46 protein-coding genes and 1 tRNA gene (2 of these 47 cut by a window edge) are annotated in these 57,671 nt (G+C 46.4%); 22 read left to right on the top strand and 25 right to left on the bottom strand.

Annotated features, from left to right (window positions below; all coding sequences use genetic code 11):
- The 4 genes from RQM65_RS08530 to RQM65_RS08515 form a co-directional block, all read right to left on the bottom strand.
- Positions 1-160 carry the beginning of a S41 family peptidase gene (locus RQM65_RS08530; RefSeq protein WP_314014172.1) on the bottom strand. Its footprint begins 1,466 nt before the window's first position, so only the first 160 of its 1,626 coding nucleotides appear in the window; the start codon lies at positions 158-160; the stop codon falls past the left edge of the window.
- Between the two features lie 44 nt (positions 161-204).
- Positions 205-648: a deoxycytidylate deaminase gene (locus RQM65_RS08525; protein ID WP_314014170.1), complete on the bottom strand. Its 444-nt coding sequence runs from the start codon at positions 646-648 to the stop codon at positions 205-207.
- An 89-nt stretch (positions 649-737) separates the two neighbouring features.
- The gene (locus tag RQM65_RS08520) at positions 738-1,325 is read right to left on the bottom strand and encodes a HupE/UreJ family protein (protein WP_314014168.1); all 588 of its coding nucleotides are present in this window, start codon (positions 1,323-1,325) and stop codon (positions 738-740) included.
- A gap of 22 nt (positions 1,326-1,347) precedes the next feature.
- Positions 1,348-2,085, bottom strand: coding sequence for a TerB family tellurite resistance protein (locus RQM65_RS08515; RefSeq protein WP_314014166.1), 738 nt, complete (start codon positions 2,083-2,085; stop codon positions 1,348-1,350).
- 391 nt (positions 2,086-2,476) lie between these two features.
- On the opposite strand from RQM65_RS08515, the gene RQM65_RS08510 reads away from it, so the two are divergent.
- The 3 genes from RQM65_RS08510 to RQM65_RS08500 all read left to right on the top strand — a co-directional run bounded on the left by RQM65_RS08510 (position 2,477) and on the right by RQM65_RS08500 (position 4,673).
- On the top strand, positions 2,477-2,887 hold the full coding sequence (locus tag RQM65_RS08510; protein ID WP_314014164.1) for a BrxA/BrxB family bacilliredoxin: 411 nt from the start codon (positions 2,477-2,479) through the stop codon (positions 2,885-2,887).
- A 327-nt stretch (positions 2,888-3,214) separates the two neighbouring features.
- Positions 3,215-3,985 carry a lysophospholipid acyltransferase family protein gene (locus RQM65_RS08505; RefSeq protein ID WP_314014162.1) on the top strand — a complete coding sequence of 257 codons (771 nt, stop codon included), beginning with the start codon at positions 3,215-3,217 and terminating at the stop codon, positions 3,983-3,985.
- A gap of 1 nt (position 3,986) precedes the next feature.
- Complete coding sequence (locus tag RQM65_RS08500; protein WP_314016817.1) at positions 3,987-4,673, top strand: HD domain-containing protein; 687 nt, start codon at positions 3,987-3,989, stop codon at positions 4,671-4,673.
- A 103-nt stretch (positions 4,674-4,776) separates the two neighbouring features.
- On the opposite strand, the gene RQM65_RS08495 is transcribed toward RQM65_RS08500, so the two are convergent.
- The 6 genes from RQM65_RS08495 to RQM65_RS08470 all read right to left on the bottom strand — a co-directional run bounded on the left by RQM65_RS08495 (position 4,777) and on the right by RQM65_RS08470 (position 12,512).
- On the bottom strand, positions 4,777-5,844 hold the full coding sequence (locus tag RQM65_RS08495; RefSeq protein ID WP_314014160.1) for a PA0069 family radical SAM protein: 1,068 nt from the start codon (positions 5,842-5,844) through the stop codon (positions 4,777-4,779).
- A 190-nt stretch (positions 5,845-6,034) separates the two neighbouring features.
- Positions 6,035-7,663, bottom strand: a complete 1,629-nt coding sequence (locus RQM65_RS08490) for a hypothetical protein (protein ID WP_314014158.1) — start codon at positions 7,661-7,663, stop codon at positions 6,035-6,037.
- A gap of 47 nt (positions 7,664-7,710) precedes the next feature.
- On the bottom strand, positions 7,711-8,490 hold the full coding sequence (locus RQM65_RS08485) for an enoyl-CoA hydratase/isomerase family protein (RefSeq protein ID WP_314014156.1): 780 nt from the start codon (positions 8,488-8,490) through the stop codon (positions 7,711-7,713).
- Positions 8,491-8,919: 429 nt separating this feature from the next.
- Positions 8,920-10,335: a sensor histidine kinase gene (locus RQM65_RS08480; protein ID WP_314014154.1), complete on the bottom strand. Its 1,416-nt coding sequence runs from the start codon at positions 10,333-10,335 to the stop codon at positions 8,920-8,922.
- Between the two features lie 274 nt (positions 10,336-10,609).
- Positions 10,610-11,152: a CopD family protein gene (locus RQM65_RS08475; protein WP_314014152.1), complete on the bottom strand. Its 543-nt coding sequence runs from the start codon at positions 11,150-11,152 to the stop codon at positions 10,610-10,612.
- A 301-nt stretch (positions 11,153-11,453) separates the two neighbouring features.
- Positions 11,454-12,512, bottom strand: coding sequence for a transporter substrate-binding domain-containing protein (locus RQM65_RS08470; RefSeq protein WP_314014150.1), 1,059 nt, complete (start codon positions 12,510-12,512; stop codon positions 11,454-11,456).
- Positions 12,513-12,719: 207 nt separating this feature from the next.
- Between RQM65_RS08470 and RQM65_RS08465 the strand changes: the two genes are divergently transcribed.
- The 6 genes from RQM65_RS08465 to RQM65_RS08440 all read left to right on the top strand — a co-directional run bounded on the left by RQM65_RS08465 (position 12,720) and on the right by RQM65_RS08440 (position 20,527).
- Entirely contained in the window at positions 12,720-13,523 is an 804-nt protein-coding gene (locus RQM65_RS08465) for an EcsC family protein (protein WP_314014148.1), read from the top strand.
- Positions 13,524-14,040: 517 nt separating this feature from the next.
- Positions 14,041-14,895 carry a DUF3108 domain-containing protein gene (locus RQM65_RS08460; RefSeq protein WP_314014146.1) on the top strand — a complete coding sequence of 285 codons (855 nt, stop codon included), beginning with the start codon at positions 14,041-14,043 and terminating at the stop codon, positions 14,893-14,895.
- A 171-nt stretch (positions 14,896-15,066) separates the two neighbouring features.
- Positions 15,067-16,365: a M23 family metallopeptidase gene (locus RQM65_RS08455; protein WP_314014144.1), complete on the top strand. Its 1,299-nt coding sequence runs from the start codon at positions 15,067-15,069 to the stop codon at positions 16,363-16,365.
- Positions 16,366-16,643: 278 nt separating this feature from the next.
- Positions 16,644-19,295 (top strand): TonB-dependent receptor, encoded by a 2,652-nt coding sequence (locus tag RQM65_RS08450; RefSeq protein ID WP_314014143.1) that lies wholly within the window; start codon positions 16,644-16,646, stop codon positions 19,293-19,295.
- A gap of 92 nt (positions 19,296-19,387) precedes the next feature.
- A complete protein-coding gene (locus RQM65_RS08445; RefSeq protein ID WP_314014141.1) occupies positions 19,388-19,828 on the top strand; it encodes a hypothetical protein in 441 nt (146 codons plus the stop codon).
- A gap of 108 nt (positions 19,829-19,936) precedes the next feature.
- Positions 19,937-20,527 (top strand): 3-keto-disaccharide hydrolase, encoded by a 591-nt coding sequence (locus RQM65_RS08440; protein WP_314014139.1) that lies wholly within the window; start codon positions 19,937-19,939, stop codon positions 20,525-20,527.
- 85 nt (positions 20,528-20,612) lie between these two features.
- On the opposite strand, the gene RQM65_RS08435 is transcribed toward RQM65_RS08440, so the two are convergent.
- Positions 20,613-21,830, bottom strand: coding sequence for an endonuclease/exonuclease/phosphatase family protein (locus RQM65_RS08435; protein ID WP_314014137.1), 1,218 nt, complete (start codon positions 21,828-21,830; stop codon positions 20,613-20,615).
- A 140-nt stretch (positions 21,831-21,970) separates the two neighbouring features.
- Here RQM65_RS08435 and RQM65_RS08430 point away from each other — a divergent pair, with 140 nt between their 5' ends.
- Both RQM65_RS08430 and RQM65_RS08425 read left to right on the top strand, forming a co-directional pair.
- Positions 21,971-24,697, top strand: a complete 2,727-nt coding sequence (locus tag RQM65_RS08430; RefSeq protein ID WP_314014135.1) for a carboxypeptidase-like regulatory domain-containing protein — start codon at positions 21,971-21,973, stop codon at positions 24,695-24,697.
- Positions 24,698-24,834: 137 nt separating this feature from the next.
- Positions 24,835-26,217 (top strand): DUF5689 domain-containing protein, encoded by a 1,383-nt coding sequence (locus tag RQM65_RS08425; protein WP_314014133.1) that lies wholly within the window; start codon positions 24,835-24,837, stop codon positions 26,215-26,217.
- Positions 26,218-26,239: 22 nt separating this feature from the next.
- On the opposite strand, the gene RQM65_RS08420 is transcribed toward RQM65_RS08425, so the two are convergent.
- From RQM65_RS08420 to RQM65_RS08410, 3 genes are read right to left on the bottom strand one after another with little or no spacing between them, the layout of a single operon-like run.
- Positions 26,240-26,635: a response regulator gene (locus RQM65_RS08420; RefSeq protein WP_314014131.1), complete on the bottom strand. Its 396-nt coding sequence runs from the start codon at positions 26,633-26,635 to the stop codon at positions 26,240-26,242.
- A 24-nt stretch (positions 26,636-26,659) separates the two neighbouring features.
- Positions 26,660-27,082: a response regulator gene (locus RQM65_RS08415; RefSeq protein WP_314014129.1), complete on the bottom strand. Its 423-nt coding sequence runs from the start codon at positions 27,080-27,082 to the stop codon at positions 26,660-26,662.
- Positions 27,079-29,286, bottom strand: a complete 2,208-nt coding sequence (locus RQM65_RS08410; RefSeq protein WP_314014127.1) for a PAS domain-containing sensor histidine kinase — start codon at positions 29,284-29,286, stop codon at positions 27,079-27,081. The genes RQM65_RS08415 and RQM65_RS08410 overlap by 4 nt, the downstream gene beginning before the upstream one ends.
- Positions 29,287-29,761: 475 nt before the next feature.
- Between RQM65_RS08410 and RQM65_RS08405 the strand changes: the two genes are divergently transcribed.
- From RQM65_RS08405 to RQM65_RS08390, 4 genes are all read left to right on the top strand, one after another.
- Complete coding sequence (locus tag RQM65_RS08405; RefSeq protein ID WP_314014125.1) at positions 29,762-30,199, top strand: hypothetical protein; 438 nt, start codon at positions 29,762-29,764, stop codon at positions 30,197-30,199.
- Between the two features lie 38 nt (positions 30,200-30,237).
- Positions 30,238-30,648, top strand: coding sequence for a DUF2141 domain-containing protein (locus RQM65_RS08400; RefSeq protein WP_314014123.1), 411 nt, complete (start codon positions 30,238-30,240; stop codon positions 30,646-30,648).
- A 300-nt stretch (positions 30,649-30,948) separates the two neighbouring features.
- Positions 30,949-31,317, top strand: a complete 369-nt coding sequence (locus tag RQM65_RS08395; protein WP_314014121.1) for a SnoaL-like domain-containing protein — start codon at positions 30,949-30,951, stop codon at positions 31,315-31,317.
- 130 nt (positions 31,318-31,447) lie between these two features.
- Complete coding sequence (locus RQM65_RS08390; RefSeq protein ID WP_314014119.1) at positions 31,448-31,834, top strand: DUF423 domain-containing protein; 387 nt, start codon at positions 31,448-31,450, stop codon at positions 31,832-31,834.
- A gap of 224 nt (positions 31,835-32,058) precedes the next feature.
- Here RQM65_RS08390 and RQM65_RS08385 read toward each other — a convergent pair whose 3' ends face one another.
- The 5 genes from RQM65_RS08385 to RQM65_RS08365 all read right to left on the bottom strand — a co-directional run bounded on the left by RQM65_RS08385 (position 32,059) and on the right by RQM65_RS08365 (position 37,431).
- On the bottom strand, positions 32,059-33,597 hold the full coding sequence (locus RQM65_RS08385; protein WP_314014117.1) for a carboxypeptidase-like regulatory domain-containing protein: 1,539 nt from the start codon (positions 33,595-33,597) through the stop codon (positions 32,059-32,061).
- A 226-nt stretch (positions 33,598-33,823) separates the two neighbouring features.
- Complete coding sequence (locus RQM65_RS08380) at positions 33,824-33,973, bottom strand: hypothetical protein (protein ID WP_314014115.1); 150 nt, start codon at positions 33,971-33,973, stop codon at positions 33,824-33,826.
- A gap of 74 nt (positions 33,974-34,047) precedes the next feature.
- Complete coding sequence (feoB, locus tag RQM65_RS08375; protein ID WP_314014113.1) at positions 34,048-36,285, bottom strand: ferrous iron transport protein B; 2,238 nt, start codon at positions 36,283-36,285, stop codon at positions 34,048-34,050.
- The gene (locus tag RQM65_RS08370) at positions 36,282-36,527 is read right to left on the bottom strand and encodes a FeoA family protein (RefSeq protein ID WP_314016816.1); all 246 of its coding nucleotides are present in this window, start codon (positions 36,525-36,527) and stop codon (positions 36,282-36,284) included. The genes feoB and RQM65_RS08370 overlap by 4 nt, the downstream gene beginning before the upstream one ends.
- Positions 36,528-36,744: 217 nt before the next feature.
- Entirely contained in the window at positions 36,745-37,431 is a 687-nt protein-coding gene (locus tag RQM65_RS08365) for an SCO family protein (protein WP_314014112.1), read from the bottom strand.
- A 206-nt stretch (positions 37,432-37,637) separates the two neighbouring features.
- Between RQM65_RS08365 and rseP the strand changes: the two genes are divergently transcribed.
- From rseP to RQM65_RS08330, 7 genes are all read left to right on the top strand, one after another.
- Positions 37,638-38,996 carry an RIP metalloprotease RseP gene (gene rseP / locus RQM65_RS08360; protein ID WP_314014111.1) on the top strand — a complete coding sequence of 453 codons (1,359 nt, stop codon included), beginning with the start codon at positions 37,638-37,640 and terminating at the stop codon, positions 38,994-38,996.
- Between the two features lie 199 nt (positions 38,997-39,195).
- Positions 39,196-39,269: transfer RNA gene (locus tag RQM65_RS08355), tRNA-Asn, on the top strand.
- Positions 39,270-39,709: 440 nt separating this feature from the next.
- On the top strand, positions 39,710-41,134 hold the full coding sequence (locus tag RQM65_RS08350; protein WP_314014109.1) for a Gfo/Idh/MocA family protein: 1,425 nt from the start codon (positions 39,710-39,712) through the stop codon (positions 41,132-41,134).
- A gap of 638 nt (positions 41,135-41,772) precedes the next feature.
- Positions 41,773-42,798 carry a phosphotriesterase family protein gene (locus tag RQM65_RS08345; RefSeq protein ID WP_314014107.1) on the top strand — a complete coding sequence of 342 codons (1,026 nt, stop codon included), beginning with the start codon at positions 41,773-41,775 and terminating at the stop codon, positions 42,796-42,798.
- Positions 42,799-43,473: 675 nt separating this feature from the next.
- Positions 43,474-44,115 carry an endonuclease/exonuclease/phosphatase family protein gene (locus RQM65_RS08340; protein ID WP_314014105.1) on the top strand — a complete coding sequence of 214 codons (642 nt, stop codon included), beginning with the start codon at positions 43,474-43,476 and terminating at the stop codon, positions 44,113-44,115.
- Positions 44,116-44,272: 157 nt separating this feature from the next.
- Complete coding sequence (gene sbnA, locus RQM65_RS08335; protein WP_314014104.1) at positions 44,273-47,179, top strand: 2,3-diaminopropionate biosynthesis protein SbnA; 2,907 nt, start codon at positions 44,273-44,275, stop codon at positions 47,177-47,179.
- Complete coding sequence (locus tag RQM65_RS08330; RefSeq protein WP_314014103.1) at positions 47,179-48,651, top strand: type III PLP-dependent enzyme domain-containing protein; 1,473 nt, start codon at positions 47,179-47,181, stop codon at positions 48,649-48,651. Before sbnA ends, RQM65_RS08330 begins: the two co-directional genes overlap by 1 nt.
- Before the next feature lie 84 nt (positions 48,652-48,735).
- On the opposite strand, the gene RQM65_RS08325 is transcribed toward RQM65_RS08330, so the two are convergent.
- From RQM65_RS08325 to RQM65_RS08300, 6 genes are all read right to left on the bottom strand, one after another.
- Positions 48,736-49,677, bottom strand: a complete 942-nt coding sequence (locus RQM65_RS08325; protein WP_314014102.1) for an SMP-30/gluconolactonase/LRE family protein — start codon at positions 49,675-49,677, stop codon at positions 48,736-48,738.
- A 294-nt stretch (positions 49,678-49,971) separates the two neighbouring features.
- Positions 49,972-51,231, bottom strand: a complete 1,260-nt coding sequence (locus tag RQM65_RS08320; protein WP_314014101.1) for an MFS transporter — start codon at positions 51,229-51,231, stop codon at positions 49,972-49,974.
- A gap of 52 nt (positions 51,232-51,283) precedes the next feature.
- Positions 51,284-52,678, bottom strand: a complete 1,395-nt coding sequence (locus tag RQM65_RS08315) for a RagB/SusD family nutrient uptake outer membrane protein (RefSeq protein ID WP_314014099.1) — start codon at positions 52,676-52,678, stop codon at positions 51,284-51,286.
- A 16-nt stretch (positions 52,679-52,694) separates the two neighbouring features.
- On the bottom strand, positions 52,695-55,943 hold the full coding sequence (locus RQM65_RS08310; protein ID WP_314014097.1) for a SusC/RagA family TonB-linked outer membrane protein: 3,249 nt from the start codon (positions 55,941-55,943) through the stop codon (positions 52,695-52,697).
- 374 nt (positions 55,944-56,317) lie between these two features.
- The gene (locus RQM65_RS08305; protein ID WP_314014095.1) at positions 56,318-57,424 is read right to left on the bottom strand and encodes a metallophosphoesterase; all 1,107 of its coding nucleotides are present in this window, start codon (positions 57,422-57,424) and stop codon (positions 56,318-56,320) included.
- Positions 57,425-57,514: 90 nt separating this feature from the next.
- Positions 57,515-57,671: the end of a sialidase family protein gene (locus RQM65_RS08300; protein ID WP_314014093.1), read on the bottom strand. Its footprint extends 1,529 nt past the window's final position; the window shows 157 of its 1,686 coding nt (coding positions 1,530-1,686); the start codon falls outside the window, past its right edge; the stop codon is at positions 57,515-57,517.

The raw sequence follows: 57,671 nt of genomic DNA, 5'->3' as shown, positions 1-57,671 counted from the left end.
CGATAAAATCGATTAAACGATTGAGTTTATCTTTCTTTGAGTTTGAGGTAAAAAACCTTTCTGGGGCGTCGTTGAAATGTAATTTGCCTCCTACAAAAATGCCCAATGCCATCGCAGCGGCAATAATCGTAGGCCACAAATAGCTATATTTTCGTTTCATAGGTTTTAGGCGTAGTTGATCACGACTTTCGATTATCCCTTGACTTACCGCAATGCGGAAGACTCGATTTCCGGCAGGTGCACCAATTCGACTCCTGCCCGCTTAAGAAAGGTTAGTCCTGACCCATCCTTATAAGCTGTTTGATATACCACTCGGTTTATTCCGGATTGATGAATCAGTTTGCTACATTCCCGACATGGCGATAATGTGATGTAAAGCGTGGCGCTTTGGCAAGACTGGGTGGAGGCGGCTACTTTGCTGATTGCATTGGCCTCAGCGTGCAAAACGTACCATTTGGTATATCCCAAGTCGTCCTCACAAAAATTTTCGAATCCGGTGGGAGTGCCATTGTATCCATCGGAAATGATCATCCTATCCTTTACGATAATGGCACCTACTTGTCGACGTTCACAATAAGAAAGCTTGCCCCATTCCTTGGCCATGCGCAAGTAAGCCTTATCGTATTTTTCTTGTTTACTTTCTCTCATTCCGTTACGGGAAAGAGTACTAAGGTAGTTGCTTTGGTTCTAGCTCACAATAATATGGGGTTAATTTTACGTGAAAATCGACGTGAGAATTAGACAAATGGAAATGTTTCCATCATCATGGGTAGGGTCAAAAGAATAATCAGGATAGAAAACACCGATATAAAAGCATTGTGCCTTATTTTAATAAACGAAGTTATGAGCTGTGAGATAAACAATACGGAGAGAACAATGATTATCTGGGAAATTTCAATGCCAGCGGCAAAACCCAATAAGGGGGGTGCCTTATCTTCTACTTCGGCCACAAGCATTTTGAAATAATTACTGAACCCAAACCCATGAATTAATCCGAAAAAGGCCGTGGCGAGCGCATGAAGCCAAATATTGCTGCTTTTTTTGCCCGATTTTACGTATAAAAGGTTTAGTACGGCGGTCATCAAGATGGTAACGGGTATCGAAAACTCGATAAGCCCTACATCCATAACGATCAGGTTATAGGAGCTTAAGGCCAATGAAATACAATGGGTTATGGTAAAGACCGTGGCGAGCACGACCACCTTTTTCCAACTTTTAAAGGTAAATGGCAAGGATAGGGCGGTTAGGAACAGAATGTGGTCGTAAGCGCTTAGATCTAGAACGTGTTCCAGGCCCAGCTTTACATAGAACGGCAAATCATTCATGTGGCTTGTTTATATTGTTTGCTTATCCGATGCCACGTTCAGCTTGAATTTCCTCGTAGGCCTTTTGCACTTCCTTGAATTTTTCTTCTGCACCTTGTTTGATGGCTTCATTTTGGGTATTGACCCGGTCGGGATGGTATTTTTTGGCCATGTTGCGATAGGCTTTTTTTACCTCCTCATCGGAAGCCGTTTTTTCGATTTCAAGGATTTTGTAAGCATTGTCGGCCGATTTGACGAACATCGCCATAATACTCTCGAAATCGCGCGCCCCGACCCGTAGGTACCCTGCAATCTCCTTTATTTTCCCGATTTCGGCATTACTGACCGCCCCGTCAGCCTGTGCGATTCCGAAAAGAAAGTGTAATAATTGGAGGCGGACCTCATAGCGGGTCCGTTGATTGAGGAAAGAACAGATCCGTCGGGCCGAAATTTCCCGTTTTTTGACAACCTCGTTAAATGTTCTGAAAATGGCGTTGGCCTTGTCCTTGCCATATGTGCTGAGAAAGTATTGGCGCACGTAGTCCATTTCACGCTGACTTACCTGTCCGTCTGCCTTGATGACAAGCGAACAGAGCGAAAGTAGGTTCAATTCGAAATCCGCGGGGGAGACACTCTGTCTGGTCATGTCGTCGAACATGGTCTGTGCCCCGCCGCCCTTACGACTTAAATTATCGATGAAGCTCCCCACTAAAAACCCGAGAATCGCTCCGGGAAACCGAAAAAAGTAATATCCTACGATGGCCGCGAACCATTTAATCATGTTGTTCCAAAATTTGGGCAAAGGTACTGAAAGAGAAGTAAAAGTAAGGCAGAGAAAAACAGGGGGCATTTCCGGTAATCCAATAATCTCGAACTACGGTGGCGGCAGTACCGATGATATCGGCGCTGCAACGATTGCGGTCTACTCGAAACGCTGTCCGAGGAGCGCAACTAAACCGTTGCGGCAGGCTGTCGGTCGCGAATCGAGTGCACAACTTCGCTTAAGGGGTCAAAGGGAATGCTTCGTAGGTTCATCGATTTTAGGGGGGGGGTATCCCTGTCGGAAGAAAAAGGACACTGTTCTCATTCGTTTTCGCAACGAAACGTTAAGTCTCCCCGTAAAACACGACTAATTCCGTATCTTTGCTTTCCAAATTTAAAATTACAGAACTATGTATCCCGCAGAATTAGTACAACCTATGAGAGAGGACTTGGCTTCAGCCGGGTTTGAGGAGTTATATACGGCCGCAGCGGTCGAAAATGCGATAAATAAACCAGGCACGACTTTGGTCGTTGTCAATTCGGTCTGTGGCTGCGCTGCCGCCAATGCACGTCCTGCCGCAAAATTAAGCCTACATAACGCTAAAAGGCCGGACCATACCGTAACGGTTTTTGCCGGGGTCGATGTCGAGGCGGTCAAAGCGGCACGGGACCTGATGGTTCCCTTTCCCCCGTCTTCACCCAGCATCGCCTTGTTCAAGGATGGGGAGTTGGTGCATATGATCGAACGCCATCACATCGAGGGCCGGCCGGCAGAAATGATCGCCGAAAACCTGACCGGTGCGTATAACGAGTTTTGCTAAGCTCAAACCATTTTCACCTTTCCCCTGACTTACGTCGAAACCTATGTAGGGGAGGCGAATAGGCATATTGAAAGACCGTTTCTCAAGCAGACGGTCTTTTTTTTTGCCTTACATTCTCCTTGCCGCTCAGGAAAAGACCTTATACCACAAATATGTTGGCGTATTAGTTTATTGACAACATCCCTTCGGGCAATTCGGTGTTTCGCATCCTGTATTGGCGCGGCTGACCCGATTGCCCCGGAATTTGGTATCGGTTAAAGGCCGTCTCAAGGGGCTAATCCCCCTTTTTTCCTTCCATAAACATTTTCAGTACCTTATTTTTGTAGCATGCAGAAGTTATTGGCATATCCCTTGACCCTACTTTACCTGATCGCTTTCGGTCTTACCTTGTTGGTGTTTCATCCAGTGCAATGGGTGTGCTACAACTTTTTTGGCTACGAGGCACATCGTAAAAGTGTCGCGGTGCTGAATCTATGCCTTATGCGGTGTACCCACATCCTAGGCACCACTTACACTTTTGATAATCCCCACGGTATTCCTGTGAACCGCGCCTTGATCATCGTGCCCAACCATCAGAGCATGCACGATATTCCGCCCATAATCTGGTTCATGCGTAATTGGCATCCCAAATTTGTAAGTAAGACCGAATTGGGCCGGGGAATACCCAGCGTTTCGTATAACCTGAGACACGGGGGCTCGGTTCTAATAGACCGCAAGGATAGCCGGCAGGCCCTAGTGGAAATTGCAAAATTGGGACGATATATCGAAAAGCACGGTCGCAGCGCCGTCATATTTCCCGAAGGCACACGTAGCCGGACCGGGCATCCTAAACCGTTTAAGGCGACGGGACTTAAGATATTGATGAAGAACGCGCCGACGGCCCTCGTGGTGCCGATAAGTATCGATAACTCTTGGAAGATGCTGCGCTACGGTAAATTTCCCAAGGGTATCGGGAACCATATCAACTTTACAGTACACCGGCCCATCGAAATCACGGATAACCTTGATGAGGTCATCGCATCCACCGAAAAAGCGGTAGTTTCTTGCGTAACATCTTTTAAAACAACATCAACGATAAAAAACGGGACCCATGCCTAAAATGAGCGACAGCGAGATTGTGGAGCGGACCATTGCCTTCGTTAAGGAAACCTTGGCAGGGGCCGAAGGCGGGCACGATTGGTTCCACGTGCAACGGGTATTCAAGAATACGTTGTTTATCGCCAAGGATGAAAAAGTAGATGTGCTGACCGTGAGCCTGGCCGCCTTGCTCCACGATATTGCGGATGCCAAGTTCAATAACGGCGATGAAGCCATCGGGCCCGCCTTGGCGGAAAACTTTTTGAAGGAACTGAGGGTCAAGAAAAAGACCATCACACATGTTGTGAAGATTATCAAGAATATGTCGTTCAAAAACAGTCTACAAAAGAAGCGGGGACGCAAGTTGCGGTCGAAGGAGCTTTTCGTGGTGCAAGACGCCGATCGTTTAGACGCCATGGGAGCCATCGGTATCGCCCGTGCCTTCAACTACGGGGGTTTTAAGAATCGAGAAATATACAACCCTGAAATCGCCCCCAACCTGAAAATGACCAAGGAAGAATATAAGAACAGTACTGCCCCGACCATCAATCATTTCTACGAAAAACTACTGCTCCTAAAAGATCAAATGAATACCGAAACCGGAAAAAAGCTGGCCGAACATCGTCATTGGTATATGATGGATTTCCTGCAACAGTTCTTTAAGGAATGGAACCCCTTGGCCCTACCTACCGATACCCGAAAAGAGTAGCATCATATCGATTGCATATTTTTTTTGGCCGAACGCCGGAAACGGACTTGGTATCCCGCGCCATACATCTCCAATCGATGTCATCGGGATAGCAGCACATCCTTTAGAACAACCTTAACTGTCCGTCTTTATACGTTTGTTCATGGTTTAGGACCGGAAACTTTTTGTCCTTAAAATAAGTACTTTTGGCCAAGCGCACCAGATCATGTATTTGTGCGGCAATTTGGCCTTCCCCACGACTACGGATCCCGAATCTGCTATCGTTGAGACTGCCGCCGTGGCATTCCTGTATCTGATGCAGTACTTTATCGGCCCTATCTGGCAGCGTCTTCTTTATCCAATCGGTGAAAATACCGCCGAGCGCCCCATTTAAACGAACCACGGTAAAGGCAAAGGAACGGGCTCCGTTATCGGAAACGGCCTTTGCCAAGTCCATAATCTCATGGCTGTTGATGCCCGGAATGATAGGGGCCAACATCGCATTGACAGGAATATTGTTCTCGGATAATATCCGGATGGTTTCCAGCCGTTTTTTGATGCTGGCTGTACGCGGTTCAAGAATACGTCTTGTTTCTTCCGATAACGAGGTGACCGATATGTTGACCCCGACCAGCCGGTCCTTTGCCAGCTCTTTTAGGATATCGAGGTCCCTTAGGATCAACGAATTTTTGGTAATCATGCCCACGGGATGTCTGTATTTCAGGAAAACTTCTAGACAGGCGCGGGTAATCCCGAATTTTCTTTCCACTGGTTGGTAGCAGTCGGTGTTACCGGATAGTACGATGGTTTTGGCCTTCCAGCGCTTCGACCTGAGTTTGGCCTGTAGCAAGTCCGCCGCCGCTTTTTTGACCAATATCTTCCTTTCGAAATCCAGACCGGGACTGTACCCCCAGTATTCGTGGGTGTTACGCGCGTAACAGTAAATACAGCCGTGCTCGCAGCCCTGGTAGGGATTCATGGAATACTCCATTCCCACATCGGGACTCGTGACGGTATTGACGATGGTCTTCGGAAAAATAGGGATATATTGGGTTCTATTGCTGTCCGCTTCCTCTCCTTCGAGACGGCAAAATTCCAAAAAATCGTCCCGGATCTCATGGCTGTTCTCAAGGAATCGATTTGGAGTGTTCTGCTGGGCGCCGCGGCCCTTAAAATGGCGCTTCAAACTCAATAAAATGGATTTTTTCCAAAAATACGGAATTATTCCATTTAAAAAAAGTTCTTGCCTTCGAAGATTGAATTTCCATTAGCTCAAAAAATCAGTACGGCATACCACACAATCGTTGGGAATTAAGGCGGACAATGGAGAAATATGGGCAATGAAATATTTCCGATTCTACTTTGCTGGCGCCAAACGACAGTTAATTGACCAAGACCCGCACCAGCTGTTTTCTCTTACCGCGCTTTGCATAAAAAAGGAGGTTGTCGGAGGATGTGTCGATCAACGGCCGCGAGACCATGATAGGCAGGCGTATCTCTTTGTCGTCTATCAATTTTTTGTGGGATAAGTTACCCTCGCCGTCGACCTTGATGACAAACATGTTCGGGTTGCGGCTGTAGCCTTGTTTGAATAGGATACGTTCTTTGCTCATCGTCTGTGGGTTTTCCCCGGAATTAATAAAGAAGTACATCTGGTCGGCGACGCCATAGGCGGCGTACGATGCGTAGGATGCATCGCCTTGCGTCACCTCGGCCTTATTGATGTTCCGTGCCCATTCCATTGCCCCGGACGCATTCAACTTGGCGATTACGATGTCGTTATAATGATACCGGTCGGTAATCTGGGTGCCCCCTCCGGAGATATCCCTTCCTTGGGTCATATAATACTCTTCGGCACTGAACAGTATTCCGTTGTCGGCCGTAATATGCACATCCTTGAAAACCAGATTCTTGAGTTCGGTGTCGACTTCACGGCCGAACTTATCCATCATAAACCGATCTGAAAACGGATTGTACTTTCGGTCCGTGATGTCCAGCGAATTGGTATCCATCCTAAAATAGGCCAGTCCGTTGTACCGCTTGGATTTTCGGTCTGCATAAAAACCGACAATTTTAAGCTCCCGATCCGAAAGCACGGGCTTTAAGGATTCAGGAAATCTACCGGAATCGTCGAATTGCTGGGTACGATGCCCTCCATTATCTATTTTGACAAGTTCGTATCGGAATCTTCTTTCATTGGCTTCGAACCGACGTTTTTTGAAGAAAACTTTTCCCGTCAGGTAGAGTGTCTTTAGGTCTTTCGATACCTCGATACTCTCGAAGGCATAATTCTTATCGGCAATTTCAGTCGTAAAGTCATAGGCAAACTGCTGTTTTAAATCCGTTCCGAAGAGATAGACATGGTATTTGTCGTTCCGTCGTTCTCGGTGCTGGACCGTAATGGCAAAAGCCGACCGGCCCTTGTCGAAATGGACCGCGGTCGAGAAGCCGTTGCCAAAACTTCGGTTGTACTTGCTCACGGCCAACGGATTGGCGACTTCTTTCGAGGGAACGGAAAGTAGCAGGCGTTCGGTAAACCTAAACTCGTGCAGTGGACTTTGATGTACTACATATTGATACGCTTCTTGGTTGGTACTATAGGTCAGTTCCAACAGGTAGAGCTGTCCGTTTTTTACAAAACCATCGATCATATGGTTCCCGGCATATTTGTAATTGTAGTCCCGTGCCAAGTTCATTTCCGCATCGTAGATTTCGATAAAATGACCCTTGGGACGAAGAGGATATCCACTATAGTACGTACGCACGAATACGGTCTCGTCTGCGGACGTACGGTCACTGGTGAGCAGGGTAGAGTACTTGTACCTATCGGAATAATTCTCGCCAAGCTCATAGGATACGGGGATGTCCTGTGCTCGGCAAAGCTGTAGCGCGGTCAAAAAGAGTAGGGCGGCCATGCCCTGTGAAATGTTCATAAGTAGGTTGTATTGGGATGGGTTATCAAATGCCAACGCCCGTTCGCCGTCACCGGCGGTCTGTTCCATAAAAAGCATGCCAAACGCAAGCGGTTTAGGATAGCCGGTACGTTGGCGAGATCTGTTTATTCCCCCGGGAAATCGGCTTTGCGCTTGTTCAAGAACGCCGTAGTACCTTCTTTAAAATCGGCGGTTCCGAAACATGTACCAAATGCTTCGATTTCAGCAGCGTAGCCTTCGGTATTCTTAAAACCAATATTTATTGATTTTATTGCATGGTCTATCGCCACTGGGGAGTTTTTCGATATGTTGCCGGCCAAATCCTCGCAAAAGGAAAGCAGACTTTCGGGAGAGACCACGTGGTTCACTAAACCGTAGGTTAGGGCTTTTTTCGCATCGATCATGCCGGCGGTCAAAATCATTTCCATCGCCCTTCCCTTTCCGATAAGCTGAGGTAGGCGCTGGGTTCCGCCGTATCCGGGAATCAGGCCTAGCGACACCTCCGGAAGTCCCATTCGGGCATTGTCACTGGCCACGCGAAAATGGCAGGCCATGGCCAGTTCGAGTCCCCCGCCCAAAGCGAAGCCGTTCACTGCGGCGACCACCGGTTTGGACAAGTTTTCTACAAAATCGAACAACTTTTTTTGTCCCTCGGCGGCCAGTCGGACGCCTTCCTCTTCCGAGAAGTCGGCAAATTCTGAAATATCCGCGCCCGCCACGAAGGCCTTTTCCCCGCTACCGGTCAAGATGATGACCTTGATCTCCCGGTCCGACTCGAGCGCCTTAAAAGCATTGTGCAGTTCCGCGATGGTCTCCCGGTTTAAGGCATTGAGCTTACTGGGGCGACTCACGGTGATTATACCGATTGGATTCTTTGTTTCGACAAGAAGATTGTTGTATTTCATGTTTTTTTGTTTAATACCTGTCCGCTTAAAACATCTTAAAAGACGTAAGTCCCTTACCCGGCCCGAGTCGCGGGATTTCGAACTTTGACTAATAATTGGCCAGTTTATGGGTTTATTGGTTAGTAAGTTTATGTAAAAAATAATTGACCGGTAATCATCGTGTTGATAGATGAGACTGTTGGACCTAGGACATAAGACCGTTGATTTTCACACAAAATAGGTCGATTTTTCGAGATTTTTTAGTCCCCTATCTTAGAGTCTGCGTCAGGTTTAGGTTTTAAAACGGACAAGCATTTTATATTTTAAGACTGAATTGAGTTAGTGTTCTCAAGGTATCCACGGTAAACTTAGATCAAAATAGGAGAATCACAAAATATTAGATAAACCCATAAGGCACTGGTTGTAGGGCTCAACAAACCGCAGCATGCGTCATTCACTGTTTTCCCTGGGAAACCGCACTGTAAAGACCGTTCCTTTTCCCGGCTTCGAGGTGAAATCGATACTGCCTTTATAGGTTTCCACGATAGTTTTGACCATTCCGAGACCCAGGCCCATCCCGCTGGATTTGGTGGTGAATTTGGGTTCGAAAACTTTTTCGGTGTAGTTGTCCTCAATGCCGATTCCGTTATCCGCTACACCTATTTTGATAAAATCGCCATCGGCGACCACAGAGACTAAAATCCGGGGTGCATCTACTTCGGGCACGGCTTGAATGGCGTTTTTGACCAGGTTGGTAACCACCCGGATCAGCTGGGTGCGGTCGAGTTTGGCAATCAGTTCTTCTTCCTCGCTGATAAAATGAATATATTCTTCGTTAAAGATATCCAATGCCAGTTTGACGATATGTACCACATTTAGGGTTTCGTTCTGTTGAGCGGGCATTTCGGCAAAACTGGAAAAAGCCGAAGCAATACTGCTCATGGTATCGATCTGTTGGATCAGGGTCTTGGAATACTCGGCCACCTTTTTTTTAATGTCGGGGTCTTTGGGATCGAATTTATTTTCGAAGCTCTGCACGCTCAACCGCATCGGGGTCAGGGGGTTCTTGATTTCATGGGCTACCTGCTTGGCCATTTCGCGCCAAGCTTGCTCGCGCTCGCTGCGGGCGAGCTTGGCCGCACTGTGTTCGAGCTCATCGATCATCGCATTGTACGAATCCACCAGTTTTTTGATTTCTTCACTGGGATTTTCAATCACTATCTTTTGATTGCTCTTGGTCAGGTCGGTTTTGTCGAGCCTTTCGGAGATGGTCTGTAACGAGCGGGTAATATAGGTCGAGATAAAATAGGCCAGACCAATAGCGATTAGCAACATCAAGAAATAAACGGCTCCGAGACGCATCAAAAACTCTCTGAGCTCCATGTTGTTAAAGGAGTCGTCTTCGTAATAGGGCAGGTTTAAAATCCCGATCGGTTTTAGTTTGCTGTCCTTTATATACGTGTACGATGCGCGGTAATTGTCCCCTGCCACGGTCTTTTCCTCGACGTAGCGTTTATCAGGGCTCGCCTCCAATCGCTTTAATATATGGTAATCCAGACAATTGGAAATGGAATCGATCTCAAATTTGGCCCGCGAACTCTTGATCAATTGGCCCTCGAGGTCGTAAATGTTCAGCCGTTGGTTCTGTACGTTCGCGATCTGGTAGATCTGGAGATTGAAGATTAGGCCCAGATTTTCAGTGGTGACGGGATATGTCGTGCTTTTCAAGGTGTATTCGACGCTCTGCCGCACTTGGGTTTCCTTACGTTCTAATCGATTATCGTGGTAATCCCGTGCTTGTTCCTTGTATTGGTAAATGGTAACCCCTGCAATAAGTATCGAAGCGAGGACCACCAACAGAATCATGGATACGAATATGCGCGATCTTAAGGATAGTTTTTTAAACAAGAGGTCGGATTTTAACGTTAATGTAGCAAATATCGAACCAAGATAAGGGCAGGTTTAAGTTCAAGCTCAAGAGACAAGTACAAGTTCAAAATACGGATTGGATCATTGTTAATTTACAATCTCTGAGCGATGGACTTCCCAATGCTTGCGTCATAAATTTCCTTTTTTTTGAATTTGGGATTTGTTTTTTGGAATTTGATACCTAATCGGATTGGCACTAGGTAATTCCTTGTCAGGCCTCGGGATTGCTGTTCCTTATTCTTTTGTAAAGCTTTATTCCCAACATTAAAAGAATCCCCAGAACTAAAATACCGACGACCCCGTAAATCCAATTAAAGGCATTTTTTAGGATGGCCAGAAAAACAACGGCAAAAAGAATAAGGGTAGCACCTTCGTTCCAAATACGCATAAAGTGCGAGGTATATCGAATTTCGTTGCGCTGCAGTTGCCGGAAAATGTGATGGTTTTTAAGGTGATAGGCAAAAAGTAATACGACAAACCCGATTTTGACATGCATCCAGGATTGTTGCAGCCAACCCGGCATCAGTAGTAACAGCCAAATGGCAAAGATGGTGGCCAAAACGGCCGAGGGCCACGTAATAATGTACCACAGGCGTTTGCTCATCAGCTGTAATTGCCGGGTAATGATTTCCCTTTCGGGGGATGGCTTATCCGACGCCTCGATTTGGTAGATGAACAATCTGGGAATGTAGAAGAGACCCGCGAACCAGGTAATCACAAAAATGAGGTGCAGGGCTTTGATGTAGTCGTACAAGGGATGAACAGGTTTTGATTGCGGAGCTCAAAGTTAATTAATATCCCGGTTCTAGCCTGAATTTTGTGGACAACCCTGATATCTATCTGTGATTGGAAAGCTTCGCCACTCGAAAAAGGACGAAAAGAGCAAGAAGGAAAGACCACGGCACTTTTTGCAACATCCGAATAACGAAATCCAATGCTCAAGGGCGTCCCTATGCCTTCAATTGACCTTTCTGCACCTCCTGCCCTTGGTTTTTTTGGAACGTTAAGTGTTTTTCAAATTGTTTCGTAAAATCAATGACGGAACCAATATCCCTTTACTTGATGAAATTTGAAATGATCTGGTCGATATCGCCGGACTCCTTCAGTTTTAATATTTCAATGTTCGTAATATGTCGAAGATCAGTGTTCAGCGGAAATACAAAGCCGTAATGTTGCGGGTTGATATTTTTTTTACTCAACCTAAAATCAGTTTTTGAGGTCCGATTGGCGATGTACTCCAAGGGCACGATGTCATAGACCAAGGCATCTACCTCGCCTTCGAATAATAGTTGATATCCCTCTTTCACATTGTCCACGGTCACAGGTATGCCCCCGATGGACTTGAAATTATCTATTACCTTTTTATAATTGGGCACGGCGATTTTTTTGTTTTCGAGCTGGTTCAATTGGGTGATCGTTTTCTCGCTTTTCCCGGTCAGGGTCAGGGTCGTCGCAATACCTGCCACGAACGAGGTGGCCATAATCAGCGAAATGATCATCCAAGATCCGATTACGAACCTGCCCAAAGGAGTTCTAGGTGCCATATCGCCATAACCCACTGTGGTCATGGTCACCAAGGCCAACCAAATGCCCGATCCGATGCCCTGAGCGGCTTTACCGCCGTATTCATCGGGATATTTTCTTCCCTCTACCAACCAAAAAAGAAAGCCCACAAAAGTCAACAACATCAGGAAACCGAACACGGCATACAGAAAATTGGGACTGAACAAGGGCTTTATGCGGTCCCACAAGGTGAGTTCCATGACAGGCGCCAAGATGCCCATCTCGGTATCAAAGAAAGGTTGCGAAAATGCGATGTTTACGGCCCGTTGCGAATTGATTGTTATCGGTCCGACAAGGGCATCGAGTTCCCCCGATTGTACGGCCACAATCCCTTCGTTAATCGAACTGTAGGGCTTGAACGTATAATCCAATTCTGCATTGAACGCTATTTCTTTCCAGATATTGAGAGCAATTCCTTCCGCTTGATCACCCGCCATGACGAAAGGCTCCGACCCCGCGTAACCAACCCGCAGGGTGCTGTCTAACTTGCTTTGGGCTGTAAGTTGAAGTAGGGATAAAATGAAGAATATGGAAAGGGGTAATTTTGGCATGGATTGGATTGAATATTGTGGCAGCGGGATATTAGATTTTTCTATCCGGGAAATTTTTAATAATTCGGGTAAAAGTACTTAAAATTGATTTTCGGGTGAAAAACTTACATGGGATAATTATATAACGTTCGGAAATACTTACATTAGAACTAAATAAAGACCAGCACAAGTCTAGGAATTCTGTCTTGTACTATTAAAAGGGATGCTATGATCGGAACAAAATCGCTTACTGTCGAAGACCTGCGAACGCTTCGAGCCGCAAAGCTCAAAATGGAAAATATAGGGTGGGCTATGGAGGGCCTAAACCGAATGGGAAGCTTTCTCGATAGTCGGGTGCAGTTATTACCTGAAAAACAGCAGCAGTGGTTGCGGCAGATCAGTTTTGGGGTCTTGGAAAAAGTGGTACAGAGCAATCTCTTCTCCATGAAATCCGACAAGGTCGGCGTTGCCCCCCTGAATAGCCAATACAAGGCGATCGTAACCTCGTCGGGAGTTCTTGGTGGGGCTTTTGGGGCTACCGCTTTTGCGGTGGACCTTGGCCTGACAACCAAAATGATGATGCGTTCCATAATGGATATCGCCCGTAGCGAAGGGGAAGATCTAGAGGCACTCGACACCCAGCTTGCGTGTTTACAGGTATTTGCCCTTGGTGGAAAATCCAAACACGACGATAGCCTTGACACGGGTTATTTTGCAACCCGTCTCGCCCTGAACGCTGCCGTAAAGGGCTCAACAAGTAAATTAGTAGAGGGATTCTTGGTCGGGGCTTCCCAGCCAATGCTCCGTTTGCTCGCCGTTGTGGCCTCACGATTTAGCATTCAGGTTTCCGAGAAATTTGTAGCTCAAGCGGTTCCTGTAATCGGTGCTGTAGGGGGCGGGGCGATCAATTTGGCGTTTATACGGCATTTTCAGAGCATGGCCCACGCGCACTTTGCTATTAGACGACTAGAGCGGCAGTACGGGAGTCAACCCATCGAGGCCGCTTACAACGATATCGAGGTTCAAGCATAGCACTGGACCCTTTATCGGTTTTCTGAGATGATCATACCCTAAAATCACATCCGTATTTTTTGCGGGATGTAAACATCAGAATGCCATTTTAAGCTTGTAGTTTCCGGTTTGGGTGCCAGATTTGAAACGCTCTCCTAGGACCTTTTCGCTTTGTGGCCTAAATATTTGTTAAGGCCCGAGTTAAAGTACGTTAAAAGGGTTTCACATCTGAAAATGCGCCTTATATTTGTCAATGCAGGGGGTGGTTCCCTTGCAACTTTAAGTATTGGTTTTTCATAATTTAAAGTTTGGTTGGTTATTTAGGAAAAGCCCTGGCAGTCTTGTCAGGGCTTTTTTTGATTTATTACGGGTCCGACCGACAACCGGAGATGGTAAATGCCCGGGGTTTTGTAAATATTGAAATAATTCGATACAATACTTTGGAATAAATTTTGTTTAATTAATATGGCATCCTAATACTGCGCTGCTGTTAAGCACCCGTTTTAAAAGCATTTTGTAATTTTAACTGAAAAACGCCATGAAGAACGCCCTAGTCTTTTTCTTGCTATCGGTTGGTATGCTTGTCAATGCACAGCAAATCGACTCGCAGGACGTCGCGTTGAATTCCGGGCAGAATCCATCCCCTAACGAAAGTAAAAAGTACACGAAAAATGAATCTGCCTTCCGACCGGGCGAATGGCTCAAATTTCGGATGCACTACGGATTTCTGAATGCCAGCTATGCCACCTTGCACGTAAAATCGAATTCGATTAACGGGAAGCCCGTATATCATGTAGTTGGAAAAGGACAAACTACCGGGTTTGCAAGTCTGTTCTTTAAAGTCGATGACACCTACGAGAGCTATTTTGGGATGGATGAGGATATGAAACCCTATAAGTTCGTCCGTAATATCAATGAAGGCGGGTATACGAAGGATTACGTAATTGATTTTGACCATGAAAGGGATAAGGCAATCTTAAACGACAAAAAAAACAAGAAAACCTACAAGTTCGACCTGCAGGATAGTATTCAAGACTTATTGTCCGCCTTTTATTATCTCAGAAATAACTACGACCCCAAAGATTTGGTACAAGGAGAGGCGGTCAAGTTGAAGATGCTTTACGACGACGACGGTATTTTCGATTTTAAGCTTAAATATTTGGGCACCGAGATATTGAAGACCAAGTTTGGTAAGGTCAAATGTTACAAATTCAGGCCCCTGGTGCAGTCCGGAAGGGTATTCAAGGAAAAAGAAAGCCTCACATTATGGGTTTCGGCCGATGATAACCGTATTCCAATACGGATACAGGCCGATCTGGCCGTTGGTTCGATAAAGGTGGATCTCGAGGCGTACAACGGACTCAAGAACCAGTTCAAGATCATCATGGATTAAGCAATTTTGGCACTTGCGATACGCCTAATGGCCATCTTAACCGTGCTTTGGAACTTGTTTTTGTAAAAAAATCGTATTTTCCGAAAAATAGTTTTAAAAAAGAGCAAATTGAACTGGGGAGACGGCGGCTGGGCCGTATCTTTAACCCCGATTAAAAAACAATAATTTATAATGCATAAATACTGGGGCATCTTATTCATCTTGGTACTATCTTTCTCGTGTAAGGAAGATAAAAATCTACAAAATACCGAGCAATCCACTGCTGATATCGCCTCTCTAGAGGTCCTTGAAAAGCCCATTATCAAGCATTTTGGTTTTAATCTGGACGAATTCAATGTACAGTTGGATACGGTTAGACGAGGTGACAGTTTTGGGGAGCTTATGTTGGAAAACAAAGTGGACTACCCCAAGATCGCCAAGATTACCCAAGAATATAGAGACACTTTCGATGTCCGTAAGATCAGGGTGGGGCAGCCGTATATGATTTTAAAATCAAAAGATACTACAGCCGCGGCCCAAGTGTTCATCTATGAAAACGACGTAATCAACTATACCGTGGTAGATTTAAGGGATAGCGTCAACGCCTACAAAGAGAGAAAGAACGTAACTTATAAAGAAAAGGAAGTATCCGGAATTATTGAGACCAATCTTTCCAATGCACTCGTAGAACAGGGAATCGATTATATGGTGACCCACAATCTGGCTAATGTGTACGCTTGGACCATCGATTTTTCGATGCTTCAAAAAGGAGATAAGTTTAAGGTCATCTATAAAGAAAAGTTTATAAACGATTCGATCTACGCCGGCTCCGAACCCATCGAAGCCGCTTATTTTGAACACAACGGCAAGCCGATTTATGCCTTTGCCTACGAAAATGACTCGCTCAAGAGTATTGTGGATTATTTTGATGATGAGGCGAACAATTTGAGAAGAACGTTTCTACGGATGCCCGTCGAGTTCGGGAGACTTTCATCCCGTTACAATCTTAAACGTAGAATTCGGTATTACGGCAACCGGATACGTCCGCACAGGGGCACCGATTACGCCGCGCCCGTGGGCACCCCGATTATGGCGACGGCCGATGGCACCGTAACCGAATCGACCCGAAAGGGCGGCAACGGCCGGTACGTCAAGATTCGTCACAATGGCAAGTATTCGACCCAATACCTGCATATGAAAAAACAGAATGTCAAACGCGGCGATCACGTGAAACAGGGCGATGTCATCGGCTGGGTCGGAATGACCGGAAATACGAGCGGCCCCCATGTCTGTTATCGATTTTGGCGCCACGGCCGGCAAGTCGATCCATTGAAAGAAGAGCTCCCTAAGGCCGAACCTTTGGCAGAGACCCTGCAGCCCGACTACTTCACCTATATTACCCCGATCAAAGATCAATTGGATTGTATGGAGTATCCCGAAAAGCCGGCTGAAGAAGAGGTATTATCGGAAGACTTGGCCTCGTTGGATTGAAAAAACCTTGAATCGGGCCGAGTGTTTCCCAGTTATTTTCGAAATAGGTGCATTTGCAGCTATAACCTTGAGGTCTATTCTATTTATTAAGAGTCGGAGCGAGAATTTCATATTTCTTGATAACATGGGTATAACTTCTTGCCCTGCAGCTGCCGGCAATCCCAAATTTCTGTTAATTTTGTGATGTATATGAAACGGACGATCTAAGCTCGTATGCTGATCACAGCCGCATTTTTCGTAGTGCAACGCAAAACTAACTCTAACAAATACTCAAGAAAATGAAAAAATTCTATTTCGCAATGGCTGCGCTTTTCATGACGGCGGTCACTTTCTCACAGGGAACGGTTACGGGAACAGTGGTAGATGGAGAAACCGGTGATGTTCTTCCGGGGGCCAACGTCGTTGAAAAAGGAACTACAAATGGAACCACCACCGATTTTGACGGTAATTTTAGTATTGATGTTTCTACGGATTCGGGAACTCTGATGATTTCCTACATCGGTTACGTGAGACAATCCGCTAATTTCAGCTCATCAGGGAATATAGGCAGCATTACGCTTCAGCCCGACGCGGAGCAATTGGCTGAAGTTGTGGTTATAGGTGCTGGCGTCATCGATTTGGAAGAAGATCGAAGCACGCCTATAGCTGTGACAACAATTACGAAAGATGTAATACAAGCCACTTCTACAGGTAACGTTGAGTTTCCCGAAGTCATGAAGAATGTGCCCTCGGTCTACGTCTCCAATCAACAAGGCTTTGGAGATTCGCAAATGTATCTCAGAGGATTTGATCAGACCAATACGGCATTTCTACTGAACGGTCAACCCATCAACGGAATGGAAGATGGTAATATGTACTGGTCGAATTGGCAGGGTGTAATGGATATAGCTAATGCGGTTCAGGTACAGCGAGGTCTTGGTTCTTCAAAATTGGCCATCTCTTCGGTAGGTGGTACAGTGAATATTGTAACGAAGGCTACGGATAGAAAAGAAGGTGGTTTTGGCAGGATAATGACAGGTAACGATAGTTATGCGAAAATTACCGCTTCTTATGACTCCGGCTTAAATGATAATGGATGGGGTTTTTCAGTGATGCTCGACCATTGGCAGGCACAGCGAAAGTATGCGGAGGGAACAAAAGGTCAAGGTCAGAACTATTTCTTTTCCGTCGGAAAGCTTTTAGGCGACCATAACTTCAACTTTTTAGTGTTCGGGGCGCCGCAATGGCACATGCAAAGATGGTCACAGCCAAGAGAAGTCATAGAAGAATATCGCCTGTACAACCAGCATTGGGGTATTGATGAAGGCGAGCTGGAATCAGAGCGAACCAATTTTTATCATAAACCGGTGATCAACCTCAACTGGGATTGGGATATTTCCGACAAATCGGATCTTTCTACCGTGGCATATGCATCGTTCGGACGAGGTGGAGGCACGGGTCCCAGAGGTAACAGCGCATTGAGACTGCCTGACTATCAAGTTGCAGGGGAGAGTGTTAGCGGACAAATCGATTACGCCGCAAATCGCGAGAGAAACGCTATTGTCGGAGTTGGTGGTGATTTCGATGCGCCCAACGGGGCGGGTTATATCAGAAGAGGATCGATGAACAACCATAGATGGTTCGGGTTGGTTTCGAATTTCGGTCATGAGTTCAACGAATACCTTACTATGAACGTCGGGGCCGATTTTAGATTTTATACCGGAGATCATTTTCGGCAAGTAATCGACTTTTACGGTCTTCAAGGCTGGTCGAACGACCGTCCCGATGACCGGATTGTTACCGAATCCTATAGTTTTAACCCTTGGAAAACCGTGTTTGATTTTGCCGAGGAGAACGAAAGAATCGATTATGATTATTCCGAAGATATTAACTACCAAGGGATTTTCGGTCAGTTTGAATACACAAGGGATGCGTATTCGGTATTCTTTCAAGGTGCGGCCTCCAATCAATCCTATCAAAGAGAGGATAGATTTGCCACGGACACTTCCGGAAACCAAACTACAGAAACCTCTGATAAAGCCAACAAATTCGGCTACAATATAAAGAGTGGAGGGGCCTATAATTTTAATGATAAGAATTCTGCCTTTATAAATGCCGGCTTCTATTCCAGACAGCCCTATTTAGACAATGTTTTTTCAGGTACCGCAGAACTGGCCGAGCCGGAAGTGGATAACGAAGAGATTACCGGAATCGAACTGGGCTACAAATACGATACCTACGATTTTCGGTTGAACGTTAACCTGTATCGCACGGAATGGGCCAACCGTTTTATTGCAAACGGTAATTCTATTGTCAATGTGGCTACCAGCGAAGAAATTGATATAAACAGGGAACAGACCGATGTGACCGAATTGCATCAAGGTCTGGAAATCGATGCGCAATATCGTGTGATGCAAGGATTGACCTTCGGGGCCTACACCTCTATAGGCGACTGGAAGTTCGATGGCAGTACACCCTATCGGACTAGGGACTTTAGGGACAACACCTATTTTGTAAATGAAGATATTGGTGATTATGTCGATCAGAACGGCAACCCCCTATCGGCCAATTTTTTTAACGGGGATGTCAACCTTGACGGAGTCGAGGTCAGCAATGCCGCACAACTAACCTTCGGGGCCAATGTAAACTATAAAACACAAGGTGGTTTTGAAGTCGGACTATTTTACAACCATTTCAACAACCTGTACGAGTTTGTCGATGTGGCCGATGTTGTCGCCGAAGGAAGTTCATATGAGACTAGTAAATTGGATCCTTACGGAGTAATGGATTTTACCGCTGGTTACACTTTTGAAATGGGCGAGCAGGATATCATCCTCAGAACCAATATTTATAACCTATTCAACAATGCCTATATTAACCAAACGGATGCTTTTGGGGTGTACTATGGTTTAGGCCGTACCTGGAATGCAAGCGTCATGTACCGCTTCTAGTAATCAGACAGGATAAGTTCTAAACCCTGACTTCATCATCAGGGTTTTTTTGTCCCCCAAAATTCAGTACTTTAGCCCTTAAATCGAATCCTATGTACGAAACTATACAAGTCGTTCACTCCTATTTGGCATACATCGTATTGGCCATTCTGTTTTTTGCCGTGGCCAATGCCATTATCGGCTGGGTAAACAACAAGATGTTTACCATGGAAAAGGATTTACGGCTCAGTCTTTTTGCTTTGATATTTTCCCATATCCAGCTCTTGATAGGGCTTTTACTATTTTTTGTCTCGCCAAGCGGCCTAAAGGCAATCCAGACCTTGGGCATGGGAGGGTTGAACGCCCCGGCGAGGTTATTGGCCGTTGAACATCCGTTTATCAACATCATTGCCATCGTTTTGATTACGATAGGTTGGTCACGGCATAAGAAGTTTATGGAGGGGCGGAAAAAATTCAAGACTATCAGCATCTTTTACGGGCTCGGCCTGATTTTGATTTTAAGCCGTATCCCTTGGAACCAGTGGTTCAACTAGAAACACCGGATCTTATCATTCTGGCGCTTCGGTTGCGGTCGACCTAAAACTCCCGCTTGAATACCTCTGAATCCAATTAAAAACAAATCGATTAAACAAATCACTCACATGAAAAACATAATAACACTAGGGGCATTGGTCCTTACCACGCTGACTTTCGCCCAAACAAAGGAACTTTTTAACGGTAAAAACCTTGACGGGTGGACCATCTACGGTACCGAAAAATGGTACGTCGAAGATGGACTGCTAATCTGCGAGAGCGGTCCCGATGAGGCATATGGCTATCTCGCCACCGACGATCACTACAAGGACTTTGAGTTGACCTTGGAGTTTAAACAGGAAGCCGACGGCAATAGCGGGGTCTTTATCCGCTCTACCATCGATGGCACTAAAATTAGCGGCTGGCAAGTCGAGGTCGCGCCTCCGGGCCATGACACCGGCGGAATCTATGAATCTTACGGGCGTGGTTGGATCATCAAGCCCGATCCTGAAAAAGATAAGGCCCTTAAGATGGGCGAATGGAACAAAATGAAAATCCGAGTTGACGGCGATACAGTGACCACATGGCTCAATGGAACCGAAATGGTTACCCTGACCGACGAAAAGATCGGGGAGGGGGAAGGCTCCATCGCCCTGCAAATCCACGATGGTGGGGGAATTAAGGTGAAGTGGCGCAATATCGAGCTTAAATCCTTGTAGCAAAAAATAATTGCGAGGAGCGATGCGCAGGCAAAAGATTGCCACACCGATATTGCCTTTGGCAGGTAATGGCTCGCAATAACTGCTACTTTCTTCCCTCGTCGTACGAAGCCTTACGAATTAAGTACATATACACCGGAAAATGATCAGAATACCCGCCGGTATAACTCCCTCCCGCGTAGGTTCGGAACGGATACCCCTTATAACGGCCCTTTTTTGAGACGAGGTAAGGGGCATTAAACACACCTGCTTTCCAGAAACGATATTGTCGGTCGTCGGAATCCTTGAACACATTGCTAGAGATGAGATTCTCGGTAAAGTAGATCTGGTCAAAAAGATTCCATTTGTCCCGATAGGCTAGCGAACCGATACCTTTTCGATACAGGTCTTCCATAGGATTGAAGAGGCGCGGCGGCTTGGGCAGTTCCATTAGTGCCGAAACTCTTTCACCTGGTTCCCTGGCGCTGTTTGAGTCGGCCTCCTTTTCTTTAGCATCTCCATTCTTTTTCCTTCTCCATTTCCATAACCATTTGCGCTTTATTTCAACTTCGGCTTTATGCGCTTCATCCGGGCTGGAATTCGTTCTCAATATCTTTTTAAAGCTGTCATTGATCGGATCGTCATTAAAATCGCCCATTCCGACAATTTTGGAAGCGACATCCAGCTTTTGGAGGGAGTCAACGATACGTCGGCTCAGTTTTGCCGCTGCCATCCGGTTGGGCCTACTCCGCGCCTCTCCCCCGCTTCGGGAAGGCCAATGGTTGACCAAAAAATAGTAATGTTCATCGTCCAATAATCCTCCGACCACCAACTGATCCCGGGTGTAGTTGCGTTCTCCCTCGTCGTCCATCAACAACAACCGACGGCTGGCGAACGAAGTAGGCATAAAAACGGCCTTCTTATAGAGCAAAGCCACATCGATGCCGCGTTCATCCGGGGAGTCAAAATGAACGATACCGTAATTTTTGTCCACCAGACTCGGGTGGTTGACCAAATCTTCGATGACCTTTAAATTCTCCACCTCACAGATTCCGAGGATATCCGGGGAGGTTTTTGTGACATCCGAACCGATTTCTGACAATACCCTCGAAAGGTTGTCCAGTTTTTGGTTATAGCGTTCAAGGGTCCAGTTATCCTTGCCTTCAGGCGTTCGGTCATCGTCAAAGATGAGGGTATCGTTTTCGGTATCGAACAGGTTCTCAAGGTTATAGAAGGCGACGGTCCGTATTTGAAATTGTTTTTCCTCTTGTGCGAGACCAGATAGACTAAGTAACGATAGAGCCAACAAGAGCCTGATTTTCATAAAATGAGAGGGTTGAAATGCCAATTAACGAATAAAAACCCGTTTTAAGGGATTTGTTTGTCCAAGGGATAGCTTACTCGATAACTTGACGGAATTCGTCGTTTTGTCAACGCGGGGCGAAGACAACTAAACCCTCTCCGATGCGATATTTGTTCTCACTGATAATCTTTACTTTAACCTTCGGTTCGTTTGCCCAAGAAACCCCAACAGTATCGGGAACTATTGTGAACGCACGTACCAAAGTTCCAATTGTCGGGATCACGGTCGCTATCGAAACACACCGAACAACAAGTACAACGGATGGTAACGGGCAGTTCAAGATCATTAGTCCATCCAATGGGGATTATATCTTGAGCCTGACGGCATCCGACTTTGTCAGCAAACGTATTCCTATTAGTATCGAAGGTCAAAACCTCGACTTGGGCATCCTCTATCTAGAAAAGGATATATCCGTAGAACAGACCGACAACCTGATCAGCCTTACCGAATCGGAGCTTTTGGACGATGAGATCAATTCAAATTCCTCCGCTTTGCTGCAAGCCACCCGCGATGTCTTTTTGAACCGGGCCGCCTTCGATTTCGGACAGGCTTTTTTCAGGGTACGCGGCTACGATTCCGAGAACGGAAAGGTGCTCATTAACGGCATTCCCATGAATAAATTTTACGACGGCCGACCGCAGTGGAACAACTGGGGAGGCCTGAACGATGTGACTCGAAACCAACAGTTCAGTAACGGCCTGACCGCTTCCGATTATACTTTCGGGGGAATACTGGGCAACACTAACATCGACACCCGACCCTCCGGAATGCGGCCCGGCACACGGCTTTCCGCCTCCGCATCGAACCGTACCTATGCCGGGCGGCTCATGGCTACCTATAATTCCGGATTACAGAAAAACGGGCTTGCCTATAGCGTTTCAGCTTCACGAAGATGGGCCAAACAAGGTTATATCGATGGCACGCTCTATGATGCCTATTCGGCTTTCGGAGCTGTGGAATATCGGTTCGACGAAGCGAACAGCTTAAATCTTACGGGACTCTGGGCGTCAAACCGTCGCGGCCGCTCGTCGGCGATTACAGAAGAGGTCTTTGAACTGGCCGGGAAGCGCTACAATCCCTATTGGGGCGAACAAGACGCGAAGATCCGGAATTCTAGGGAACGTAAGATTGCCGAACCGATCTTGATGTTGAACCATTTTTATACCTCGGATAATTTTAACCTGAACACGGGAATTTCCTATCAATTTGGCACCAACGCCCGGAGTCGATTGGGCTACTACAACGCGCCGAATCCCGATCCGACCTATTACCGCTACCTACCCAGTTTCTACATCAACAGTCCCATTGGCGCCAATTTCGCCAGCGCTAACAGCGTCAAAGAGAGGTTTTTGAACAACCCGCAGCTCGACTGGCAGAAAACCTATACCGCCAACGCCCGTGAAAAAGCGGCCTATGTGCTGTACGACGATGTGGCCGATGATACCCAACTGACGGGAAATGCCTTGGCCAATTGGACTATCAATGATCGGCTCCAGGCGGATTTCGGACTGACCTTTAAAAAATTGACCTCCGAAAACTATGCGGAAATCGATGATTTGTTGGGGGCGGATTTTTATGAGGACATCGACCCGTTTTCCGACACTCGAAATGATGTTACCGGCGAAGTCCAAAAAGGGGAAGCGGCCATTTTCAATTACAACTATAGGATGCATGCCGCCAAATTCGATGGTTTCGCCCAATTTAGGTACACCCATACCAAGTGGAATGCCTTCCTCGCAGGAAATTATACGACCTCAAACTATCAGCGAGAGGGCCTGTTTCAAAACGAAAGGTTCCCCGATGCTTCGCTGGGGGAAAGCGAAAAGGTCAGTTTCGCGGATTATGGCATCAAATCGGGATTCACCTACAATTTGACCGGTAGGCACGGAATCACGGTGCAAGGTGCTTATCTGACACGGCCTCCGGTCTTGCAGAACGTATTTATCAATCCCAGGGAGAATAATGGAACTGTTCCCGGCATACAAAGCGAGACGGTATCCACCGTAGATTTGAACTATCATCTTCGGCTCCCCAAACTGACCGGCAGGCTCACTGGCTTTTACACCCGTTTTCAAAACACGACCGATGTCAATTTCTTTTTCGTTGATACGGGGGTAGGCTCCGATTTTGTTCAAGAAGTGCTTACCGATCTTGACAAACTGCACATGGGTACTGAATTGGGACTGGAATACCAACTGTCTTCGGCGGTAAAATTGACCGGAGTAGCTGCAGTTGGAAAATATCTGTACGCCAGTCATCCGGATCTCACTATAAATTTCGATACCGCGGGACGGGAAGAAGATCTGATCAATTTAGAGGGCCGGATCGACCTTGGACAAGCCATCATTAAAAACTATCGGTTGGCGCAAGGTCCGCAACAGGCATATGCGGTCGGGGTCGAATACCGCGACCCGAAATATTGGTGGATAAGCACGACCGCCAATTATCTGGCCGACAACTATGCCAATATATCGGCCATTACCCGAACCCGAAGCTTTTATCTCAACCCGGAAACGGGAGCGACCTTTCCCGATGCGACCGATGAGAATGTAAACAAATTATTGGCACAAAAGCCCTTGGACAATTTCTACTTGTTGAATCTCGTCGGGGGAAAATCATGGCTCAAGAACGGGAAGTACATCAGCGTTTTTGCGAGCGTCAACAACCTGTTCGATACCGGATTTCGGACCGGTGGCTATGAGCAGAGCAGAAACGGGAATTTCGGACAGTTAAAAGAGGATAATCTGAGCGGCACGCCGTCTTTTGCCCCGAAATATTGGTACGGATACGGACGGACCTATTTTTTGAACCTGGCCTATAGTTTTTGAACTGAAGATGAAGTCGCACAAGAGATTTCCTCTTCAATTCGCGCAGTTTTTTAACATGCATGCGAAGGGAAAAAACAACCGCCCCAAACCTGTACTTTGCCGGGCGATCAAAAGGTTTTACAGAATAAATCGAACAAATGAAGGAAACAACAGCATTTCGAACATTTTCAAGGACCTGCATTTTTGTTCTGACCGGGTCGATGCTATTGTCGTGCGTCAAAGACCGCAGCTTCGACCCGCCATCCGCGGATTGCGCTATGGAGCTGGTCGCCAACACCACCTACGCCGAAGTCAAAAATTTATACGTCGATGAAACGATGCAGATTCAACAAGACCTGGTTATCGAAGGCTATGTGGTCTCATCGGATGAAGCGGGCAACTTTTTCAGTGCGCTCCATTTTCAAGATAGCCCGACCGACCCCGCGGAGGGCTTCCAGATCGAGATCGATCTGCGTGATTCGCATTTGTTCTATCCCATCGGCACCAAGATTTTTATCAAACTGAAAGGTCTGTACCTCGGAAAGAGTAAAGAGGTGTTCAAGATTGGCGGGGTTTTCACTTCTTTTGGAAATGCCTCCGTGGGTAGATTGCCATCCCCCGTCGTCGAAAGCCATATCTTCGTGGCCTGCGATGGGAAAACGGCTGTTGAGCCGACGCCGGTCTCCCTGCCAGACCTCCCAAAAAACCTAACGAATACCTTGGTGCGGTTTGAGGATGTCGAAATAGCCGAGGAAGAGCTGGGACAAAGCTTTGCCGTCGAGCGCGAGGAGACCGAACGGCATTTGACGGACTGCAATGACAATGAAGTTGTTTTGCTCAACAGCGGATATTCCGATTTTCAGGCGGAGCTGTTACCTGAAGGCAGGGGAAGCATTACTGGCGTACTGCTCCGCGAGAAGGACGAGTATCGATTGGCAATCCGCAGCTTGGAGGATATCAGCTTTGAAAAGGACCGCTGTGCGGACTTGGTCGATGAATTTAGCTCAAACCGAATTTTTATTTCCGAATTGGCGGATCCCGATAACAATCTAGCGGCCCGGTTCGTCGAACTATACAACGCGGCCGAGGAGCCCTTGCCTTTGAAGGGATGGACCTTGCGGCGGTATACCAATGCCAATACCGAAATAAGCGCTTCGGTCGATCTGTCAGATTTTACCATTGACGGCAAGGCTACCTTCGTCGTCTCGCCCAACCCGACCGAGTTCGAGACCGTTTATGGATTCGCCCCAGATCTGGGCATTGGCAAGAACAGTCCCGCTGATTCCAACGGGGACGATAACCTCGAACTGGTCGACCCGTTCGGGAAGGTCATCGATGTGTTCGGTAGGGTCGGGGAAGATGGCACAGGTACCGATCACGAGTTTGAGGACGGACGGGCCTTACGAAATTCGGATGTAGCTCAAGGAAACCCTAGCTACAACATTGCCGAGTGGACTATCTATAACGATTCAGGGGATGCAGGCACGGTAAAGTCACCCCAAAATGCTCCTGGGGACTTTACTCCGGGAAAACGGGATTAGGGATGGAAACTGTCCATTGAAATCAACCCAGAATCCCCAATAAAACATCCGAAGTTATAGGTTTGATGATATAATGGTCTTCCAGACCGAGATATTTGGCTTTTTCAACATCTCTGATATCTAAAGAGGAGGTCATGATGAAGACTTCGGGTCTATCCTTTTTGCTGGGAATGAGTTTTATGAACTCCTCCATAAAATACCAGCCACCCATTACGGGCATATTCAGATCTATAAAGATCAAGGAAGGTAATTCCGAGCCATCCTCCAACAATTGCCCGAAATGTTCCAGCGCGTCGAGTCCGTGCCCGAAAGTCGATAGCTCGGAAGTAAAATCGACAGCGGCCATGGCTCGTTTTAAGCCAAAAACGGCAATGGCATCGTCGTCGATGATACAGGTTTGATTACGGACTTTCATCATAGATATGGTGCTACAAGTAGCCTACTAGGAAGCTCTTTCGAGTATGTTGACCAGGTCTTCTTTAGTTATAGGCTTGAGAATGTAGTTGTTAACTACCTTGTAATTTTTTATTCGTCCCAGTTCCCTGGGGTCGATCGAGGAACTAACGATATAAACGATTACCTTTTCCCTGTTGTGATTTGGAATTCGCGTGAAATCCTCTAAAAATTCCCATCCGTTCATGATGGGCATATTCAGGTCTAAAAAGATCACCGCAGGAAGTCTTTCTCCTTGTACGGTAATTTTATTAAGTCCGTCAATACCGTCTTGTCCATTCTCGAAGACCAAGACCGTCTTACAAAAGCCAACCTCTGCCATCAGGCGTTTGGTGCCGTAAATGAAGATGGGATCATCATCTATGATACAGGCTTTATCAATCTTGTTCGTTCTGAATTTAGTCGTTGTCATACCTTAGAATGTTCAGTTTCGAAATAAAGTTTGAAAGTTGTTCCAACGTCGACGGTGCTCTCCACCTCAATCTTGCCGTTCATGGCCTCGATCTGGTTCTTGGTGATGAAGAGACCAATCCCTTTTGCTTCGCTATTGCGGTGAAAGGTCTTGTACATTCCAAAGAGTTTGTCACCATGACGCTTCAAATCGATACCGAGACCATTGTCGGAAAAAGATATAATGATTTTCCCGTTAGTTTTTTGCGAACCGATAGTAATGACCGGGGGGCGGTCCGACGAACTATATTTGATACTGTTGGTGATCAGATTTAAAAAAATACTGTCCAGATAAGCCGATATCCCGTTGACTACAAGATTTTTATCGATTTCTATATGCAATTTTGCATTTTCTTCCTGCAACAGTAGGCCGAGGTTTTTTTTAACACCCTTAATGGTTCTATATAAATTGACAGGCTTCATTTTGTCGTGGACATTTATTTTGACCTGCACTACCTCGTTCAGGTGCACAACGGTCTCGCTAAGGCTTTCAGATGCATCGTGGAGCATCTCCACCAAATTTGTTCGCTCGCCTTCGTCCGTCTCAGTGTTCAGAAATCCCGAAAGCATCGATAGGTTGCTGGAATGCGAGCGTAGGTTGTGGGACACGATGTGGGCAAAATTCAAAAGGCTTTCGTTTTGTTCTGAGGTAACCTCGACCAGTCGGGTAAGTTCTTTTTCCGCTATTATCCGTGGGGAAATATCCATGATCTGCGAAATAAAATGCGATAGTTCGCCATTGATCTTTCGAACTCCCGTTACCGACAAGATTACGTGAACGATCTTTCCGGACTTGTGATAGTAGCGTTTATCGATTTGATAGGAATCTCTTTTGCCATCGAGCAGCTCCTGTAGCAGGTGCAGGTCTTTTTCCAAATCTTCCTTATGGGTAATTTGCTGAAAGGTCATCTGCATCAGTTTTTTTTCTTCGTACCCAAGGCTGTTGCAGAGACTTTGGTTTACTTTCATCCACTGCCCTTTAAGCCCGACCAAAGCCATACCGATACTGGAGCTTTCAAAAGCTCCCGTGAACGACTCTTCGCTATTTTTGAGCAACATCTGGGTCTTCTTGAGAGCGGTAATGTCCCAGTTGGTGCCGGTAATTTTAAGGGCGCGCCCTTCGGCGTCCATTTGTACCACGCCCAAGGCCTTGAGATGCCTTATTTTTCCGTCGGGCCTGACAATTCGAAATTCCGTATCGAATTCTTTTAGCCCTGAAACGGCTATTTTCCAAGCCCTGTACGCCGATTCCCGGTCCTCTGGATGCAACACCGAAAACAATTCCGCATATCGGTCATTACAGCTTGATTCATCTACCCCGTATAGCTTGAACATATTCTCATCACATATTAGCTTGCGGGTGGCAAAGTCATAGTCCCAGATGCCGATTTTGGCTCCTTTTGTAGCGATGGCCAATCTTTCGGAAGTTTCGATGAATTTTAGCTCTGCTTTTTTCTTTTCGTCGATATCCTGAAAGGTGCCGTAAAGCCTGGTCGGCCTACCATCGACAATTTCGACCTCGCCTTTGGCCCGTACCCAGACCTCGTTTCCCCTGGCCGTCACTAAGATAAATTCTGCGTCCCATGGAGTGCCGTCGTTCATGGCGTCAGTCACAAATCGGGTTATAGTGTTCCTATGTAGGCCTTTTTTATAGAAATTGATTCCAGTTTCCAAGGTTGGCTCGTAACTTTCGGGCACTTGGTGGATTTCCTTGGTAATGGGAGTCCAATAGACCCGGTCGGATAATAAATCTACCTCCCAGGCCCCTGTTTTTGCTACTTTTTGGGAAGTGAGCAACAGCTCTTCCTTGCGCTTTATTTCCGTAACATCCTCGAGTACGATGATTAGCCCTTTAATTGTGTCATCATCGTCTCTCCAAGGTTTGATTTTCCAACTAAGCCAAGTAACGGTTCCGTTGACGGAAACAAATTTCTTTCCGGGGTTGCTGTTCGAGGCTCCGCGGAGGCAATTGGAATATAGTTCACGGAGGAAATCAGGTGTATCCGGTAAGATATCGTAATAATATCTGCCGATAATAGCGTCAAAATCTGAAGCAAAATCACGATGCCAGATGGCGGAATGCTTGATAAAGCACAAATTTGAATCCAGAACGGCCACCGCCGTTGGAGAATCCCGAATAATAAAATCAATCGATAGAGTTTGCAAAATAGGCTTTGGTTTGGCAGGTTAATACAAAGTATAATATAGGATGTAAGCAATGACCTAAAAAAAAGCTTCCTCGAATCTTTTGGTGGAGGCAAAAAAAGTTACACTGTACCAGCAGCTACTAATTGTTTTGTAATATTTACATTTAAACAAGGCATTTCGTCCTGCTTTTATTGCTTTTAAACGACAGAATGGGATGGCTTATTGTTCATAGGAGACGCCGAACCGCATTATTTTGAGATGGAAGAAAAAGAATTGTACAGCATGTGGCTAGATAGAAGGCGCACACATTTACGTGGTAATGGAACCCGGTAGGTATTTGTTGGGCGTGGATGTGTAGCTTGAACACTCATAAAAAGGACCGTGGTAGATTCTATGGCTACCATTTTATTCTTCAAAAACCATGCTATCAAAACAATATAATCTGTTCTGATCAGTTTCATAGGTAAGACGCACTTTTTCGGGCAAAACAAAAATGAGCAAATTGAAGAAACGATTGTGGCTGTGGAATCTTGTGGCGGTGACGACCGTCATCGTCTGTCTGTTGGCCTTCGTCATGCATTATAAGAACTGGACTTCGACTAGTCCCGACGAAATGAAGATCCTTTCCGGATTTTATTATAAAAAATTGAAATATTCGGAATTGGACAGCGTCAAGCTTGTGGATAGAATACCGCCCATGGAACGTCTGACCGGATTTTCGGTACAGGAAAAGGGCAAGGGAATATATAGGGAATACAAGGATTCGCTTTCCGATAAAAAGGCATATGTATTCGTCGACGACTTTTCGCATCAAAAAATCGCCGTAACGTATCAAGATTCCCTTAAATTATATATTAATTTGGTTGACTCCGCCGAAACTCAGAACATGTATCGGCAACTAACGGATAAAATGGCTCAAGCTTCGGATTGAGCCATTGATAGATTCTAAAAGAGTGTAACCCTAAAAATATGTTCGTAATAAAATCAGTACTTTTACTATTTCCCCTATTTGCCATGTCACAGTTCCATCTTACGGTCAATGTCAAGAACGTTACTTCGAACGATGGAAAAATCAGTGTAGCCGTTTATGACAATGCCGAAGGATTTCTACAATTCGATCAGGTATTCAAAGCGGACAGCGCCCCCAGTCAGAAGGGAACCACCGAGGTCGTAATCAGGGATTTACCCGAAGGCAGATATGCCTTGGCCGTTTTTCACGACGAGAACGATAATGACAAGTTGGATAAGAATATGTTAGGCATCCCTAAGGAACCACTTGGATTTTCGAAAGGGAAGATGAAAACCTTCGGCCCCCCAAGTTTCGAGGAATGCACTTTTGAGCTAACCTCCGATCAGACCATATCCGTTCCCATTAAATAGATAGTCCAAACAGGTCCATGCCCCTAAAGTCCCGGTACGCTTGGTTAAGTTTGACTTAAAAACCACCTCCTCTAGTGGCGGAACTTGGATTGAACGAATTTTTCACTCGTGTTCCCTTACCGGGGTTTGAAATTAGACCGTGTCGATTTCTCTTGGAGCAAAGCGGTGCCATCCTGTACTTCTGGTAATAATTTTTCGTATGATGTTGTTTAACAAAGGGATGTGTCGTACTTTATACCCCTAATCAGTAGAAGGCAACTTGAATGTATCTATTTGAATTGCCCTAAAAACACACGTACAATGGAAACCAAGGAAATTGCCAGAAAACTGGTGGACTGGTGCAATCAAGGGGATTTTCAGAAGCCATATGAAGAACTCTACAGTCCGAAAGTCGTCAGCATCGAAAACGACGGGAAGGGCGAAGGCGCCTACTCTGAAGGCTTCGAGGCCATCAAGAAGAAGGGAGAGTGGTGGCAAGAAAATTTCGAGGTGCACAGTAGTCATGTCTCCGAACCGATCATTGCAGACAACCGCTTTGCATGTACTATCACGATGGATACCACCCACAAACCCTCGGGGCAGCGTTCAGAGATGCAGGAAATCGCCGTCTACGAGGTTCAGGACGGTAAAATTGTGAAGGAACAGTTCTTTTATGATGAAGATGAGTGACAGACTTCAGGGAAATTGTCTCAAATGTGAATGATGGCGTTAAAGACGAGGGAAGTGGCAATTGGTTTAGCCTTTTCGGACCGTTGAACAGATTGCCTCGCTACGCTCGCACTCTATAATTAGTACGAATATGGTTCTTATTGCCCATGTGTTTGGCGCTCTTTACGGTCTTTTGGCCGTGGTATTTGGGGCTTTTGGCGCCCATGCCCTTAAAAAATCCTTTACCGAAGAACAGCTGAAAGGCTTCGAGACCGGAGTTCGATACCAGATGTACCATGCCATCGTACTGGTCATGCTTGGCTTTAATTTCAATTTGAACACCCCTTCGCAGGAGTGGATGGTGTATTGCTTTCTGGCCGGTACTTTTTTATTCTCGTTCAGCATCTATGGCCTGACCCTAAGCGGCCGTAAAGGAAAGAAATGGAAATTCCTCGGCCCCATCACGCCGTTGGGCGGACTACTTTTGGTCATGGGATGGGGATTGTTGCTGTACCAGTTTGCCGGACAGTATTTTTGACTCTAGCTGGACTGCACGAAAAACATGTTACAAGCGATTTTGTTTTCCGCCTAGACGCAGCTCCCAAAGATTCCTTCCGGTTCGCACCGAGCCCGAAAAGTACATTTATGGGAGAAAAGTACTCATCTTTCCTCCTTGCGCTTTCCGTCCTTTTTCCATCAGTTATTCTTTTTAATAAACGATGAGGCCTTGGGATTTCCACAAAATACGTAGCAACACCAAGATTATTTCGGCAGCTCCGCTTCCGAAGTGAATTCCTTGATGGCACGGTTGGGCTCGATGATGTTGTGGCCTTTCCAAAATTCGGGATCGTACTGGGGCATATAAGTGGGTAGCACCTTGTTGCTCTCCTCAAAATGTTCGAACTGGGCTTCATTGATGGGTTCTTCGCCGAAGACGACCAGTTCGTAATGGTTCAAGTTGCCGAATGCGGCATCTACTTTCAAGGATAGTTCGTTCTGTTTTCTCCGGCCCTTTACGTGCTTGTTCTTTTCGATAATCTTCAAAGGCCTTTTGACCCCTGCCCGGATTCCCTTGATGACATCGTAGTACCGTAGATGGTATTTCTTGTCGTTGCCCTTCGCGAACAGTACGCTACCCTTGGCCAGATACTCCTTGATCGAAACTCCCAATAATTTAAAATCCCGCAGCGGTTCGGTGTTTTCAAAATCCATTCGGATCAGGGCAAAATCATCGGCATTGATAAAGAGTTTCCCCTTGAATTCCGGGGATCCGTCGGGGACGAAAGTGATAACATAGACGGCTTGGTCTCCGAGATAGGTAAAATTTTCAAGGCTGAGGTCGTATCGCCGGGGTTTGAAGAGTACATTGTAGTCCGAATCCTTAAAAATGGGAAGGTTCTCGAACAGGTTGCCCAAAGTCTCCCGCTTGTACTTTGAGAAGAACTTGCGGCGCTCTTCCTTCTGCTTCCTTTCATCTTGCGATCTTTTGTTCAGGGCGGCCGTGTCGGTCGAGTCGATATCTTCCTTTAAAAGGTCGCCCAATGCGTCATTGTCGATCTTCGTACCGAAAAACCAGCCGGACTTAATCTTAAAGTAAGAATCGGACTTAACGTTAGCCTTTACGATTTGGTTAAACTTTTCCTCCAGTATTTCCACATCAAGGCTCTTATCCTTGTCGTACATTTCCGAGGCCTTGATGAGGTCCAGTTTTTGATTGTCGGCATCGGCGTTGCCATAGAGGTCGCCCAGCATTTCGGTGTAATAGGTGTTCTTCTTGGGAAAGGTACTGATGACACTGTCCAAAAAATTTTCGTTGAAGGCAGGGATGGTCGATTTTCGGAGGGTGTAGTCCGTCTTTAGGATTTCGCTTTGGTAGGTCTCCCGTAGAAACACCCGCTTTTTGGTGAAATCGGTATAGTAGTTTTTCTCGATACGCTCTTCTACCTTTTCGATAATTTCACCAGGGGTGTAGTTCTTGTTGGATACAATAACCTCTTTCAGTTCGATGGTCTTGGGGCGCAAAACAATGATACTGTCGGTAAATTTACTGATCGGTCGGGCAATTGATTCATAACCGATGCTTGAAATGAAAAGGGTATCGTTTTTACTACTATCGTCATCATAGGAAAATGTGAACCTACCCTCTTCATTGGTAATCATGCCTCTGTTGTTCAGCTGAACCGTAACGTAGGGAACCGGTCGACGGGTGGTAGAGTCGATGATGACCGAACTAAGGCTTTGGGACTGTAGCGTAGTGGTAACGAAAATGAAAGATATGAGTAGTTTAAAGTAATGGGGCATGGTATAATCGTATTGGGTTTCCAAAAAAAGCAATACCAACCGGACAAACCACTCTCTTTTTGTTTTCGTTAATACGGAATTATTGATTTTTTAACGGAGAAGGCAGTGTAGGGAGATACAACTTCGCGAAAGTTTTCTAGGCACCTACCTCAAGTTTGTAACGCAGATATCCGTTAAAATCTTGGCAATGGGCCGCAACATTTAGGGAAGAATTCTGAAACAACGTTCAATGACATCCACAATCATCTTCCCCACAGGCATTGCTGCCTTTTTTCGCGGAAGCGAACAACGACCTCGGAAGTAAAAACTTCTTGACCAAGTACCCCACGGCAAGCGCCAAGACCACGTAAACCAAGATGTGCTGAAGTATATCCATTTTTTTAGTCTATTCTCTTTGTTCTCTGCTCTTTCTTCTTTTTCATGACTTTAGCAGCGCAGCGGTCTAACATCTCATTTCAACATCTGATATGCCACCAAAGCAACAATATAAGCAAAAGCGCTCATAAAAACCAATTGATACATAGGCCATTTCCAGCTGTTGGTTTCTCGTTTGACAATGGCTAGGGTGCTCATACATTGCATGGCAAAGGCGTAGAACAATAATAGGGAAATACCCGAGGCCAGATTGAACAACGGCTCCCCGGTCTTAGGATTCGTTTCGGCCGCCATCCGGTTTTGGATGGTCTCTTCCACATCGCTACCAACGCTGTAGATGGTGGCCAAGGTGCCTACGAACACCTCACGTGCGGCGAAGGAGGTCAGCACGGCGATACCGATCTTCCAATCATACCCCAAGGGCTGTACGACGGGTTCTATGGCCTTCCCCATATAACCGATGTACGAGTTTTCGAGTTTATAGCTTGATATTTCCTGACCTAGAGCCTGCTGCTGTAATGCATCCTCTTTCGAGCGAACGGAATCTTCGATAGCGGCTGGTTTGATGGCATACGTATTGCTTTTTAGGCTGTCTCGCAAGGCGCTACGATAATCGGAGAGCTCGTTGGCTATGTTCGCTGTGTTGAATTCCGAAAATCCATCCTCTTGAACCCGCTCGGCAACAATTTTGTCCGCATTCCGAAACTCGTCCGAATAGCCGTTCGAGCCCAGAAACCATAGAATGATCGAGATGGCCAAGATAATCTTTCCGGCACCCAGCACGAAGCTCTTGGTCTTTTCCCATACGGTGTAAGCTACGTTCTTGAGCAGGGGAAACTTGTAGTTCGGCATTTCGACCACAAAGAAAGAGCGTCCCTTTAGGTTCATGATTTTGTCCAACAGCATCGCGGAGAGCACCGAGGCCGCAAATCCGATCAGGTAGAGCGATAAGAGGGTCAGCGCCTTGTAGCTGAGCCCGAGCAAGCTACCTTCGGGGATGACCAGGGCGATGATAATTAGGTATATCGGCAAGCGGGCCGAACAGGTCGTAAACGGAATGACTAGGATGGTGATCAAACGTTCCTTCCAATTTTCTATGGTACGGGTCGCCATAATGGCGGGAATGGCACAGGCAGTGCCCGACATCAAGGGCACTACACTTTTACCACTGAGTCCGAACGGCCGCATCAACCGGTCCATCAAGAAGACTACCCGGCTCATATACCCGGTTTCTTCCAACAGCGATATAAAGAGGAATAAAAAGGCGATTTGGGGGATAAAAATGACGACGCCTCCGATACCGGCCAGGATGCCTTCGGCAATAAGGTCGGTAAATACGCCCCCGGGGAAGTTGGTTTTTACCCATTGACTGGCCGAGGCGAAGAATACATCGATCATATCCATCGGATATTCGCTCCACGAATAGATGGCCTGGAAAATGAGCAGCAAGATCATTAAAAATATAAGATAGCCGAAAATCCTGTGCATCAGTATCTTGTCAATAGATGCCCTAAGTCCTTTTGCCGCGGCAGGGTCGACCTTGTAGGTCTCTTTTAGAATGCCGTTGATAAACTGGTACCGGAGAATAGTTTCTTTCTGTTGGAGGCGCTTTAGCTCCGATTTGGATTTGATGCCTACCGGCGGACGCTCTTCGATCAGCTTTTTCTCGATCGGCATAAAATTAACGTCTTGGGTAATGACCAACCACAGTTTGTAAATGTCCTGCTTGGGAAAAGTTTGCTTTAGGTTTCTAAAATATTCCGGTGCGATGGGGGCAATATCCACGTTCTTTTCCGCGGAGAGCGACCTGTAATCCCCAATCAGTTCCCTTAGTCTTTCGATGCCAGTGCCCTTTCGCGTACTGACCAACGCGATTTTGGTGTCGAGTTTCTCCTCGAGCAGGGGCACGTCAAGCGAGATACCCTTCCGGGACATCCGGTCGGCCATGTTAATGACTAGAATGGCGGGAATGTTAAGGTCTTTCACCTGGGTAAATAGTAGGAGATTGCGTTTCAGGTTCTCGACATCCGAGATGACCACGGCCACATCGGGATGGTCTTTATCGTTTTTGTTCAGCAAGAGTTCTACGGCAACACTTTCGTCCAACGAAGTCGTATTCAAACTGTAGGTGCCCGGAAGATCCAGAATATGGGCCTTTACGCCTCGGGGCAGTTTGCAGATGCCCTCCTTTTTTTCAACGGTAATACCCGGATAATTACCGACCTTTTGTTTAAGGCCCGTCAATGCGTTAAACACGGAAGTTTTTCCGGTATTCGGGTTACCAATAAGGGCTACGTTGATCTGCTTGCTCATAGCGCGCTGAGGTCATCGAAGATATCGAGCTCGATAAGCCGGGCGGTTTCCCTACGGATCGCGATATGACATCCGTTGACATTGACGTAGATAGGGTCGTTAAAGGGTGCAATCTGTACGAGTTCGACCATATTGCCGGGTAGGCAGCCCAGTTCAAGTAGTTTTATGGGCAGGTTGATTTCGGCAAATTCCCTGATAATACCCTTTTGTCCTCTTTTCAGCTGTGCTACCGTCATGGAAATCGTTTCGCAATCTTTATTTAGATTGATTATAAGGAAGGACAAATTTAAAGGAAAAATTCCGGACCGGCGTAATGTTTAAGGGAAAAAGAAAAATACGGGGAGACCATTGAAACGTGGGGATTTGCGGGGGCTAGGTTCAACTCGCGTACTGTTTGGAAGTGTCGTGAGCAATCAATACGGGCGGGCATCAAGGTATCTATCGGCCTTTAAAAAACCGCTAATGCTCTTCCCCTTTCCGGTATGACGCTTTCAATATTTCGAGATCCTTCATCAACTCATTGACATCCTCTCGCTTTGTACCATCGTAGAACCCGCGAATACGGCGCTGTTTGTCCACCAAAATAAAATTTTCGGTGTGGATCATATCGAAGGGGCCGCCATCGCCATCCTCCTTGACCGCCAGATACGATTTCCGGGCCAGCTCATAAATCTGTTTTTTGTCTCCCGTGACCAGGTTCCATTTGCTGTCGTCGACCCCTTTTTCCAAAGCATACTTCTTAAGCTGGGCGACGGAATCGATTTTGGGAGTTACAGAATGAGATAATAGCAGCACATCGGGGTCATTTTTCACACGTTCCTGGATATCTACCATGTTCATGGTCATGATGGGACAGATGGTCGGGCAGGTGGTGAAGAAGAAATCGGCGACGTAGATCTTATCCCTGTAATCCTCTTGGGTCACCGTCTCCCCGTTCTGGTTCGTTAGGGAAAAGTCGGCAACGGTGTGGTATTTTCTTTTGTATTGCATGGTACTATCGACCAACTCGGGATTGACCATGGAAGGTTGGTACACGGTCAGCCTTTCTTGGGGCTGTAAGGCGTTGTAGAAAAGATAAACGATGACCGCGCAAAGACAGAAGAAAAAAATGAAGAACAGCCGGTATTTGGCAAAAAAAGAACGCATAGGGTTTTTGGCAAAGATAAGGTAGTGGAGGGTCGCTTTCAAGTGGCAGCACGCATGGCGCTGCCAAAAATTTCTTAAAAACTTGGGACGGCAATGCGGTTTCTTTTTCCAAACGCTGTTAAAAGCGTACTTTTGTGCGCTGAATCGGAAAAATGCAATGATATGAGTTCGTGCGGTTTCCGGTTTCAACCAAGATAACCTATTCGATGAGTCCTATTCTGATAAAGACGATACAGTTTTTTTTGAGTCTTTCCCTATTGATCGTGCTCCATGAGCTCGGACATTTTATCCCCGCCAAACTGTTCAAGACCCGGGTCGAGAAGTTCTATCTCTTCTTCGATGTCAAATTCTCCCTGTTCAAAAAGAAAATCGGGGAAACTGTCTATGGTATCGGATGGCTGCCCTTGGGCGGTTACGTCAAGATTGCCGGCATGATCGATGAGAGTATGGACACCGATGCGATGAAGGAGGAGCCCAAGTCATGGGAGTTTCGCAGCAAACCGGCCTGGCAGCGATTGATCATCATGATCGGGGGCGTCACGGTCAATTTTATTTTGGCTTTTATCATTTATGTCGGATTGGCCTATGCCTATGGGGATAAATATATACCGGCGGATAGCCTGAAGGATGGGGTCGCGGTTACCGAAAAAAGTATCGGGGACGAAATCGGGATACAGACCGGGGACAAAATTTTGGCGGTGGACGGGGAAAAGGTCAAAAAGTTCAACGATATCCTAATGGAAATCATTAATGGGAACACCATTACGATTGAACGGGATGGCCAGATTATCGAGCAACAAATCCCGGTGGATTTCATCGAGACGCTCATCGAAGACACGGATAAGGCCCGTTTCATTTTTTATAGAACTCCTTTCGTGATCGGAGAGGTCGCCCCTGATTCCCAGAACAAGGACTCGGGCCTGCAACCGAAAGACGAGGTCGTGGCGATTGCTGGTCAAAGCATTACCTATTTCGATCAGGCCAAGGAGATTTTAGACCGACATCGCGGCGAACAAATTATCCTTGACGTGCTGCGCGACGAGGGGGTCAGAAAAGAAATTCCGGTGATGATTAATGATTCCGCCCAAATCGGGGTCCGGATCGGCGGATTGACCTTCGAGGAGATGGAGAACAAGGGATTGCTTCGGGTGGAAACCGTGAACTATACCTTTTTGGAATCCATTCCCGCTGGCGTCAACAAGGGGGTGAGCACGTTGACGGGCTATTTAAAGCAGCTCAAGAAAATATTCAATCCCGATACGGGCGCCTACAAGGGTGTTGGTGGTTTCGCGGCCATTGGCGGTCTTTTCCCCGATGCCTGGAACTGGCAGGTATTCTGGGCCACTACAGCCTTTCTGTCCATCATGCTGGCCGTCTTGAACCTCTTGCCCATTCCCGCGCTGGACGGCGGACACGTCATGTTTTTGCTATATGAAATGATTACTGGAAGAACCCCGAGCGATAGATTTTTGGAATACGCCCAAATGATCGGTTTCTTTTTATTGTTGGCCTTGGTCCTCTTCGCTAACGGGAATGATCTGTATCGATGGCTGACAGGAAAATAGTAGTGGGTTACGGCCTGCCGGTATCGGAGAAGGTCGTGAAAGGCCAGGAAATAGTTGTGGTCGACCGGTAAATAGTAGTCAAAAATTATTTGGGACAATTAAAAAAACGGTTATATTTGCACCCTCTTAGGCCACGTTAGGGGCGCATCGATTCTTAAAATTGATGCTGCCATCGAAAGGCCGGAGAACAAAAATATATTCCTCCATAGCTCAGTTGGTTAGAGCACCTGACTGTTAATCAGGGTGTCGCTGGTTCGAGTCCAGCTGGAGGAGCTTGATTAAAAGGCAGTTACAAAATTTGTAACTGCCTTTTTCAATTTGGCAGCGTGCTTTTTTTAGAGCCGACTGTTGGTAACTTTCCCATTATCTATCGAAAAATTTACTGGAAATATCGCAATTGTCCGGGTGATTGGTTGCATCTTCCTTAGATTTCTCCTATTCATTTTTTCAAATGGATCTATCTACATAGTCGATGGCTTTTCGCTTTACGGGACAAATATGTGAGACGGTCTCTCGCATAATCCCTTATCGGATTTTGCCAAGGCAGGGAAGGCTACAGACAAAGATACCATAGAAATCAAAATAGTTGCATTTATACCCGGCCCGAAACACGATTTCCCCCGAGCTAATCCTGCCCCAATGTGTTAAACGTCAAATATCCACGTTTCCAAAATAAATCCGTACCTTGAATTTCAAATTAAAATCTCAGCATAATGAAGAATCCAAGTACGCCTTCTGCCGGCCGACGACAATTTATCCGAAACACAACAGCCGCAGTAGGAGGTTTTGTGATACTTCCCAGGTATGTCCTTGGAGGTAAAGGATATACCGCACCCAGTGACAAAGTAAACATCGGCATTGTCGGAGCAGGGGGTCAAGGGCAGAGTAATGTCCGTAATTTACTTCAGTTGGACGACGTACAGATTACCTCGGTCACAGACCCGGGTCGTTACTGGGATTTGAATCAATTCTATTACAAGTCCATTGCCGGTCGGGAACCGGTCAGTGAAATGATCGAAAGTCATTATAGGAAAAAAGGTGGGAACAAATTGGTTCGTCAATACAAACGATTCAGTGAAATGATGGATAGGGAAAAAGATATCGATGCCATTCTTTGCGCTACCCCAGACCATACCCATGCCTTCATCACCATCGCTGCTCTTAAAGCAGGACTGCATGTTTTTTGCGAAAAACCCATGGCCCACAATATATGGGAAACAAGAATGGTACGTAAGGTAGTACAGGAAACGGGACTCGCCACTCAGATGGGCAACGTGGGACATAGTCGGGACGGCATGCGTTCATTGGTAGAATATCTGCAGGATGGTGCTATCGGAACAGTACGTGAAATACATGCGTGGGTTCCTGCAGGTCGTTGGACCCCGGGCATTACAGGTCTTCCTCAAAATACCAGTCCACTTCCTTATGATTTTGATTGGAAGGAATGGTTGGGACCGTCACCATTTCGGCCCTATAACGATCTTTTTTCGCCTGTCACCTGGCGGGATTTTTGGATATATGGTTGCGGTGCATTGGGAGACTTTGGATGTCATGATATGGATGCACCATTTTGGGCCTTCGATCTATCGAGCCCGTCCGAGGTTCAGATTTACCCTGCCGGACAAAGTAATAGTGAAATTACTCCTTATGGAGAGGCCGGCACTTATCATTTTCCTGAAAGGAAGGGCCAAGTTGCACTCAAATTACACTGGTATTCCGGAGGTTTAAAACCGGATTGGAATCCCCATTTACCACCGGATTATAAATTCGGGGGGAGGAGCGCCATGTACGTCGGCGATAAAGGGGTTATTATCACCGATGGCGGTGATCGTTTTCCTCAGATATACCCCGAAACCTTGAGACAATCCTATAAACCTCCCGTAGAGCGGATTCCGCGATCGGAAGGTCATCATCGCGACTGGGTAGATGCCATCAAAAACGGTGGGCAATCCAGTGCCAATCTTGATTATGGAAGTCGGCTTACCGAACTAACCCTGCTGGGGGTAATGTCTCTTCGCCTGAATGGTGCTCGGATACAGTGGGATGTCAAAAATATGAAAGTCAATGGACTTCCGGAAGCAGAATCGATTGTTAAGGAGCCATCCACCGAAGAATGGGATATTTCTAAGATTATGTAAATAGGAACAGGAACAAAAAGCCTGACTGAGTCCCTTTCTATGAACGATAATCTTTTCTCCGTTTGGCCCACTTCCAACAAGTATCCTTCTTCGGATGTTCGGATTTTTCCAGTTTAGAGGAGAATAGTGACCAATCTTCGCTTTCGATATCGATCAACTGTTCAAAACATTTCCTGATACTGTCCAAAACAAAATTTTCGAGTTTAAAAACGTTACTGCCAATAAGTAAAAACGGCTACGAATTATTCTTTTTCAATATGCAATCAATCGTTTATTTGAACTTTTGAATATACTGGCCGAATTACCGATGTCGCGTTTAAAGCGTTAAGGTCGTTGCGAAAAGATCTTTTTCGGTTTAAAATCTATAGCCAATCCGTAAGAGTAGGTCGTTCCGTAATGTGACCTGACCGCGCAATTTACTTTTATTATGAAGCCACACTCCCAAAACTCCTGTCTGTACTCTAAATATGGATTTTTCGACGTCTGGATTTTGGGACCTAACGGAAAAGGCCAATCCGAACAAGGTCAGGGCCAAATGTAGTTAATTCATATTTTCCTATTAGTTTGGTCATCATTAAATTGCTTGGAATTCATTTCTTAACCGTACATTACTAATCTTATCCGATTTGATAGCAGAGATGAAAAACCTTTTTGAATATGTATTGATCATTCTGTTTGCAATCGTGCCGTCCGATGCTACGGCACAGATTATTACCGTAAACGGACCGATCCAACCCGAGGAGATGGGCCTGGCGCTTATCCATGAACATGTCATGGTAAATTGGATCGGAGCGGACAGCACGGGGCAACACCGTTGGGACAGAAACGAAATTGTAGGGCGTGCGCTGCCCTATTTGGAGGAAGTCAAGGAATATGGCGTTACCACCTTTTTAGATTGTACCCCAATATATCTCGGCCGCGACCCTTATGTTCTAAAGAAACTGGCGGACCGGTCCGGCATCCAGATACTCACCAATACGGGTTATTATGGCTCGGGAAACAATAAATACATTCCCAAAGAGACCATGAACGCATCTGCCGTAGAAATGGCGTCACATTGGATAAAGGAGTTCGAGCACGGGATAGACGGTTCCGGTATCCGACCGGGCTTCATAAAGATATCCGTGGAAAACGAGAGAAATCTTTCCGAAACACATAGAAAACTGATAATGGCCGCGGGGCTTACACATTTGGAGACCGGCATGACCATTGTTTCCCATACGGGAGGTGATTCGCCCGCCATGGCACAGATCAAGGTACTAAAAGAATTGGGGGTGTCCCCTAGCGCATTCGTATGGACACACGCCCAGAACGGGACCATGTCCGGTTACATTCAAGCGGCCGATCAGGGAGCGTGGATATCACTGGATAATATCAACGGAGGCACTCCCACTGAACCCGATAGTGCTGGAAATATTACCTGGTTCGTCGAAACGCTCTTGAAGATGAAGGCCCTTGAAATATTAGACCATATCTTGATTTCCCATGACGCCGGATGGTACACCGTAGGAGAAGAGAACGGCGGAAACTATAGGGGGTACACCGACCTATTTACAAAGCTGATCCCGCAACTCGAACAAAACGGCTTTACACAAAAGGACATCGATTTAGTGCTTAGGCGAAATCCGAGAAGGGCATATGCCATTCAGATTAGAAAGGAATAACCTTTTTTGAAAGGCAATTCAATGCCCTGAAATAGAATGGATTGTTTCTTTAATAACTGCATCAGGGCTTTACTAAGAAATGGGAGATGACGCACCTTATGGGATTACATTGCCCACCTTCCCATCCCCGGCACTTCCCTTCACTCCGTAAGGCTGCATTCACACAAAAATAGGAACTTTGGATTCCGCGCAACATAGACAGTGGGTGCTGGATCGCTTTGAACGCACATTGATTGCAGCCTATAGGGATTGCCGCTACCCCTTGTATTTGATTTAAAAAAAGTCTAAATTTTAAAACCGAAACAATTTTAACAAAGGATGGAAAAAACAAGAAAAATCCTGCAAAAAATATTTTATGCGATGGCAGTGATTTTGTTCCTATGTTCCATCCTCTCTATATTTAGAAATGCGGAAATTCGCTATTTGAAGATGCTGGATTTTCCACGTATTCAGTTACTCATTGCTTCAGCAATATCCCTAATAGCACTACTAGTCTTAATTTATAAACGGTGGAAATGGTATGAATTTTTTATAATTATAGTGTTGCTGACCGGATTGGTCATTAATGGCTCTTACTTGGTCAATTACACAAGACTCGTTTCAGTAGAAGTGCCTGCAGCGAAAAATGGAAAAACTTCCGATGTTCAATTTAGCCTGTTGCTGGCTAATGTGAAAATGTCCAACAGAAAAGTTCAGCCCTTACTACAGTTAATCGATTCAAAAAAACCCGATTTGATTTTGGCCATGGAAGTGGATTCATGGTGGGAGGAAGAACTGGAAATTTTGGAGAGCGAATATACCTATGCCCAAGAGACCATTAATGAAGTTACCTATGGGATGGTTCTATATAGTAAGTATCCGTTAAAAGAGGTAGAAGTGGACTATTTGAACAATAAAAAAGTGCCTTCATTTGAGACTACGATTACCCTCGCTAGCGGTAAGCAGTTCAATTTCCATTCGATTCATCCAGTACCGCCTACCCGCTTTGAAGACTTGCCCGACAATGCCGGTCAGCAAGAAAATGCCCTAGAAAAATTAGGTCAGCAAATAACAGATAGAAAATACCCGACCCTGGTTGCCGGAGACCTTAACGATGTAGTTTGGTCGTATGTGGACGAATTGACGGGAACAAACAATATTCTTTTTGATGTTAGGGTCGGGCGGGGTATCTATAGCAGCTATGACGCCTATAATTTTCTGATGAGGTGGCCATTGGATCATATCTTCGTAACGGAAGAATTCCGTTTGAATAAATTGGAACGTTTGCCCAAAATAGGATCCGACCATTTCCCCATGTACGTCGAATTGGTGTTATAAGGGTCATTTCTAAACAGTCTCTAAATACCTAATACGGGGATTGTGGGTTGCAATGCAGCAATTATTTTACTTTTTCAAGACATTTGATTTGGGTTGAATAGTATTATTTTGTGGAGCTAGGGTAGAGGCTTCCCGAGCTTCCATTTTTAAATATTTTATGGATATACTGAAACGTAAAGAATCGGTCTCCGATTCCATACTCCAAACCATTGGGAAAACGCCATTAGTGCGACTTCATCGGATTTCTACCGAACGAAATTTGGAGGTTTTTGCCAAGCTTGAGGGTTTTAACCCCAGCGGCAGCGTAAAGGACAGAACTTCTTTTAATATCCTGAAAAAAGCCCTTGATTCGGGAGAACTGAAACGGGGCCATACGGTAGTCGAATCCAGCTCGGGGAATATGGCCATCGGCCTGGCACAGGCCTGTCTTTATTTCGGATTGAAACTGATTGTAGTAGTCGACCCAAAATTGAACGAACATACGGCCCAATTACTTCGGGCCTACGGGGCCAAGATAGAACGCGTGTCGGAGCCTTTTGAAACCGGTGGATTTTTGGCCGCGCGTCTGGCACGAGTAAAGGAACTGTTGATAGAAACCGAAAACGCTTATTGGAGCAATCAATACGGCAACTGGAACAATCCGTTGACCCATCACACGACCATGGAAGAAATCTTTGGGGCCCTCGAGGGTAAGCTCGATTATTTATTCGTTGCTACCAGTACCTGCGGCACCCTGATGGGATGCGCCAATTTCGTTTCCAGCCACGGATATTCCACTAAAGTAATCGCCGTAGATGCCCTGGGCAGCAAACTGTTCGGAGGCAAACCGGGAAAACGGATGATTCCGGGCCATGGGGCGGGGGTCGACAGCCAATTTATGAATGCATCCTTTATACATGACCATATCAAGGTTAGTGATCTGGATTGCGTTACCGGGTGTTGGGAATTACTGAAATCGGAAAGTATTTTGTGTGGAGGCTCCTCTGGAGCCATACTATCGGCCTTTAAGAAGTACCAAGAACGGATTCCGGATGGTGCGCGCAGCGTTTTCTTGATGAGCGATAGGGGCGACCGTTATCTGGATACGATCTATAGCCAGGAGTGGCTTTTGAAAAACATCCCGAAAGTACGGGACAGCCTAAGCCCGATAGGTGGATGGAAAGCGGATGGGAAATCCGCGTTCCATATCGCCATCGTCGGCCTCGGGCCAAAGGGGCTATACGGACTGGAGCGATTGCTGGCCCAGATTTCCGAAACCGGCATTTCGGAACCGGTGGAAATTCATTTGTTCAACAAGAACGAATATTTCGGGGCCGGGGATATCTATAGGCCCGACCAGCCTCCCTACCTAATAATGAATTTTGCCAATGCCAAAATAGATATTCGGCCCGATAAAGCACCAGCATACATTGTACCCGACCTAAAGGATTTTCGGCACTGGCTGGCAGAAAAAACCAGTAATTACGACAGTGACCTGGGAATGCAATTCTCGTCCCGGGCAACGGTAGGTGCATACCTGTCGCAAGGTTTTGATGCTTTGGTGAAAGCTGCTCCCGATTATATCAGCATAATACGACATGTCGGAGAGGTTACGGAACTTCTTCCGACCGGTCCCGGCTACCAATTACGCTTAAAGGATAAAAATGGTATGGCTGTACTGCACCCTACCTTTCAAAATGTGCTACTGACCACGGGGCATGCGGGAAACCGATCGGACTCGGGGCAAGGCAACCGTACCCCAGGTAATAGGTACGGCGCCAAAGATGGGAATTTGAGATTTGCAAACGGCAAGTCCAGCTCTGGGTATAAAAAGGATAACAACAAAAATTCCATTGATTTTGTATATCCGGTTGATGAAAAGCTGGGCGAAATTCCCTCTTCGGCCCAGGTGGGTTGTAAGGGAATCGGACTTACTTTTATCGATGTGGCTTTGGCCATGACAGAGGGCAGGGGCGGTACCTTTCGATGTGAAGATGATGACCTGTCCTATATTGCATCGGGAAAGGAACCTAAGACCATCTTTCCCTTTTCCAGATCGGGACTGCCTATGATACCTAGGACCGGACGGATGCCCGATACAGAAGATTTACGGTATTTTACCCCTGAGAAATTGAAAATCCTGAAAAATCCGGAAAGTGGAAAATTTAATTTCAGGGAAGACCTGTTGCCCGAAATCGTACGGGAATTCACATTTCGATACTATCGGACGGCATTTCGCAATTACCGCCGCAACTTAAATTTTGATCCTGATTACAATCGGGTCCAAGCCCAGATCGATAGGTTCCATAGCGCCCATCCCCATGCCCACCGATTTACTTTTAAAGGGCTATGTAACCCCTTCGACCCGCTTGAGGAATATGGCCATCGCACGGTACAGGGTTATCTGAACAAACTGGTCCACGAAGTAAGCAGGGCAGAAAAAAGCCCCTTGTTAGCGGCCATAAGCGCATGGCACGATATAAGTCCCCTTTTCAATTCCATATATAGTTTCGGTGGCTTGGACCCACATTCGCACGAAATTTTCGATTTTGGGTACGCCGGTCTGTTCAACCGATTATGCTATGGGCCTCCATTGCAAAATATGAAGAAGGTGTTGGCGTTGATCAAGGCCGGAATCATTGATTTTTCCTTCGGAAAATCGCCAGAGCTGAATATTCGAAAAGATGGAAAGGGTTTCGAACTGCTTGGCAAAGGTCCGGACGGGGACAAACGTGTTTCAATCGATTACTTGATCGATGCCAGAATTCCAAAAACGTCCCTGAATTCCAAGAGTACGGTACTGTATCGAAATTTGTCGAAGCAGGGGCTTATACGTCCCTTTCAAAACAAAAGCGGCACTGACACCTATCTACCGGGCTGTTTGGCTTTGGATAAAAACGGTCATCCTATCGGTAAGGACGGAAGCCCCACGCAGAACATCACGGTGTACGGCACGCCCACCGAGGGTATCGTTTACGACAACGATACGCTATCGCGACGGCGGAACGATTTTGCTTCCGGTTGGGCCAAAGAAACAACAGACGCAATCAAGAATCATTTTAAAATAGCGGAAAAGAGCCATTAATGAAAAAGATACATTTTGTAAAAGGTAACAGGGAAAACGGCCTGACCCCAATTATTTCCGACTGGATGAGAAGCATCATGAACGATCCGGATTTGATCGACGGTCTTCTTGCAAAGTATGGATCTCCCATCAATATCATACATCGGGACAGTTTTGCCAATAATATCTCCGATTTCGGGGAGCTGTTCAAAAATCTGGGATTGACCTCCCAAATTTTCTATGCCCGGAAAGCTAATAAGTGCAAAGCTTTTGTTGCCCAGGCCCTAAGGTCCGGCATCGGGGTCGATACGGCCAGCGAACGAGAACTCTCTCAATCCATCGCCATGGGAGCGACGGGAAAAGATTTGGTCTTGACCGCTGCCATAAAGACCGAGCCGCAGATCAGATTGGCCATAGAAAACGGTGTACCCATAATATTGGATAACACGGACGAATGTCAACTGGTAAGCCACCTCGCCTCCGCGATGGGTCGGGAAGCCCTCGTGGGTTTCCGGGTAAGCGGTTTTACGGTCGAAGGGAAAAAACGCTACAGCCGCTTCGGTTTTGATGTCGAACAGGTAGCCTCCTATATTGAATCTACGGTCGGTGAGGGCAAACCCTTCGAAAATTTACGGACGGTAGGCCTTCACTTTCATCTTGACGGTTATTCCGTTCTTCAACGGAGCGTAGCGCTATTGGATTGTATATCCATCGTCAAAAAATTGAGGGCTAAGGGCTATCCCCTTCGCTTTATCGACATCGGGGGCGGTATCTTGATCAATTATCTCGCCCATAAAACGGAATGGCAAAATTTCGATGCCCGATTAAGACAAAGTGTTAAAGGGGAATCAGAGCCAATTACTTTTGGAAACAACGGACTTGGTTACGAACTCACTGACGGCAATGTCTCGGGAAAACTCGCCACCTATCCTTACTATAACGAAACCAACGGAAGGGAGTTCCTGAAGAAAATACTGAATTACGGGGACGATAGTATACAATCTATCGCAGAACAACTTCGCAACGAAGGTATCGAAATACGCATTGAGCCTGGGCGGTCTTTGCTTGACCAAACGGGGATAACAATTGCGAGGGTAATCCATAGAAAAAAAGATGTCAACGGGCAATGGCTAGTGGGTTTGGAAATGAACATGAGCCAAATGATGAGCTCAAGCGCCGATTTTCTATTAGATCCCTATCTAATCTTCGAAACGCCACCCGGCGAGGACGATGAAATCGAGGTTTACTTTACCGGTGCCTATTGTCTAGAAAGGGATGTGCTTCTAAAACGAAAAATAACCCTGCCCAAATTGCCCGAAATCGACGATAAGGTCGTTTTCGTAAACACAGCGGGCTATATGATGCATTTCTTTGAGACCCAGGCCCATGGGTTCGACCTGGCACGGAACCTGATTCTTACGGATGATTACAGTCCGATTTCAGTCGAAAATTTCATTGATGACAACCAGATAGGAGGATTCGCAGCGAACTAAGCCCATAAAATTTTGAGTCCCAAGCCCACTGTAACTGATCTATTTTGGACGGATGGAGCGACTTAAATAAAATACCGAATCGTACTAATTTGACTTTTTTATATCCACGGCATAAATCATCCCTTCCATCATATCGGGGAGAAGCAGACGGTCTTTTTCCTCCTCCAAGTAAAAATCCGCGGCAGATTTTAGGTCGTCGATGAGCACGGTAGCTTCTTCGGTCTTGCCATCTATCTTCCATACCTTGCCCTGAATCCAGCTGCTGACATAATAATCGCCTGTGCCGTCTTGCTCCACGGCGTCCGCACCTCTGAATCTGCCCTTTAAAGGAGTCAGTTGGCCATTGCGGGTCACCAAAAAATTACCTTGAAAAAAAGCCCCGACCATAATATGGCCGTCGTTATCAACCCCCACGCCGTTCGGATTGGTCATCAGCGGGGAAGCATCCTGTGCAATAGTAACGGTGCCGTCCAGGTCAATATGGTAAATGCGACCGACTTGGGGTATCTGTTGGGCCTGTTCACTACCTAAAGGCCACAAGTTGCCGTTTTCGTCCCGCATGTACTGGGTGTCCCCCATATCCGCCACATAAATCCCATTGTCATCGGCATCCGATGATACGTCGTTCAGATATAGAACCTTTTCCGGAAAGTTTTCTTTTTTCACAAATAGGCTAGCATTACCGTTCTTATCTACTTTCCAGATGCGGGTCACATCCGAGAAATATAGATGTCCGTTTAAAAAGGCAATTCCTTTAGGTTCGTCAAAGCCGGTGGCAAAAACCCGTACCCCGTTCTCCGAGATTTCGACCACCTCCCCGTCACCTTCTTCATTACCGTTCATTACGGTAACAAAGTAATTGCCGTTGAATCCTTTGGTGATGCTTTCGGGTTTTTCGCCCACGTTCACCGGAAATTGAATCTGGGCGTGTACCGCTACGACTGGGATTAACATTAGCAGAAATAGCACTTTGGTCATTAAAGAGCTCATATGATCATAAGTTACGAAGGACAAGGAATTTTTCATGAGGATGTATCTTTAAAAGATGAGATCTTGTTTTCTTAAGAGAACCTAAGATAATACAATGAATCCGATTTATGAATTTACATCCTTCTAGGTTCTATTCGCTATTTTCTTTTTCCATCCAATACAGTCTTTGGAATCATCTTTTTTGTAAAAGTTGAACGGGCCGCCCAATGCTCAAGGTAATTTCTTTTAATGCCAGCGCAAGCGGGCAGTCCTAACGTAAACGGACCTAGGTTGTTATCGGGTCATTGTAGCATAGCCGAACGAACCAAATGGCATTTTTAATATGACCGTTCAGTCCTTTTTCAAGCTTATCGTTTTATTGTTTACCAAAGGTTTGGCCCAGAAGCCTATGCTTAGGATAAAGGCCAAGGGCACCAATAAAAAGAACATCCCTGATCTTAAGGTCATCATTTCGCCCAGGCCGCCAACGATGAAGGGAATCACCGCTCCTCCTGCGATGCCTGTACACAAAATTCCGGACAATGAGCCGTGGTGTTCCTTTACCGAATTGAGCGCCAATGAAAAAATAATGGAATACATTACCGAGATAAAGAACCCCACCATGGGAAATCCGATCAAGGCCATCTGTGCCGAACCGGTCAGGGCCAGTATAAGGCTTAGAATAGTGATGGAGGTTGCCAGGATCAATAGCTTACGGCTGTCCATGAATTTCAATAGCAGCAAACCTAGAAGGCAGCCTACGGTCAACATGGCCCAAAAATACGAGACCGTATCCGCCCCCACGGTCTGCGGTTGCAGGCCGTGGTACTGGTACAGGAATTGAGAAATCCAATTCCCGACACCCTGCTCGGTACCTACGTAGCAAAAAATCCCTAAAAAGTATAGAATGGTCCATTTGTTCCTCAAAAGGTCACGATATGAACTACGATCGCCGGCTTTTTCCTCTTCGGTTTTTTCGAATTTGGGATACTTGGTCAGAAAGACATAGAAAAATAAGACAAAAGCTATCATTGCAAACACGAAATAGAGGGATGCCCAAGGGAGGTTCTCCGGTACCAACCCACGTAATGTTTCGGAAAGAGATCCTTCCGAAGAAGTCTCTCTGTTCACCAAATATTTGTAGAGATACGGGCTTAGGAAAGATGCCCCCCCAAAAACTAACTGCGCAAGAACCGAGTTGAACGCAAAGTGCTCTTCGCCACCGGCTACCCGAAGCATCGGGTTGATGATAACCTGCAAAACGGCCATACAGCAGCCTAAAGTGAACAGGGTAATGCTGAACATTCCATACCCAGGGAAGAGCGCAAAAGTGACTGAGGCAACCGCCATGACCAGGAACGATATCGATAGTAATGCCCGTTCGCTATATTTCTCGGAAAGAAACCCTGCCGGTATCGACATAATTCCGTAGGCAATAAAAAAAGTGAAGGGTAAGAGGCCCGTCAATGTGAGGCTGAGATCAAAACTATCCTTGACATCAACAATAATCGAGTTCAGGATGTTCGTGATAAACGATATCACAAAAAACACCAGCATTACCAGGGCTATGATGTGGTAATATCGCTTGGGGGTGGATTTGTTATTCTCCATGGGTGGTCAGTTGGATGGTTTAATCGTAAATGTACCGGTACTTTCTTGTCTCTTAATTCTGAACGAAACTGGGGTTTATATCCATTTCCCGTTGTGGTATAAAAAACAATTCCCTAATGTCTCCCGCATCGGTGACCTCCGGTTCGGCCGCCGTTACTTTTTCGACGGTAGCCCCGAATCTTCTGAGATCGGGCCAACGATGGTTTTCAAAGGCAAGTTCTACCTGTCTTTCCTGTAGCAATTTCTCTTCAAAAGAACCTGGGGTGGACGTATCTATATCCACTAATCCGGCCCGTGCCCTGACCTGATTGATTAAATCATAGCTCTCCGGGGACTCCCCGATAGCTTCTGCAAGCATTAAAAGAACGTCCGCATATCTAAGTACAATAAAGTTGTTATCGGAATCATTTTCGGTAGGGGGGTTGCTCTCGTACTTTCTTACATAGTTCTGTTCGATTACCTCGCCCTCGTTGTTGATCCACGTGGTGCCCATGGAAGGTTCGAACCGCAGATCTCCGGGTTCGTACGCATTTTCCATGGCCTCGGTCGGTCTGTTTCTGCCAAACCCCTGTCCGGTCTGCAAATCACTGCTTGGGGAAAATTCGTTCGTCAACGCGCTTCCTTGGCCGATACCCCCGCTTATATACTGTACTTCGAAAATCGACTCTTCATTGTTTTCGTTATCCGGGCCCCATAGCTCGGCATAGTCTGGCACTAAGCTGTAGTTGTAATTATCCACAATTCGGCGTAAGGTCGTTTCGGCCGCTGAGGTATTTCCCAAGGTCAACTGTACTTTTGCCAAAAGCGCCGCCGCTGCACCTTTAGTCGCCCTGCCTGTATCTCCCTCGGGGTAAGAAACGGGTAGATTGCTTTCTGCAGCGGTCAGATCGGATACCAGTTGTTCATAGACCACAGTAGCATCGACTTGGGTCAGTCCATCTCCCGGACTAAACGGGGTTAATTGTAATGGAATGTTGCCAAAGGCAATGGCCAGGTGATAATACATCAAGGAGCGAAGAAAAATGGCCTCGCCCTCAATTCTGTTCTTAAGGCCTGTCTCTATATCGGTTACGCTTTCTATTCTATCAAGTATGACATTGCAATTGGCAATTACTTTGTACGATCCGCTCCAAGCATTGTCAACTTGTTCGTTCAGGGCATCTTCTGTAAATTGGTTGATTTCTGTGTATTGTCTGGCCAGCCCGGTCGCGTCAGGCCCTTGATCAGTGTTGTCGGAACGCATTTCGAACAAGGCCCAATACGCCCTTCCGAATACGCCGAGGTCTTGTAGTCCTGAATAGCTTGCATTCAAGGCCGCGATAAAATCATCGGGACTGTTATAGAAATCGGCCTCATTTCTGTTGGAGACGGGGGACAGTTCGGTAAAGTCCTCGCTGCATGCCGATGTCACCCCTAGCATTAAGAGTACTATGATTACTTTCTTCATCTTCTGCATTTTTAAATTAAAAAGTTAGGTTTAGGCCCATGGTAAACGATTTTGTCAATGGATAGGCACCATAGTCTTCTCCCGGGGTCAAGCTGTTGGTAGAAATGTTGCTTACTTCCGGATTGTATCCTAAATAATCGGTAATCGTTAAAAGGTTAGTTCCCGTAATATAAAATCGCAGTCTATCTATGCCGGTATCGCCCAAGATGCTTTTAGTAGGTACGGAATATCCAAATGTCACATTTCTAAGGCGGATAAAAGAGCCGTCTTCGACTTGAAAGGAAGAAGGTCTATTGTTGTTCCCATGATTACCGGATGCCCTATCTGCTCGGGGAATTTCGCCATTGCCAGGGCTCGAAGCTGAACGCCATCTATCGTTGAACACGGCGTATGAATTGAAATTCGCCTCCCCGTTCTTTAAGTGACGCGAGGTAAGGTTTAGAATCTCATTGCCTTCAACCCCTTGAATTAAAAAGCTGAAATCGAAGTTCTTATAGCTCAACCGGTTGTTGATGCCCCAGGTGAAATCGGGAAAATAACTGCCGGTAACCGTTCTGTCATCAGGAGTGATTTGCCCATCGCCATCAACATCCTTAAACCGGAAATCACCTACGCCGGGGTCTGGGGCTTGGGTGTCGGTAGGGGCGCTGGAAATTTCAGCTTCCGTTTGATAGATTCCATCGACAACATAACCGTAATAACTTCCGATCGGGTCACCGACTCTGGTTACATGTCTTACGCCGGCGCTACCTGCCGAAAATATAGGCTCGTTGTTTTCGTTCAGCGAGAGCACCTCATTTTTATTTAAGGAAAAATTAATGTCCGTATCCCATGAAAAATCACCTACGAAATTCTTGGTACGCAAGGCCAATTCAAATCCCCTGTTCTCCACCTCGCCCAAATTCTGCAGGGTGGTCTGAAAGCCCGAAACGGAAGAGATGCTCACGTTCAATAATAGGTCTGATGTTTTGGTGGCGTAATAATCCGCCAACAGAAAGACCCTGTTGTTGAACATACCGAATTCGAGTCCTACGTTGGTTTGTTGGGATTTTTCCCAAGTCAGTTCGGGGTTGGAAATCGTACTTTGAATCAGTCCGTTGACCTCGTTCCCTGCGAGATTGTAATTGTTGGGCGAGAGTAGGCCGATTGCCCCGTAATTGGGAATTTCAAAGTTTCCTGTTTCGCCCCAGCTCAGTCGAAGCTTCAATTCTGAAATCGCCTCGACGGGTTGAAAAAACGCTTCTTCGTTCAAACGCCATCCTATTGAAAAAGAAGGGAAATATCCTGTTTGGTTATTCGCCCCGAACCGCGACGAACGATCGGAACGAAAGGTTCCCGTAAACAGGTATTTGTCCTTGAATGCGTAGTTCAGCCTAAATAAAGAGGATGCCAATGTCCATTGTTCCTTTGCCGAAGTCCCGGCAAATACCTGGCCCCCGCTGATGGTCGTCACTAAATCATCCGGAAAATTGTCGGCGAGTACTTGCTTTACAACAATATTGTCTTTCTGTGCGGTATATCCTAAAACGGCATTTATAAAGTGGTCGCCGTATTCCTTTTCCCAGTTTAGGGTGTTCTCCCACAACCAGTTGACTTCGGTGGATGAAGTGCCCTGAGCATACGACTCCCCGTCCGAGGCATCTCTATACAGCAGCGTATTGCCCCTGTAAAAGTCCTGATTATAAAGGTTGAGGTAGGTGCCGGCAAAAGTCTTGAACGTAAGTTCCGGTAAAATCTCATAAGAGAGTCCCAACGACGCTCGGGTCTGAAACTGGAAAAGCTCGTCATCTATGGCTTGTATAATGGCCAAGGGGTTGCTGGCGGTTGTCGTTCCGCCCCCTAGGTAAGATTGGTTGTTGCGTTGATTGATCGTTCCGTCGGCATTGTACGGGGCTACCGTTGGGGAATGCACCAGTGCCGAATAAATAATCCCCGGTGGCCGTGCGAAATAGGGAGCGGAAGCCGGTACCCTTTGGTTTTCCGTAATCGTAGGGGCAACCCTAAAATCTAAATTCAGTTTTTCGGTCAATTGTGAATTCAGGTTCAGCATCATGTTGTATCGCTCGAACTTGGCTTTATCGACCACTCCCGTTTGCCTATAATATCCCACGGAGGTAAAAAAACTGGTGTTGTTTTTTAAAGGGGATGCGTACGAGAAATTGTAATTGTTCACCAGTCCTGTTTTAAATATAACATCTTGCCAATCGGTATCGGTGCCGTCCCAATTAATAAAAGATTCGGGAAGCTCATAATTGGCATTCCCCCTGTCATCTTCACCAATAGGATCCTCTATGGATGCTCCGGGAACCGACGCAAGGTAATTGTTGTTTCGGGCATCCCTAGTGTAATCGATGAGTTCCGGAGCATTCATCAGGTCGATTCTGTTCGCGACATCCTGCAAACTGATATATGTGTCAAAGGAATACCGGCCTTCTTCGGTGGGGGATGCCTTCTTGGTCGAAATCAAAAGCACCCCGTTTCCGCCCCTCGAACCGTAAATTGCAGCGGCGGAAGCGTCTTTCAAGACTTGAATGGACTCGATATCGTTCGGATTGAGGGTGGCCAACGGGTTTACGGGCGGCGGTTGAAAGGCTGCCCTTCTTCGGGCTACACCACCATTGACACCTACCGAGGTGAGGTTTCTTGAAATGGGGATGCCATCGATTACGAACAGCGGATCGTTCCCTGCGGAAATCGAACCTGAACCGCGAACCCTAATATTGGGGCTTGCGCCCGGCTCTCCGGATGTTTCTTGCACTTGTACACCGGCTACCTGGCCTATGATAGCGCTTTCAGGACTTAAGGAGGGCACTTCTACGATGGTTTCGGGAGTAATGGAAATCACCGACCCGGTAACTCTTTTTTTGGCCAAGGTGCCGTAGCCGACCACTACGACTTCTTCTAAAGCGGCTGCATCGGGCACTAAGGTTATGGATACCGCGGTTTGTCCCGATACTTCGATTTCCTTCGTTTTGTAGCCGATATAAGAAACTTGTATAGCCGTGCTTCCTTCCGGCAGTGAAATTTCGAAATTTCCGTCGAAATCCGTTGTGGTGCCCACGGTCGATCCTTTGGCAACGATACTTGCCCCAGGGAGAGGAATCCCGTCCTCGCCCATTACGGTGCCGGATAGTACTTGTTGCTCATTTGGAGTCCAGGTCGTGGCGTGGCCGTAGCTGGCTAGAAACAACAAAAATACCCAGCTCAATAGCGTTTTACTTTTCCTTCGTGCCCCACCGGTATGACTGTTTTCTTCTTTTTTCATGATTGACTGGGTCTAGTTCGTTAGCGTTCCTTTTTGTTTTTGGTTCGTTTTCGTAGTGCTTTTGGTCGAATGTAAGGTTCTTTTTACTCCTGTCGGGTTAAGCAATGTACGAATTTATGCAAAGGGCGGAAAGTATGGGTGAGGGTTATCGCTGTATTCCGATTCGTGATTCAATAGGTCGAACATCGTTCAAGGAGCATTCTTGTCTTCTCTTTTTGGATTTCGCTGCCTTTCAAAATTGCGTTGCCGCCGCCGCGTAGAGTTTCCTTGTCGAAACAAACAGGGGCTATCGATTTCCACGTATAAGCCTTGCCTTCAACCCATGGTCTTAGGCTCGGTCTATTACATTATGGCTACAGGCTATTCTCACGTTCTCAGTCGATTTCAAAGCTGAATTCATCATAGTCAGCCGTTCGCCACGCCTGTTTTTGCGTAGTGGGCGAGATGGCGAACAATGGCGAAAAGGTCTTTACTTTCACGGTTCGCTTATCGGGCAAAAATTCCAAGATCCGCAACCATCCGTCTCCCCCGTTCCCCATCCAGCCCCCGCCAATGGCCTGGGCGTTGAATACCATTTGCTGTACTTTTTTGCCCGCGGCATTGCGATCGGTACGGAAACCGACATGGGCCTTGGGGTTATCTGGCGCGCCAATATGGCCTGAAAAGACCATTTGAATATTGGCAGAGGGTTTTACCAATTTTTCATAAACGGCTCTTCCGTAGTTTCCTTCTTCGATCGGATAGTTCTCCTTGACAATATGCTCGTTTTCGGCGTTGAGGTAGGAATGGGTCAAGATTACGGCCGTATGGTCTTTGTATTTTTCAGCGGCCACCACGGCTTTTGCCCATGCAAGCACCGTATCTCGCGGAGCGAATTCCAGATTGATAAACAACATCTCCCGACCGTGGGGGGAGGTAAATTCAAAAGCAGCATTTTCCAGAGTTGGAACGCCTTCCGCGTTCATGGCCGCTTTCCGCAAAAGCTGTTGGTTTTTTGGATTCTTGTCCACAGGAAAATATCGGTTGAAGTTCGTTTTCCGGTCCTTGATGTTTCTATATCCATAGTCGTGATTTCCGGCAGCCGTGATATAGGGCACGCGACCATCCAATCGGGAAAACGCGTTGGAAACAGATTCCCATTGGCCCTTGCTGGTCTGGTTGCCGGTTACGCCGTCGGGATCGATCATCTCGTTCTGTTCGACCAAATCGCCGGTACACAAGACCATCTCGATATTAAGATCGTCAATATTTTCACTGATCCAGGCCGTCATCAGTTCCAGTATGGGTTGATTGCGGCCGAACTTGACATAGGTTTGCGGGTCGGGAAGGATTACCATGGTCCAAGAGTCGGGATCGTCGAGTTTGGGAGGCTCGTACTTTTCTTGTGCAGCAACAGGTAGCGTGCAGAAAGTGATGGCGATTATCAACGTCTTTAGGACTCCTTGTATCAGTGATGGCGAAAAATCGTTTATCCTTTTCATTGGTTTATTATTTTCATTCCCAAGTCGGGAGGGGTTAAAAATATGCTGTGTTTTTGGTTTTTCTTGTTTCGGAGAAGTATTCTATGGGTCTCATCGACCGCTCTTAACTTTACCGATCAAGAATCCGTCTCCATCTACATGTTTGGCCGTTGAAATAAAATGGACATAGCTGATGCCATTTCGATTGCCGTGATTTAAGGGCAGGGTGGCTATTTCTCTGCCTCTTTTATCCGTTACCCGGCAACTC

It is taken from the genome of Pricia mediterranea, assembly GCF_032248455.1.
Classification (GTDB): Bacteria; Bacteroidota; Bacteroidia; order Flavobacteriales; family Flavobacteriaceae; genus Pricia; species Pricia mediterranea.
Note: the sequence above shows the minus strand (reverse complement) of the source record. Positions and strands in the feature narration are given on the sequence as shown.

Excerpts from the sequence above, each read along its gene's own strand:
- RQM65_RS08525 (WP_314014170.1), bottom strand. The coding sequence starts at position 648 with ATGAGAGAAAGTAAACAAGAAAAATACGATAAGGCTTACTTGCGCATG.
- RQM65_RS08520 (WP_314014168.1), bottom strand. The coding sequence starts at position 1,325 with ATGAATGATTTGCCGTTCTATGTAAAGCTGGGCCTGGAACACGTTCTA.
- RQM65_RS08515 (WP_314014166.1), bottom strand. The coding sequence starts at position 2,085 with ATGATTAAATGGTTCGCGGCCATCGTAGGATATTACTTTTTTCGGTTT.
- RQM65_RS08510 (WP_314014164.1), top strand. The coding sequence starts at position 2,477 with ATGTATCCCGCAGAATTAGTACAACCTATGAGAGAGGACTTGGCTTCA.
- RQM65_RS08505 (WP_314014162.1), top strand. The coding sequence starts at position 3,215 with ATGCAGAAGTTATTGGCATATCCCTTGACCCTACTTTACCTGATCGCT.
- RQM65_RS08500 (WP_314016817.1), top strand. The coding sequence starts at position 3,987 with ATGAGCGACAGCGAGATTGTGGAGCGGACCATTGCCTTCGTTAAGGAA.
- RQM65_RS08490 (WP_314014158.1), bottom strand. The coding sequence starts at position 7,663 with ATGCTTTTTATGGAACAGACCGCCGGTGACGGCGAACGGGCGTTGGCA.
- RQM65_RS08485 (WP_314014156.1), bottom strand. The coding sequence starts at position 8,490 with ATGAAATACAACAATCTTCTTGTCGAAACAAAGAATCCAATCGGTATA.
- RQM65_RS08480 (WP_314014154.1), bottom strand. The coding sequence starts at position 10,335 with ATGATTCTGTTGGTGGTCCTCGCTTCGATACTTATTGCAGGGGTTACC.
- RQM65_RS08470 (WP_314014150.1), bottom strand. The coding sequence starts at position 12,512 with ATGCCAAAATTACCCCTTTCCATATTCTTCATTTTATCCCTACTTCAA.
- RQM65_RS08465 (WP_314014148.1), top strand. The coding sequence starts at position 12,720 with ATGATCGGAACAAAATCGCTTACTGTCGAAGACCTGCGAACGCTTCGA.
- RQM65_RS08460 (WP_314014146.1), top strand. The coding sequence starts at position 14,041 with ATGAAGAACGCCCTAGTCTTTTTCTTGCTATCGGTTGGTATGCTTGTC.
- RQM65_RS08455 (WP_314014144.1), top strand. The coding sequence starts at position 15,067 with ATGCATAAATACTGGGGCATCTTATTCATCTTGGTACTATCTTTCTCG.
- RQM65_RS08450 (WP_314014143.1), top strand. The coding sequence starts at position 16,644 with ATGAAAAAATTCTATTTCGCAATGGCTGCGCTTTTCATGACGGCGGTC.
- RQM65_RS08445 (WP_314014141.1), top strand. The coding sequence starts at position 19,388 with ATGTACGAAACTATACAAGTCGTTCACTCCTATTTGGCATACATCGTA.
- RQM65_RS08440 (WP_314014139.1), top strand. The coding sequence starts at position 19,937 with ATGAAAAACATAATAACACTAGGGGCATTGGTCCTTACCACGCTGACT.
- RQM65_RS08435 (WP_314014137.1), bottom strand. The coding sequence starts at position 21,830 with ATGAAAATCAGGCTCTTGTTGGCTCTATCGTTACTTAGTCTATCTGGT.
- RQM65_RS08430 (WP_314014135.1), top strand. The coding sequence starts at position 21,971 with ATGCGATATTTGTTCTCACTGATAATCTTTACTTTAACCTTCGGTTCG.
- RQM65_RS08425 (WP_314014133.1), top strand. The coding sequence starts at position 24,835 with ATGAAGGAAACAACAGCATTTCGAACATTTTCAAGGACCTGCATTTTT.
- RQM65_RS08420 (WP_314014131.1), bottom strand. The coding sequence starts at position 26,635 with ATGATGAAAGTCCGTAATCAAACCTGTATCATCGACGACGATGCCATT.
- RQM65_RS08415 (WP_314014129.1), bottom strand. The coding sequence starts at position 27,082 with ATGACAACGACTAAATTCAGAACGAACAAGATTGATAAAGCCTGTATC.
- RQM65_RS08405 (WP_314014125.1), top strand. The coding sequence starts at position 29,762 with ATGAGCAAATTGAAGAAACGATTGTGGCTGTGGAATCTTGTGGCGGTG.
- RQM65_RS08400 (WP_314014123.1), top strand. The coding sequence starts at position 30,238 with ATGTTCGTAATAAAATCAGTACTTTTACTATTTCCCCTATTTGCCATG.
- RQM65_RS08395 (WP_314014121.1), top strand. The coding sequence starts at position 30,949 with ATGGAAACCAAGGAAATTGCCAGAAAACTGGTGGACTGGTGCAATCAA.
- RQM65_RS08390 (WP_314014119.1), top strand. The coding sequence starts at position 31,448 with ATGGTTCTTATTGCCCATGTGTTTGGCGCTCTTTACGGTCTTTTGGCC.
- RQM65_RS08385 (WP_314014117.1), bottom strand. The coding sequence starts at position 33,597 with ATGCCCCATTACTTTAAACTACTCATATCTTTCATTTTCGTTACCACT.
- RQM65_RS08380 (WP_314014115.1), bottom strand. The coding sequence starts at position 33,973 with ATGGATATACTTCAGCACATCTTGGTTTACGTGGTCTTGGCGCTTGCC.
- feoB (WP_314014113.1), bottom strand. The coding sequence starts at position 36,285 with ATGAGCAAGCAGATCAACGTAGCCCTTATTGGTAACCCGAATACCGGA.
- RQM65_RS08365 (WP_314014112.1), bottom strand. The coding sequence starts at position 37,431 with ATGCGTTCTTTTTTTGCCAAATACCGGCTGTTCTTCATTTTTTTCTTC.
- rseP (WP_314014111.1), top strand. The coding sequence starts at position 37,638 with ATGAGTCCTATTCTGATAAAGACGATACAGTTTTTTTTGAGTCTTTCC.
- RQM65_RS08350 (WP_314014109.1), top strand. The coding sequence starts at position 39,710 with ATGAAGAATCCAAGTACGCCTTCTGCCGGCCGACGACAATTTATCCGA.
- RQM65_RS08345 (WP_314014107.1), top strand. The coding sequence starts at position 41,773 with ATGAAAAACCTTTTTGAATATGTATTGATCATTCTGTTTGCAATCGTG.
- RQM65_RS08340 (WP_314014105.1), top strand. The coding sequence starts at position 43,474 with ATGTCCAACAGAAAAGTTCAGCCCTTACTACAGTTAATCGATTCAAAA.
- sbnA (WP_314014104.1), top strand. The coding sequence starts at position 44,273 with ATGGATATACTGAAACGTAAAGAATCGGTCTCCGATTCCATACTCCAA.
- RQM65_RS08330 (WP_314014103.1), top strand. The coding sequence starts at position 47,179 with ATGAAAAAGATACATTTTGTAAAAGGTAACAGGGAAAACGGCCTGACC.
- RQM65_RS08325 (WP_314014102.1), bottom strand. The coding sequence starts at position 49,677 with ATGAAAAATTCCTTGTCCTTCGTAACTTATGATCATATGAGCTCTTTA.
- RQM65_RS08320 (WP_314014101.1), bottom strand. The coding sequence starts at position 51,231 with ATGGAGAATAACAAATCCACCCCCAAGCGATATTACCACATCATAGCC.
- RQM65_RS08315 (WP_314014099.1), bottom strand. The coding sequence starts at position 52,678 with ATGAAGAAAGTAATCATAGTACTCTTAATGCTAGGGGTGACATCGGCA.
- RQM65_RS08310 (WP_314014097.1), bottom strand. The coding sequence starts at position 55,943 with ATGAAAAAAGAAGAAAACAGTCATACCGGTGGGGCACGAAGGAAAAGT.
- RQM65_RS08305 (WP_314014095.1), bottom strand. The coding sequence starts at position 57,424 with ATGAAAAGGATAAACGATTTTTCGCCATCACTGATACAAGGAGTCCTA.